We start from the raw sequence: 56028 nt of genomic DNA, 5'->3' as shown, positions 1-56028 counted from the left end.
AGGACCTCGGGTTGCTGACCAGCGACCGGGTGGTCACCGAGGACATCGCGCACCTGTTCAACCACCTGTCCGGCTTCGGCCGCAGCAGCGGCTACCGGCGGCTGCTGGTTGCACCACAGTCCGTACGCCGTGGGTTGCTCGAGCGGATCGAACGCGAGGTCCAGCACCACCTCGCCGGTCGCCCGGCCCGGGTCCGGATCAAGGTGAACAGCCTGGTCGACGAGGCCCTGTCGGACGCTCTGTACCGCGCGTCGCAAGCCGGCGTACCGGTCGACCTGTGGATCCGCGGCATCTGCACGATCCGGCCGGACGTCCCCGGTCTGTCCGAGAACATCCGGGTGCGCAGCATCCTCGGCCGGTTCCTCGAGCACAGCCGGGTCTTCTGGTTCGAGAACGGTGGCGAGCCGGAGGTGTGGATCGGCTCGGCCGACCTGATGCACCGCAACCTGGACCGCCGGGTCGAGGTGCTCGTCCAGCTGAAGGCAGCCGACCAGGTGACCGAGCTGGGTGACCTGTTCGATGTCGGCTTCGACGAGGCGACGGGCTCGTGGTGGTTGCAGCCCGACGACACCTGGCAGGCCCGGCTCACCGGCGAGGACGGCGAACCGTTGCGGGACCTGCAAGAAAGACTGATCGCGACGCGTGGGCGCCGCCGCCAGACGGATCCGACTACGTAGTGGCTCGAGCCGGAAGTTGTTCGAGCGATTGCGGTGGTCAGGTGCGTGCATCGCGGCGCTGGAGAAGCGTCCTCGATGCGGAGCATCGTGGATGATTCTCCAGCGCCGTGAGGTGCGTGCCTGGGCGCCGCAAGCGCCGAAGAACTTCCGGCTCGAGCCACTAAGGTTGGGGTTGTGAGTACGGCGACTGTGATCGCCGCGGGTGGTGTCGTCTGGCGCGAGCAGCGGGGCGAGCGCCAGGTCCTGCTGGTGCACCGCCCCCGGTACGACGACTGGTCCCTTCCCAAGGGGAAGCTGGTCCCGCACGAGCACGTGCTGGTCGCCGCCCGACGCGAGATCGAGGAGGAGACCGGGCAGCGGGTGATCCTCGGCCCGTCACTGGGGATCCAGCGGTACGACGTACGCAAGAACGGCACCCGGGTGCCGAAGATGGTGCACTACTGGTCTGCCGCGATCGACGGCCGGGCCCGGGAGTTCGAGCCGAACGACGAGGTCGACAAGCTCGACTGGCTCGGTGTCGAAGAGGCCCGGAGCAGGCTCAGTTATCCCCGTGACGTCGACATCCTCGACCTCCTGGCAGGTGCTGCAGAGGTCACCTCGTCGCTGGTGGTGGTCCGGCACGCGGAGGCGGTCAAGCGCAAGGACTGGGACGGCAAGGACACCAACCGGCCGTTGACTGGTGAAGGCCAGGAGACGGCTGAGCGGTTGGTCGGCGTACTGGCTGCTCTTGGTGTCGATCGGGTGTTCAGCAGCGACGCCGAGCGATGCACGGCCACGGTCGCGCCGTACGCGCAGTCGATCGGCAAGAAGATCCACCTGCATCCGGAGATCTCCGAGCGTGGGTACGAGGCCGATCCGGACGCACTCCGTGGGCTTGGTGACCAGGCGTGGCGGGCGGGCAAGGTCACAGCGATCTGCTCGCACCGGCCGGTGCTGCCCGCGCTGGCCCGGGAGCTCAGCCTGCCGGTCGGCAAGTACGCACCGGGCGCTTTCGTCGTCGCGCACACCCTCGCGAGCGGCCGGATCGTCCACGAGCGGTTCGGCGCGCCCTGAGCGGAGCAGCCGGCCACCACAGGTGACAACATGTTTACGTCAAGACACCGTGACGGGCGGGACGGTGGGCGGAGTGACCCGAGGAGCTGCGGGTATGTTCCTACCGAGGCTGCATTAGGGGCGCCCCACCGGGCGCCGGCTCACGGAGAGGTTCGGGCGCACCATGACGACGATGCGAGAACTCACCCTGATCGGGATCCGGATGGAATCGCCCAACCGGGCGCCGGTGATGATGCTGCGCGAGACCGAGGGCTACCGCTACCTGCCGATCTCGATCGGCTCGGTCGAGGCGACCGCGATCGCGTACGAGGAACAAGGCCTGCGCCCGTCCCGGCCGCTGACCCACGACCTGATGCGCGACCTGGTCGAAGCCTTCGGCGTGCACATCGAGGCGGTCGAGATCGTCGAACTCCGCGACGCCGTCTTCTACGCCGAACTCGTGCTCGGCAACGGCGCCCGCGTCTCCGCCCGGCCCAGCGACTCGGTCGCGCTCGCGGTCAGACTCGGTACGCCGATCCGCTGCACCGAACAGGTCCTGCTCGAGGCCGGCGTGGCCACTCCCGAGGAGGAACAGGCCGAGCTCGAACGCTTCCGCCAGTTCCTCGACGGCGTCGCCCCGGAGGACTTCTCCAGCTGATGGATCCGCTGCCGGACCGTGACCAACGACCGTTTCAGGTGACTGAGAGTCAGCACTCTTAACTCAGTTCACCTGATGGCCGCCTATCGGCATGCCAGCCGTCGCGAAAGCTAGCCGAACCGTTCACCACTCGTTCATCCGCGACCGGCCGCCCGGTCACTTGCCCTCCCTACCTTTTGTGGCAGATAAGAAGTCTGATCCCCGCAGAAGGGCAACATCCTCGTGTCCGTGAACCGCCTGCTCCGCGTCGGCACCGTCGCCGTGGCATCCCTCGGCGTCCTTGCTCTGAGCGCCTGTGGCAGTGACCCGGAGCCGTCCGGCTCCTCGAACCCGTCGAGCTCGAACTCGACCTCCACTCCAGGCGGCGACTGCCCGAAGGGCACCCTGAACGCCGAGGGTTCCACGGCGCAGAAGAACGCCATCGAAGAAGTCATTTCCAAGTACAACGAGAAGTGCGCCGACGTCACGGTGAACTACAACCCGACCGGTTCCGGTGCGGGGATCAAGCAGTTCAACGCCAGCCAGGTCGACTTCGCCGGTTCGGACTCCGCGCTGAAGACCGAGGCCGCCGACGGTGGCGAGACCGAGGCGGCCGCCGCGGCCAAGCGCTGCCAGGGCAGCCCGGCGCTGAACCTGCCGATGGTGATCGGCCCGATCACGATCGCCTACAACGTCGACGGCCTGGACAAGTTCGTCCTCGACGGCCCGACCGCCGCCAAGATCTTCCAGGGCACCATCAAGACCTGGAACGACCCGGCGATCGCCAAGCTGAACCCGGGCGCCAAGCTCCCGTCGGCCAACATCTCGGTCTTCTTCCGCTCGGACGAGTCCGGCACCACCGAGAACTTCGCCAAGTACCTGTCGGCCGCCGGTGCGGGCGCCTGGACCGGCAAGCCGGCCAAGAAGTGGACCGGCACGGGTGCCGGTAAGGAGAAGTCGGCCGGTGTGGCCGAGGGTGTCAAGAGCACCAAGAACTCGATCACCTACGTCGAGTGGTCCTACGCGATCGACAACAAGCTCGGCATCGCGCAGATCGACACCGGCGCCGGACCGGTCGAGCTGACCGCCGACTCCGCCGGCAAGGCGCTGGCCGCCGCGAAGCCGGCCGGTTCGGGCAGCGACCTGGCCCTGAAGCTGGACTACGCGACCAAGGCCCCGGGTGCCTACCCGATCATCCTGGTCACCTACGAGGTTGCCTGCAGCAAGGGTCTGACCGCCGAGAAGACCGCACTGGTGAAGAGCTTCCTGAGCTACTTCGTCGGCCCCGACGGCCAGGGCGCACTGACCGAGCTGCACTACGCGCCGCTCCCGGCCGACCTGCAGACCAAGGTCGCCGCAGCCGTCCAGTCGATCAGCTGAACTGAAGATCGCAGTACGTCGTGAGGCGAGCCTCGGCCGGTATCCGCGGCCGGGGCTCTGCCTCGTAAGCCATCGACTCAGGCGCTTGGAGCAGCACCCATGAGTAGTACAGACGGCACGGCACCGCCCGACCGGCCGACCGATCGACCGCCCGGCAAGAAGCTGGACCTGGGCCCGGTCGGACATCTCGGCGACCGGCTGTTCGCCGGGCTCGCCCGCGGTTCCGGCGGACTCGTGGTCCTGATCGTGGCCTTCGTCGGCATCTTCCTGCTGGCGTTGGCGATCCCGGCGCTGGCCGACGACCACAGCAGCTTCCTGTTCTCCCGGATCTGGGAGCCGGGCGGTGTGGTGCCGAAGTTCGGTATCGCGGCGCTCTTCTACACCACCTTGATCAGCTCGGTCATCGCGATGATCATCGCGGTCCCGATCGCGGTCGGGGTGGCGTTGTTCACCACGTACTACGCGCCGAAGCGGCTGGCCGCCCCGGTCGCGCACGCGGTCGACCTGCTGGCCGCGGTCCCCTCGATCATCTACGGCCTGTGGGGCATCTTGTTCTTCGCCCCGATCCTGCGCCCGGTGATCGACGGCCTGGCCGACGCGCTCGGCTGGATACCGCTCTTCAAGAAGCCCGACAGCGCCGACCTCGGCGTCGTGTTCACCGCCTCGGTAGTGCTGGCGATCATGATCCTGCCGGTGGTCACCGCGATCAGCCGGGAGATCTTCGCGCAGACCCCGGTCACGCACCGCGAAGGTGCGCTGGCGCTCGGCGCCACCCGCTGGGAGATGATCCGGATGGCGGTGCTGCCGTACGGGCGCTCCGGGGTGGTCAGCGCCTCGATGCTCGGCCTCGGCCGGGCGCTCGGCGAGACGATCGCCGTGCTGATCATCTTGTCGGTGCCGAACGGCAACGACCCGTGGGACCCGTCGATCTTCGCCGGCGGCGAGACGTTCGCCTCGAAGATCGCCAACAACGCCGCCGAGTTCGACTCGCCGGAGAAGACCGGCGCGTTCATCGCGGCCGGTCTGGTGCTGTTCGTGGTGACCTTCCTGGTCAACTCGGCCGCGCGGATCATCGTCGCCCGCAGCGGACCGGGCGGCACCAAACGCGCCCGCAAGGTCCGCCGGGTCGGCGACGAGACCACCGAAGGAGCGACCCTGTGACCACCACGCTCGCGGCCAACCGGCCGGCGTACGACGGTAAAGCGCTCGACCTGACCGGTAAGTCCGGTGCCCGGGCCTTCAAGAACACCTTGGCCACCGTGCTGATCATCCTGTGCTTCCTGGTCGCCCTGGTTCCGCTGCTGTGGATCCTGTGGACCGTGGTGAGCAAGGGCTATCACCTGCTGCTGGACGCCGGCTGGTGGTCGGAGTCCCAGCGCGGCGTGACCGTACGCCGGGTCGGTGGCGGCGCCTACCACGCGATCATGGGCACGCTGATCATGTCGCTGATGGCCGCGGTCATCGCCGTACCGATCGCCGTTCTCGGCGCGGTCTACCTGGTCGAGTACGGCAAGGGCACCAAGGCCGCCAAGGTGGTCAGCTTCATGATCGACATCCTCACCGGTGTCCCGTCGATCGTCGCGGCGCTGTTCGTCTACGCGGTCTGGATCACCATCCTCGGCTTCAACCGGGTCGGGTTCGCGGTCTCGCTGGCACTCGTGCTGCTGATGCTGCCGGTGGTGCTGCGGTCCACCGAGGAGATGCTGAAACTCGTCCCGGACGAGCTCCGCGAAGCGTCGTACGCGCTCGGCGTACCGAAGTGGAAGACGATCCTCAAGGTCGTCGTGCCGACCGCCTTCGGCGGCATCATCACCGGCGTGATGCTCGGCCTGGCCCGGGTGATGGGTGAGACCGCGCCGCTGCTGATCCTGGTCGGGTACTCCAAGAGCATCAACAACAACCCGTTCGACGGCTTCATGGGCGCCCTGCCCACGATGATCAACCAGGACCGGACCGAGCTGGCCCTGCAGCCGGCCGCGGACCGGGTCTGGGCGGCGGCGCTCACGCTGATCCTGCTGGTCCTCCTGCTCAACATCCTGGCCCGCACCATCGCGCGGTTCAGCACCATCAAGTCCAAATAGTCGAGAGGTTCTGAGTCGCTATGGCGAAACGCATCGAGGTCAGCGGCCTCAACGTCTACTACGGGGACTTCAAGGCCGTCGAAGACGTGTCCATGACGATCGAGCCCCGGTCGGTCACCGCCTTCATCGGCCCGTCGGGCTGCGGCAAGTCCACCTACCTGCGCACGCTGAACCGGATGCACGAAGTCATCCCGGGGGCCCGGGTGGAGGGCAAGGTCGTGCTCGACGAGCAGGACCTGTACGCGCCGGGCATCGACCCGGTCGCCGTCCGCCGGGTGGTCGGCATGGTGTTCCAGCGCCCGAACCCGTTCCCGACCATGTCGATCTTCGACAACGTCGCGTCCGGGCTGAGGCTGAACGGCGTCAAGGACCGGAAGAAACTCACCGAGGTGGTCGAGGCGTCGCTGAAGGGCGCCAACCTCTGGAACGAGGTGAAGGACCGGCTCGACAAGCCCGGCGCCGGCCTGTCCGGTGGTCAGCAGCAGCGGCTGTGCATCGCCCGGGCGATCGCGGTCGAGCCCGAGGTGATCTTGATGGACGAGCCCTGCTCGGCCCTCGACCCGATCTCCACGCTGGCGATCGAGGACCTGATCGAGAAGCTGAAGGACCGGTTCACCGTCGTCATTGTGACCCACAACATGCAGCAGGCGGCCCGGGTCTCCGACCAGACCGCCTTCTTCAACCTGGCCGCGACCGGCAAGCCCGGCCGGCTGATCGAGATGGGACCGACGAAGCAGATCTTCTCCAACCCCAACGAGAAGGCCACCGAGGACTACATCACCGGCCGCTTCGGCTGATTCCGGAACTGCGAAGTCCGGGCAACCTTCGGGTTGCCCGGACTTTTTCGCGTTGCCTGGTAGGGATTTCAGACGCAGAGGGTCCGGGCGAAGTTGACCCGGGCAAGGACATCGGCGACCTGGCTCGGCGAGCCGACCGGCACGTGGGTGTTGTGCGTCCGCGGGCCGTTCTGCACGGTCACCTGGACGAAGCCGGTGGTCTTGCGCTCCTTGATCAGCAGGAAAAGCAGGCCGAGCAGGCAGGCCAGCGCGAAGATGATCGCCAGCACGATCGCGTAGCCGGGGATCTTCTCCTCGGTCCTGGACATGTCCATCGCGGACCAGTTCGCCCCGGTGGTGGCCATCACCCCGGCCGGCGTGACGATCCGGTGCTGCTCGACGGAGATGTCTCCGACAGTGACGAGCACCGCACCGGCAGGCAGCGCCTGCTGGGGCTGGGATTGCGGCTGATAGTGGATCGGTTGCTGGTAGTGCACCGGCTGCTCGTACTGCGGGACTGCGGGCACCTGGTGCGGTGGAACGGCCGGTGGCTGGCCCTGCGGGGGCTCAGGATTGGCCGGAACATCGGAAGTTGGCGGCTCTGTCACCCTCGACACCTTAGTGTTGGCACAGCCCGGCGCGTAACACGTGACCCCAGGGCTGTGGATAAGTAACCTCATTGATTCCTCGACGTTCTGAGAAGGGACCGTGGTGAGCACTCCGACGCCCCCCGGCGACGACCCGACCAACCCCAACCAGCCCCAGGACACTCCGGGCGAGCCGGGGCAGTACGGGCAGCCTGGCCAATACGGTCAGCAGCCGCCGCAGTACGGGCAGCAGGACCCGTACGGTCAGCAGCCGCCGCAGGCGCCGCAGTACGGGCAGCAGCCGCCGCAGTACGGCCAGCAGGACCCGTACGGGCAGCAGCAGCCCGGCTATGGCCAGCAGCCGGGGCAGTACGGCCAGCAGCCCGGCGCCTACCCCGGTCAGCCGGGCGCGTACCCGGGTCAGCCCGCTGGTTACGGCTACGGCGCTCCAGGTGCGCAGCAGAGCAACACCCCGCAGGTGCTGGCGATCATCGGCATCGTCTGCTGGTTCTGCTGCGCCCCCATCTCGATCGGCCTCGGTCTCTTTGCTCAGAGCAAGTACCGTGAGCAAGGCCAGTCCGACACTCTGGCGAAGGTCGCCTGGATCGGCGGCATCGTCTCCTTCATCCTTTGGATCGGCTGGGTCATCCTCAACTACGCCGCCAGCAACTGACAGGCTGAGGCATCGTCGTGGCAGCAGAGACCCGACCGCTCCTGAGCGGTTGTGCCTTAGTTGAGGTTGCGGGCCACGCCGTAGACCACGAGCAGCACGGCCAGGGCCTTGATGGCCAGATTCAGCACCCGCGGGTCGATGGCGATCCGCGGCAGCCTGACCAGCCTGGCCCGCTCGAGTCCCCAGGTCAGCAGTTGGTAGCCGACGGCAACGCCGATCAGCGGTCCGAGCACCAGGACGACGGGGTTGAAGTGCCAGGCGGCGTCCAGATCGCCACGCAGCAGGGCCGCCGCCATCCGGGTCGCCCCGCAGAACGGGCAGTTCAGCCCGGTGGTCGCGTGCAGCAGGCAGGGGATCCCGAGGTGCCGCGAGCCGGAGAGCTGGTAGATCGCGGCCAGGCCGAACCCACCGACTCCGACCGCCGCCATACCGAGCACGTTCTTGCCCACCGGCTCGACCGGACCACTCGGACGGAGTACGACGGGCTGCTGCGTCATAGTCACGCCTCCAAAGGTAACTCCTGAACTCGTGGGATCCAGCAGCGCATTTCGCCCGTCTGAGCGCTAGTCTCCGAACTCAGCATTCTCAGCCCCTCAAACCATGTCAGTAGAAGGGATCGTCGTGAGCACTCCGACGCCGCCGCCGGGCTATGGCCCCCAGGACCCCAACCAGCCAGGTCACTACGGCCAGCAGCCGGGGCAGTACGGCGAGCCTGGGCAGTACGGCGTACCGCAGCAGCCTGGGCAGTACGGACAGGATCCGTACGGCCAGCAGCAGCCGGGTTATGGGCAGCCGCCCGCGCCGCAGTACGGACAGCCTGGGTATGGACAGCCGCCTGCTGCGCAGTACGGGCAGCCCGGTTATCCCCAGCAGTACGGGCAGCCTGGCTACGGTGCGCCGATGGGTGCGCTGGCCGAGTGGCCGGTCCGGGTCGGTGGATCGCTGATCGACTCGGCGATCGTGCTGGTGCCGTATCTCCTCGGTCTTGTTCTCGGCCGGGCCCTCAGCAACTTCTTCCTGCTGTTGTTCGTGCTCGTCGCCCTCGGGCTGGCGATCTGGAACGTCGTGATCAGGCAGGGCGCGACCGGGCAGACGATCGGCAAGACCGTGGTCAAGATCAAGCTCGTCGACGCCGCCACCGGTCAGCCGGTCGGTGCCGGCAAGGCGTTCCTGCGCCAGGTCACCCACGTCGTCGACGGTGCCGCCTGCTACGTGGGCTACCTGTGGCCCCTGTGGGACGAGAAGAAGCAGACCTTCGCCGACAAGATCAACAACACCTACGTCGTAAGGCTTTGATCCCATGACCACCCCTCCTTACGGTCCTCAGGACCAGCCGCAGAACCCTGGCCAGTACGGCCAGCAGCCGGGGCAGTACGGCGTACCGCAGCAGCCTGGACAGTACGGGCAGCCTGGGCAGCCGCAGTACGGGCAGCCTGGGCAACCGCCGTACGGGCATCCGCAGCAGTACGCGCAGCAGGGTTACGCCGGCCAGCCCGGGTTCGGCTACGGAAGTGGCGCTCAGCTGGCTAGCTGGGGCGCTCGTGTCGGCGCTGCATTGCTGGACAGCCTGATCAGCGGCATCCCGATCGCCATCGGCTACGCGGTCTTCATCATCGACATCGCCGCCCAGTCCAACAGCTACTCCGACGGCAGCTACTCGAATGACGGACCGCACGCATACTCCGTCATCCTGCTGATCGTCGGGTTTCTGGCCAGCCTCGGTCTGGGGATCTGGAACCGGGTGTTCCGGCAGGGCAACACCGGGCAGAGCGTGGGCAAGAGCGCGCTGCACATCAAGCTGGTCGACACCCAGTCGTACCAGCCGATCGGGCCCGGCAAGTCTTTCCTGCGGGACTTCCTGAGCGGCATCTTCAACAACGCTTGCTTCCTGAACGTGCTGTGGCCGCTCTGGGACGACCAGAACCAGACCTGGCACGACAAGGTCATGTCGACCTACGTCATCAAGGTCTAGTCATCGTCCTGTCATCTGTTGCTGGACAGAGTGGTCCTCCCGGACTGTGGAGGACCACTCATGACACAACCGCCGTACCAACCGCACCCGCAAGCCCCGTACTACCCGCCACCGCCCCCGCACTACGCGGAAATGCAGTACTACCAACAAGGTCCGCACAGCAGCCCGCCCGAATTGGTGCCGGCCGACTGGTCCGCGCGGGCTACGGCGTCCCTGCTGGACAGCGCGTTCTTCGTCGTCGTCCTGATCTTCTGCTCCGTCGTCCGGGCGATGCTCGACCCGTCGGACGGAGACGCCTCGATCATCGCCATGGCCGCAGTCGTCCTGTTGGCCCTCGTGTGGAACCGCGTCTACTTGCAGTGCACAAGCGGCCAGTCGGTCGGCAAGCGAGTACTGCGGATCCAACTGCTTTCTGAAGAGACCCTCTTGCCACCCGGCGTCGCCAGGACGCTTGGACGCGAACTGCTCGGTTTTGTGCTGAGCAGGATCCCGCTGCTCGGCCTGGTGTGGGGGCTGTCGCCGCTGTTCGACGACAGGAGGCGCGCCTGGCACGACGCCGCTCTGTCCACCATCGTGGTGAAGCGGCCGAAGTACTAGCGCGACAGCACGAGGCCGGCGCAGGCGACGGACCAGAGGACGCTGGTGAAGGTGCCGATGATGAACCGCTCGGCCACGGCTTGCGGCGTCACCGACGCCGGCTGGTCCGGACTCCGCAGTTCGGGGTACCGGGCCAGTCCCTTGATGGCCAGCACGATCGCCAGGCCTTCCGGAAAGCCGGCCACTATCGACGCGTAGATGGCGCCACGCTCGAGCGCACCGATCAGCGCGCCGCCACGCAGTACCTCACCGGCCTTCTGGGTCGACTGGGCTCTCGTGTTGCCTCGGTCGACCAGCGCCAGCACAGAGGTCGTCAGCGGCCCGCCACCGGTGACAGCCAGGCCGCCGGCCAACAGGAGCAGCACGTTCCACCAGCCCTCCCGCCAGCCCGTCACACCGTCGCCGGCCAGCAGGATGATGCCGACCGCCGTGAGGCAGGCCAGCATCAACGCACTGATCACGATCTCGAGAGTGGAACCGGCCTTGAGCACCCAGGCCAGGACAGCGAACACGAAGCCGATCGCTGCCAGGGACAGCACGACTGCCGTCATGCAGCGGCACCACGGTCGAGCAATTCCGCCGCGAGCACCCGGCCGCGCTGCTCCTCGACGACGCCGGCCGCCTGGGCCCGCTGGGTCACCGCGGACTGGCTGATCCCCAGCTTCACGCCGATCTCGCGACGACTGAGGCCCTCGGCGAGCAGGTCGGCCACCGCCCAGCCACGCTCGCTGCGACGCCGCAGTACGGAAGCCATCAGCCAGAGCACGCTCTCCACCTGCTCCGCGTGGTGGGCGTCGGTGCCGACCACGTTGATGTGATGGGGACTCGCCTTGGCCCGGTTGACCGCCTCGCGCGCGTTGACGAACGCGGCACCACTGCCTGCCCTCGTACTGCGCGGCAGCGGGGAGTCCACGTCGCCGATGCCGAGCCCGATGTACCACCGGTCGGCCCGGATCAGGTGGACGATCACGTCGATGGTCGCGCGGGCCTCGGCCAGCACGCCTTGCACTTCGTCGCCTGCCGTCCGCTCGAACTTCCGCAGCAGCCCGATCCGCCGGGGCCGCCGGTTGAGCGTGTTCAGCAGGTCGGGAACCACATCCGATGTCGTTCGGCTGGCTCGCTGATCTACCGTGAGAACGAAGACCACCGCCCTGCACCTCCTTCCCAGCGCATGATTAAGGCTACAGTCTTATTCACGTAGAGTGAAGGAAATAACCTGAATCGGTTCACCCGATCACTCCGTGTGATCGCCCCGCGGACCCACCGATTCCCCTATTTTCCGCTGAAACAGCCCCGTTCCGCGCCCCGACTCACGGCCCACCTTCACTCCGAGTCAGGACATTTCGAGCCCGTTTCCCCTCCGGACCAACAATTCTAGAAAACAAACGACTGACAGTTCAGACTGTTAGTTCCGCACCAGGCATATACGCTCCTGCCCGTTGCCGTACCCCGCGGCCGAGGGGGATTTCGGCCGCGGGGCTCGGCGGGCCGGCTAGTCGATGACGGGGAGGTAGACCTTGGAGTCGTTGGACTTGAAGGTTTCTGACATTTCGGCGAAGCCCGCCTCGATGGCCTCGGTGGAGGTGAGGCCCTTTTCCTCGGCGTACTTGCGGATGTCGGCGGTGATCCGCATCGAGCAGAACTTCGGTCCGCACATCGAGCAGAAGTGGGCCGTCTTCGCGGGCTCGGCCGGCAGCGTCTCGTCGTGGTACGAGCGGGCCGTGTCAGGATCCAGCGAGAGGTTGAACTGGTCCTCCCAGCGGAACTCGAACCTCGCCCGCGACAACGCGTCGTCCCAGTCCTGGGCGCCCGGATGCCCCTTCGCCAGATCGGCCGCGTGGGCAGCGATCTTGTAGGTGATCACGCCCGTCTTCACGTCGTCGCGATCGGGCAGCCCGAGGTGCTCCTTGGGCGTCACGTAACAGAGCATCGCCGTACCGAGCCAGCCGATCTGGGCCGCGCCGATCGCACTGGTGATGTGGTCGTACGCCGGTGCGACATCAGTTGCCAACGGCCCCAATGTGTAGAACGGCGCCTCACCGCAGAGCTCCTCCTCCAGCCGGACGTTCTCCGCGATCTTGTTCATCGGCACGTGTCCCGGACCTTCGATCATCACCTGGACGTCGTGCTCCCAGGCGATCTTGGTCAGCTCGCCGAGAGTCCGCAGCTCGGCGAACTGGGCCGCGTCGTTGGCGTCCGCGATGCACCCCGGACGCAGGCCGTCGCCGAGCGAGAACGTCACGTCGTACCCGCGGAGGATCTCGCAGAGTTCGGCGAAATGCGTGTACAGGAAGGATTCCTGGTGATGTGCGAGGCACCACGCCGCCATGATCGACCCGCCGCGCGAGACGATCCCGGTGATCCGCTGGGCAGTCAGCGGGACATACCTGAGCAGTACGCCGGCATGCACCGTCAGGTAGTCGACGCCCTGCTCGCACTGCTCGATCACGGTGTCGCGATAGACCTCCCAGGACAGCTCGGTCGGGTCGCCCTTCACCTTCTCCAACGCCTGGTAGAGCGGCACGGTCCCGATCGGCACCGGCGAGTTTCGCAGGATCCACTCGCGGGTCTCGTGGATGTTCTTGCCGGTGGACAGATCCATCACGGTGTCGGCGCCCCAGCGCGTCGCCCAGACGAGCTTCTCCACCTCGTCCTCGATCGACGAGGACACCGCCGAGTTGCCGATGTTCGCGTTCACCTTCACCAGGAACTTCTTCCCGATGATCATCGGCTCGGACTCCGGATGCCGGCGGTTCGCCGGGATCACCGCGCGCCCGCGGGCCACCTCATCGCGGACGAAAGAAGGCTCAACCCCTTCCCGTACGGCGATGTAGCGCATCTCCTCGGTGATGGTGCCGGCTCGCGCGTACGCCAGCTGCGTCAGCGGCTCCCGCCCGGCGATCCACTCACGCCGCAGCGCGGGCAGCCCGGCCTGGACGTCGATGCGGGCCTCCCTGTCGGTGTACGGCCCGGACGTGTCGTACAGGTCGAAGTGCTCCCCGTTGGTGAGGTGCACCCGCCTGGCCGGTACGCCGAGTTCCCCGCGATGGATCTTGCTGGACCCCGAGATGGGCCCGGTGGTGACGGTCGGACGAACGGAATGGTCGATCGAGGTCACGATTGTGCTCCCTACGCCGGAATTACCCGGACAGGTTCGGCGGTCGGCGGCGCCGGTTCGCCTCGCCTGCCCGGTGATCCCGGCGCAGCGGTGCGCAGTCCAGCCGCCCTCTCAGCCCGCTACAGCGCGAGCTCCCGCGATATCAATTTGTCCCCGCAACCCTACCCACCAACTGCCTACTGCGTACTGGATCCGTGTGGCGTATCACTGGCAGGCTGGCAGGGCGAGACGGCAGGCACACCACCCTGCTGGCGTACTACGACGTCGCGGGGCAGGTGGTGGAGGCGGAGGTCAGCGATGTCTGCGAGATCCTGGCGAAACGCCGGCCTTCGCCGACAACCAAGAACTGGCCGACCGCCATACCCCTCGCTTCAACACCTTCCTGGCGAGGATCCGCGACCACGTCGCCCCGTACGGCGGCAGCGTTGAACTCGAACCAACCCAAGAGCCGACGGCCTACGACTTCCAGATCGACGCCGAGGGGATCCGGCTGGATGCGCTCCTCGACCCCTCCGGTGCCTAGCGGAACTGACCGGGATCACACTCTGCGGCGGTGTGGCGAGTTGCTGGAACCGGTAGCGTCTTGGCATGCGCGACATCCTGTATCCGCCGGTGATCGGCTTCGCCAAGACCGCCTTCAAGGTGCTCGATCTGAAGTTCCGGATGACCGGCACCGAGAACGTGCCGCGGACCGGCGGCGCGGTGCTCGCGCTGAACCACATCAGCTACGTGGACTTCGTGATCGGCGGGTTCGGCGCGCAGCCGAGCAAGCGGCTGGTCCGGTTCATGGCGAAAGAGGCGCTGTTCCGGAACAAGGTCTCCGGCCCGCTCATGCGGGGTATGCACCACATCCCGGTCGACCGCGAAGCCGGCTCGGCGTCGTACCGGGAGGCCCTGCGGTACCTGGGCGAGGGTGAGATCGTCGGCGTCTTCCCGGAGGCGACGATCAGCCGGTCGTTCGAGCTCAAGGAGTTCAAGTCCGGGACCGTGCGGATGGCCGCGGCGGCCGGCGTACCGATCATCCCGATGGTCCTGTGGGGCACCCAGCGGATGCTCACCAAGGACCATCCGCGGGACTTCTCCCGGCACCAGCGGGTCTCGATCACGGTCGGCGAGCCGATGACCGTGACGCGGGCGGACGACGCGACCGCGGCGACCGAGCAGCTGCACAAGACGATGGCGGGGCTGCTCGAGCGGACGATCCGCGAGTACCACGAGCAGCCGGCCGGCGCCTGGTGGCTGCCCGCGGCGTACGGCGGCGGCGCCCCGACCCCCGAGGAGGCCGACCGGCTGGACGCCGAGGAACTCCGCCTCCGCGCCGAACGCCGCAAGAAGTAGCGCGCCGGCTCGTCCTTCCGCCAAGAGATAAGCCTGTACTACGTGACGCGACACCCCCGTCGCGCTTGGCAACCGATCTCCCGGTGGATCGAAAACTTTCCCGGCGACGTCTTGACCCTGCGGCAACCCCAGGAGTACGAAAGCCTTTTGTTGTCGAAGCAGGAATCTGGGGGGTCCCTCTCGACGCAGGCCGGTCGCCCATGCGCCCGGCCGGCCGTCACGGGCGGGGGAAGGTTTTGTTCGAATTTGACGAAGAGTTGCACCTCTTCGAGCCGGGAACGCTGACGATCCCACCGGATATCGAAGAAGAGATCCCGGACGTCGGCGGGTTCTTCATCGCCTGGGCGACCCAGGACCTGCGCTCGGACCAGGCGCGCGAACTCGAAGCGGCCGTGAACGGGCGCCGTTGCTCCAACGGCTGGTTCCCACTGGAAAGCCTGGACAACATCGGCCGCCGCGGCTTCTGGCGGGGTCCGCTGACCTACCTGGCCCAGATCACCGCCCAGGACCCCGTCCTGGTCCAGAACTGGGCCTCCAACGGCCTCCACGGCGACGACAAGAGCCGAATCAACGCGACCGTGAACCACCTGCTCTTCCAGCAGGGCCACGCGGCAGCAGCCACCTGGGCGATGGCCGTACGCCCCCAGGCCCTCCTCAATCCCACCCTCCTGGGTGAGTCCCTCTACCGCAGCTGGGAAGAGGGCGTCAGCAACCTCCGCACCAAAGACATCGCCAAAGCCGTCCGCCGCTGGAACCGCTAGCAGATCAGCAGAAGTAACAGTGCTTATATAAGTGCTGTTATGGTGGCGGTATGGACGATCCCACCGAGCAGAGTCAGTGGCGGCCGTTGCATGACTTGCTGGCGCGGATGGATGCCGAGATCGGGCAGATCTACAGCGACCGGCAGATCAAGGGCCTGAAGCCGACCTACGTGCGTGAGCTGCTGCAGTTGCACCTGCACGGGCCGATGACCATCACCGAGCTGGCCGAGGCGATCGGCCGGACGCATTCGGCCCTCAGTCAGAAGGTGGCCGCGATGCGCAGCGCCGGGCTGGTCCGGACCGTGCCGGGTGCCGACGCGCGGAGCAAGCGGGTCACGCTGACCGCCAAGTCCAAGAAGCTCGTCGAGTTGCTCGCCGCCGAGTGGCGGGCGACCGAGGCCGCGATCACCGAGCTCGAGGCCGAGTTGCCGTACCCGATGACCCAGGTGGTGCGCGACGTCGAGGCCGCTCTGCAACGGAAGAGCTTCCATCAGCGCATCACCGAGCACCTCGAAGGCGGCGCGGAATGAGGCGCGCGTTCATCGACCTCGGGCCGTTGCGCGTACCGGCGTACCGGCGGCTGTGGATCGGGCAGGTGCTGTCCGGCTTCGGCGGGCAGCTGACGTTCGTCGCGGTGATGTTCCAGGTCTGGGACCAGACCTCGAGCCCGGCCTGGACCGGCGCGGTCGGACTGGCGCAGGCGTTGCCGTTGATCCTGCTCGGGCTGTTCGCCGGCACCCTCGTGGACCGGCTCGACCGGCGGAAGATCTACCTCGTCACCACCTGCGGACAGTTGCTCACCGCAACCGTGATGGCGAGCCAACTGGTGATCGGCCGGGTCCCGGTGGGGGTGCTGCTGGGCCTCGTCGCCGTCCAGGCGTCGTTCGGTGCGACCGCGGGCCCGGTGGCGCGGACGGTCCTGCCGCAGCTGCTGAGCCGCCACCAATTGGCGGCGGGGATCGCGCTGAACCGGATCGGGTTCCAGGGGGCGATGCTGATCGGCCCGGCCCTCGGCGGTCTGATCATCGGCGCCTGGGGTGTCGGCGTGTGCTACCTGATCGACGCGCTGAGTTTCCTCGCCGCCCTGTACGGCGTACTCGGTCTGCCGCGGATGCGGATCGAGTCAACCGCCAAACCGGGGCTCCACGGGGTCTGGGAAGGGTTGACCTTCGTGGTGTCGACGCCGGTGATCCGTGGCGCACTGGTGACAGACCTGGCGGCGACCGTGTTGTCGATGCCGATCAGCCTGTTTCCGGTGATCAACGCGGAGCGGTTCGGCAACAACCCGCGGACGCTGGGATTGTTCCTGACCGCGATCGCCGTCGGCGGGGTGGCCGCATCGCTGTTCTCCGGATCGTTCACCCGGTTGCCGCGGCACGGTGTGGTCATGTTGTGCGGCTCGGCCGGCTGGGGTTGTGCGTTGCTGTTGTTCGCGTTCTCGCCGGTGCCTTGGCTGGCGCTGGTCTGTCTCGCGGTCGCCGGCGCCGCGGACACCATCGCCGTGGTCTCCCGGAGCACGATCGTCCAGCTGCACACGCCGGCCGAGCTACTCGGCCGGGTCAGCGCCGCCGAGCAGATCGTCGGCCAGGCCGGCCCCGACCTCGGCAACCTCCGCGGCGGCGTGGTCGCACAACTCACCTCACCCGTGGCGTCCCTCGCCTCCGGCGCGATCCTCTGCATCGCAGCAGTAGCCGCCGTCGCCGCAAGCACCCCCGGCCTCCGAACTCCTGCCACCCTGATCGACAGCAAATAACACCCCTGATTGGCGACGTTTCAGGCCGGCAGGGTGAGGGTCCAGGAGGAGACGACGCTGTCGACGACGATCAATCCAGGGCCCGGTATCTCGATCTTGCCGCGGAAGGGGGCGTTGGCGAAGGTCAGGCCCGTGTAGTTGTCGCCGACGAACTTGTAGTGCTTCAAGTACGCATAGGACTTCGCTACTGCGAGGTGGGCTGTGGTCCGGCGTCCGGTGTAGCGGAAGACAGCGGTGTGACCGCCGGTGACTGAGCCGTGCAGTTCGGGAAGGCTGCTGGCAGGCCGGTAGCCGAGCTGCCACCTGGCGAATCCGGGCGACCTGATCGAGGGAACGATCTGGACGTGGGTGTACTTGCGCGGTACGACGCAACGGATCCGCTTCCGGCTGAACATTCCCAGGGCCAGTTCCTCGCCGCCCTCCTGATGGTCAGGCGTGTCGATGAGCCCGAACACCTTCAGGTTGCCGAGCGGGCAGTGCAGCTCCAGCACAGTCGGGTCGCCCTCGGGCGCGTGCATCACCGGCACGGTCCCCTTGAACCAGCCACGAAACGGCAACTCGATCTCGTCCACCCGGGAAGTATGTTGCACGAAACGGTCACCCCCGGGCCCAGCAGACTGGGGGTCGGGGGTCAGTGCAATTGGGGGATGATCAGGTAGAGGCCGTAGAGGATGGCGGCTGCGCAGGCGGCGAAGCACAGAGTGGCGACTGCTGTGTCGACAGGGGCGTTGCCCTTCTTCGCCTCTACAGCAACTGCTCGTCGGGACCACGCCGTGACGCCGATCGAGAACAGGACGACGAGGCCGACTCCGAAGAGAAGGCTGGCGAGGGCTACCTGGCCGAGGGCGCTCCAGTCGATGTGCATCTGCGTCTCCTCAGGCGGCCGTGGTGACCGGGGTCGGCGTACCGGGGTATTCGTTGACGTTGTCGGACGTGACCGGCTTCCGCCGTGACGCCGCGTAGATGAAGAGGCCGGCAGCTGCGGCAGCGATCGCGATGATTCCGACGCCGAGGTTCCCCGAGTTCGCGACCCGGCCCGCCAGCGCCCCGACGAGAGCTGCAGCGGGAAGCGTGAAGAGCCACGCCAGCGCCATCCGCCCCGCGACGGTCCAGCGCACCTCCGCGAGCCGCTTCCCGAGCCCCGCACCGAGGATGCTGCCCGAGCAGACCTGTGTGGTCGACAGCGGGAAGCCCAGGTGCGACGAGGCCAGCAGTACGGCGGTCGAACTGCTCTCCGCCGCGAAGCCCTGCGGCGACTCGATCTCGGTCAGCCCCTTGCCCATCGTGCGGATGATCCGCCAGCCGCCCAGGTAAGTCCCGGCCGCGATCGCCAGCCCGGCCGCGAAGATCACCCAGAGCGGCGGCTTCGACCCCGAAGCCAGCGAACCGGACGTGATCAGCACCAGCGTGATGATGCCCATCGTCTTCTGCGCGTCCCCCGTGCCGTGCGCGAGCGAGACCAGCGAGGCGGACGCGATCTGGCCGACCCGGAACCCGTCGTCGACCGTCTTCTTCCGGGCCCGCGCGGTGATCGTGTAGATCAGGTAGGTCCCGATCGTCGCCACCACGCCGGCCACGATCGGCGCGGCGACGGCCGGCACGATGATCTTCTGGACGACGGTGCCGAAGTGCACGGCGCCGCTCCCGGCCGCGATCCAGGTCGCCCCGATCAGCCCGCCGAAGAGCGCGTGCGACGAGGAGCTCGGCAACCCGACGTACCAGGTCAGCAGGTTCCACAGGATCGCGCCGACCAGACCGCCGAAGATGATCGGCACGGTCACCTTCGCATCGTCGACCAGGCCGCTGGAGATGGTCTTGGCGACCTCGGTGGAGACGAACGCGCCGACCAGGTTCAGCACCGCGGACAGCGCGACCGCAACCTTCGGTCTGAGCGCGCCGGTGGCGATGGAGGTGGCCATCGCGTTCGCCGTGTCATGGAACCCGTTGGTGAAGTCGAACACGAGCGCGGTGATGATCACCACGACCACCAGGAACGACAGATCCATCCCGATCACATCCCGGAACTGGGCGGCGTCTTGAGAACGCTCTCGACGCTAAGGGCCGGGGGTTAATTCGAAATGAACTACTCAAAAGCTGAACTGCCCGCACGGCGTACTCTCGGCGCCGGCCGATCACTCCAGGATCAGGTGCGCCAATCCGTAGACCCCTGCCGCGACCAGACCGGCAGCCGGGATGGTCAGCACCCAGGCGGTCACGATCCCCTTCGCGACACCCCAGCGCACGGCGGACAGCCGCTTCGTCGCGCCCGCACCCATCACCGCGGAGGTGATCGTGTGCGTCGTCGACACCGGGGCGTGCAGCCCGATCGCCATCACGTAGAGCACGGTCGCCGCGACCGCCTCGGAGGCGAATCCACGCGCCGGGTCCAGGTGGATGATGCGCCGGCCGAGCGTGCGCATGATCCGCCAGCCGCCGGAGTACGTGCCGAGCGAGATCGCGGTGGCGGCGGCGAACTTGACCCAGATCGGGATTCCGTCGGACTTGTTCACGTGCCCGGTGGTGAGCAGCGCGAGGAACATCACGCCCATCGTCTTCTGCGCGTCCTGCAGGCCGTGGCCCAAAGACATCGCTGCGGCCGACAGGGACTGGGCGAGCCGGAAACCGCGGGTGGTGCGGCCGGGGTTGCTGCGCCGGAAGAGCCAGAGGATCGCCAGCATCAGCAAGAAGGCACCGAGGAATCCGATCGCGGGCGAGAGCACCATCGGGATGACGACCTTGTCCACGATGCCGGACCACAGCACCACGCTGGTCGAGGCGAGCCCGGCGCCGACCAGGCCACCGATCAGCGCGTGCGACGAGGAGCTCGGCAACCCGAAGTACCAGGTGATCAGGTTCCAGGTGATGGCGCCGATCAGGGCGGCGATCACCACGACCAGCCCGTGCCGGCCCGACGGCAGGGTGATCACACCCTTGCCGATCGTCTCGGCCACCTCGGTGCCGAGGAAGGCACCGGCGAAGTTGAAGATCGCCGCCATCAGCAGCGCGACCCGCGGGGTCAGCGCGCGGGTCGAGACCGAGGTCGCGATCGCGTTGGCGGCGTCGTGGAAGCCGTTCGTGTAGTCGAAGGCCAGCGCGATGACGATGACGGCGATGACGAGCGCGAACTCCACGCTCAGCTCTCCTTGACGGCGATCTGTTCGACCGTGTTGGCGACGTGCTCGAAGGCGTCGATGGCGGCCTCCAGCAGGTCGACCACGGTCTTCAGCTTCATCACCGTCAGCGCCTCGTACTCGCCGCTGAACAGCTTGGCGATGATCCGGCGGTGCACCGCGTCACCGGTGTTCTCCAGCCGGTTGATCTCGATCCAGTACTCCGCCAGGTCCTTCATCGTGCGCAGCCGGGGCATCGTCTCGGCGGTCAGCGCGCCCATCCGCTGCAGCACCTCGATCTGCTCGGCGACCTCGGCCGGCAGCTTGTCGAGGTTGAAGAGGTGGACGGCATCGACCGCCTCCTCCATGTAATCCATCACGTCGTCGAGGTCGGAGGCCAGCCGGTAGATGTCCTCCCGGTCGAACGGGGTGACGAAGGTCGAGTTGACGCGGCGGATGATCGAGTGTGTGGTCTCGTCCGCTGCGTGCTCGGCGTCCTTCATCTGGGCGGCGATCTGGTGGCTGGCGGACAGGCCGGATCCGGCCGTACTGCCGAGCAGTTCGGCGAGGATGCGGGATCCGTCGACCAAGTGATTGGCTGACTCGGTGAAAAGGTCGTAGAACGTCGGGTCGTTCGGACGCAGACGTAACGGCACTTCAAGCTCCGGGTGAACGAGGGACAAACCGTGAACATGCTAGGGGCAACGGACCGCTGACGGAGCATCCGCCTCGTCAAGGTACCGCGAGATGATGAACACGTAGACTCAATGCTGCCTGTTCGTGACCAACAAACTTCAGCGAGTGATCACCGCGTAGAGGTCGAACAGGCCCACCAGCAGCACTAGACCGGCCGCGACCCGGAGTACGCGATCTGACCCCAGGCCACCTGGATCGTGACGCAGATGGCGGTAGACGGCACTCACCGTCGCCCAGCAGGACAGGGCCAGGACGGTGACGACGATGCCCAGGCCGAGCCGGATGTCCGACGTACCGATGCCGGAGGACAGCAGCAGGAGGCCGTTCGCGACCAGGCCCAGGGACGTGCGCCGCCAGGCGAGCAGGGTGCGTTCGGGCTGCAGCCCTGGTGGCTGGGTCATCGCAGCAGGCTGAACAGCAGGCCGATCAGGCCGACCGTGGCGATCGTTGCCCCGAGCACCAAAGGGATCCGGGTGACCGGCAGCCGGGCGCCGGTGCGCATCGCGCTGAGGTTCACCTGCCAGCGACGGAACGCGCCGAGCGTGGTGACGATCCCGGCCGTCACCAAGACGATCCCGATCACCCGGCCGGGCCACCGGGCGCCGCCGAGGTTCAGGAACTGGACCGCGGACAAGCCGCCCGCGTAGCAGGCGAGCGACGTCCGCAGGTACGCCAGATAGGTCCGTTCGTTGGCCAGCGTGAACCGGTAGTCAGGCTCCTGCTCCTCCTGGCTCAACTGCAGCTCACCAGACCGTGGTTCTGCTTCAGCGCGAGGACTCGACGGACACTCGCCTGCAGCTGCGCCCCGAACGCCTTGTCCTGTTGGGCTTTCCGGACGAGCGCGTTGATCATCACCGAAGTGAGCGACGCCTTGGCCGTGATCACGATGTCACCACCGACCGCTACGAACCTGGTCGCCCGGTCACCGGCCGGCACCGAAGCCACTTCGGCTGCCGCGCCTACGTCGTCGGTGATGGCCACTCCGGCGTACCGGAGGTCGCCGCGGAGCATGCCCTGGACGATCGTGGAAGAGAACACGGCCCGGTTGTCAGGGTCGATCTTCGTGTACGTCGCGGTGGACACCATCACCAGCTCCGAGCCGGCCTGGATACCCGCTGCGAAGCCGCCCAGGTTCGCATCGCCGCGGACGGTGACGCTGTCGACGACCCCGGAGGAGAAGTCGGTGTTCCCGCGCACGCGGCCGAGTCCGGGGAAGTGCTTGACCGAGGTCGCCACGCCGGCCGCGGCCATCCCCCGGACGAAGGCGGCGGCATGCGGCCCCACGACGCCTGCGCTGCTTCCGAACTCCCGGTCCAACTTGCCGATGGGTTCATTCGTACTACGTTGTGCCGCCGGTACTACGTCTGCCACCGGCGCGAGATCCAGGTTGATCCCCGCCTGCTTGAGCTGGTTGCCCCATTCGGTGGCCCGGCTCGTCAGTTTTGCTGTGGACCAAGTGCCTTGGACTGTGGCGGCCGGGATCCTGTCAAAGCCGGAGCCTTTCAGGCGCTGGATCTGGCCACCTTCCTGGTCTGCTGCTATCAGCGGCCGGATGCCCTTCACGGTGGCAACCGTGCTGGCGGCGGAGGTCGCAGTACGGGTGTGAGGGAGGCTGCCGCCGCTTCCCATCAGCAGGAGACCGCCTGGTTTCTGGGCGCTTGCCACTGATCGCTCTGCTGTGGTCATGCCGCTGGTGCTGATGCCGGTCATGATCAGCTGGGCTGCCTGCTCGCGGAGCGTCAGTGCCTGCAGCTTCTGGTCGACACAGCTGGCAGGCGGGGTCTTGCTGGGTGTCGGGGTCTGGCTTGGTGTTGTTGTTGTCGTTGGGGTCGTCAGGGTCCCTGTGGGTTCGGTCGGCGTGACGGGGGTCGACGGCGGCGTACTGGGACCAGCTGTCGGCGAGCTGTCGCTGCAGGCACTGAGCAGGAGAGCCGTAGCGGCTAGCGCTGAGGTGAGCTTGAGGGCCGCTGCGGCTGACCTGGTCAGCGTGTCTCCCAGATGGCGCTGTCGTACGCGCCGCCGGAATGCCGGGCCAGCGCAGCGCAGATGTCGTGCAGCTGACTGACCTGCTCCTCGGTGAGCGCATCGAAGACGGCCTGCCGGACTGTCTCGACATGGCCGGGCGCGGTCTCCGTGAGCTTCTGCCTGCCCTCGTCGGTGAGGATGGCCACCTGACCGCGCCGGTCCGACTCGATCCCCTCCCGGCGTACCCAGCCGACCTTCTCCAGCCGGTTCACCGCGTGCGACAGCCGGCTCCGCGAACCCAGGGTGGAGACGGCGAGCTCACTCATCCGCAGCCGGCCACCACTGGCTTCAGCGAGGCGGACGAGGATCTCGAAGTACGTGTGTGGCATGCCGGCGTCACGTTGCAACTGCTGCTCGATCCGGCTGTTCACCACCCGCTGGGCTGCGATGAACGCTCGCCAGGCTTGCTGCTCTTTGTCATCCAGCCACCGCGGTTCCGCCATGACCGCAGCGTAGCCAGAAGGACGGCGATCGCGCAGACGACCATGCCGAGCGCGGCCAGTCCACCGACCGTCTCGTCGAAGAGGAGGAAGGCGAAGACCATCGTGGTCGGCGGTACGAGGTACATGAGGATGCTGATCCTGGTGGCGCCGGACAGTCGCAGGTTGACCAGGTACTGGCCCCAGCCGCCGCCCGTAGCGAGAACGACCAGCCACAGGGTGGCGCCGTAGAAGGCGGCTTCGCGCGGGACTGTCAGCTGCCCGGTCACTGCGGTCACCGAGACGAAGAGAACGGCACTGACGAGCGTCTGGAGACAGAGAGAGTTCAGAAGGCCCACTGTCGGCTTGCGGTGCCTCTCGAAGACAGTGCCGACTACTAGGCCGAGCAGACCGCCGATGGGGAGCAGGAAGAGCACAGCATTTTCTGCTGTGAGGTCATCAGCCACGACCATGCCGACTCCGACGACACCCAGGAGCAGGCCGATCGATTGGCGAGCCGTGACGCGCTCTCCCAGCAGCGGACCGGCGACTGTGGCGATCAGGATCGGCTGGAGCGAGCCGATCAGGGCCGTGACACCCGCTGTGATGCCGTGGTCGATGCCGATGAAGATCAGGCCGAGGTAGATGAACTGGCAGCAGACCGCCATCACGAGCTGTGTGACCAGGTCCTTCCTGCTGACCCTTGGCCTACGGATCAGGAGCACGGCCGCCGCGATGCTGCCGGCCAGCAGGTAGCGCCAGGCGAGCAGGTTGAAGGCCGAGCTGTACTCCGTTCCCCAGCGTGCACCGATGAAGCCGCAGCTCCAGAACACGACGAAGCCGGTGGCCGCGAGGAACGGGATCGCGCGGGGACCGGCGGTTCGGCGTACGGGCGTGGGTTCCAGTGTTTGGGCGGTCATAGAACTGAGGTAACCACACCGGTCGGTATACTGTCAGTATGCTTCTCACCGATCGCGGCTCGCTCGAGGCGAGACCGCTCACTCCGGCGGGCGAACGGATCCTGACCGCGGCGTCGACGTTGTTCTACGCGCGCGGCATCCGGACGGTCGGCGTCGATGCGATCGCCGATGCGGCAGAGGTGACCAAGAAGACCTTGTACGACCGGTTCGGCTCCAAGGACAACCTGATCGCGGCGTACCTGGAGGAGCGGAACCGGGTCTGGCACCTGTTCCTGGACGAACAGTTGGCGGCGCGTGCGCCGGGGACGCCCGAAGAGGTGATCCTGGCGCTGTTCGCTGCGCTCACCGATTGGATGGCGGAGTCGCGGCGCGGTTGTGGGTTCATCAACGCCAGCGTGGAGCTGGCCGCTCCGGATCATCCGGCGATGCCGGTGATCGTGGCGCAGAAGCAGTGGATGCGGGCGGAGTTCCTGGCGCAGGCGGAGCTCGCGGGCTTCCGTAGTACGGAGGAATTGGCAGACCGGTTGTTGTTACTGCACGAGGGCGCGTTGGTGAGCTACCGGGTGGCAGCGATGGAGAATGCGCCAGAGGTTGCCGGTCGGGCTGCTGCGGATCTGCTGGCGAGTTGGCCGCGTATGTCCTAGGTGTTGCGCTTGGCCACTGTGAGGCCCACCAAGCGGGAGACGACCATCGCGACGTAGCCGAGGCCTGCGAGTTGCTCGATCATCACTACTGACCTGGCCCACGAGGTGATCGGGACGATGTCACTGAGACCTGTACTGGAAAGCGTGGTGAAGCTCAGGAAGAGCAGCTCCATCCAGGTGCGGTCAGCTGTCGGGTTGACCGCGGCAGTGAAGCTCTGCGGTACCAGTGCCTGCACGAAGACGAACAGGTAGGCGAAACCCCAAGCTACCAAGGTGAAAGTGGCACCTGTCGCGTAGAGCTCGTCCACGCTGACGTCGTGGTCGGACAGCATGTAGCGGAGCAAGCTGTAGGCCGCGTAGAAGTAGAAGGCGGCGTGCAGCACTGCGGAGACGGGCTCGACCACATCTGTCGGGCGAAACGCGTCGATCAGGGACAGCACTACAGCAGGTATTCCCAGGCAGATGCTGATCCAGGTCAGACCGGGTGACGACCGCACCGAGAAGACAGCCAGCGTCAGTACGACGATGCCCAGGATCTCGAACGCCACCCGGCCACCGCGGGATCCTTCCATCGCCGGATAGACGAGTACGCCGAGCAGCTGGACGATGAGCAGGACCGCCGACGGGTTCCGCTTCGCAGTGCTCAACAGACTCACTCTTGAGCCTCCCGCGAGGCGACGATGGCCTGCCGCTTCGCCAACCGATGACTGCGACGGATCCCGGCCTCGCGCAGCCGCCGGCGATCCTCGTCGGTCTCCGGCACCACCTGCGGGACGGTGCGGGGCTTGCCCTCGGCATCGACCGCCACGAACACCAGGTACGCCGTGGCGACGTGCACCTGCGGACCGACGGAGTCCCAGCGATCCGCGGTGATCCGGACGCCGATCTCCATCGAGCTGCGGCCGGTCCAGTTGACCTGGGCGTTGAAGTGCACCACGTCGCCGACCCGGACCGGGACCAGGAAGACCATCTCGTCCATCGACGCCGTCACGGCCGGACCACCCGAATGCCGGGCCGCGACCACGCCCGCGACCGAGTCGACCAGCGTCATCACCACCCCACCGTGCACGGTCCCGAGCAGGTTCGTCTCGTTCTGCGCGGTGATGTGCGACACCGCCAACCGGGTGGCGGAAGGCGAACGGGAGGCCGGTGTCTCGGTCATCGGATCCATTCCTGCGACTGTGCGGGTGGGGCGGACGCAGGATATCCGTGAGTTGTCCACAGGCCTGGAATTGCCGGCTCGTCCAGGGTGCCTCGACTCGTACTTTCTCTGTCGAGGAGGTGGACATCATGACCACCCAGCACAACGTCCCCACGTCCGACGACTACGACCACCTGCTGAGCCCACTGACGCCGACCGAGGCCGACCACCTGGTCCGGCTGGCGATGACGGCGCTCGCCGACCACGGCGTGCTCACCTGCTACCTCCACGACGAGGGAACCCTCCTCGTCACCTCCGCCACGGACTCCGGCCTCGGCATCGAGGGCGCGGTCTTCGGCCTGACCAACCTCGCCCGGACCATCTCGGCGGAGCCCTCGCAGCAGTGGCGCCCGCTGGTCGAGCATCATTTCGACTGCCTGCTGGCCCGCGTCGAGCGCCCGCCCGGCGCACCGCCGGACCCGGAGCGCGAGCTGTATCTCCGGCTGATCGCGCGCGCCAGCGTTCCGGGGGAGCTGAGCGCCGGCATCCCGGAGTTCCTGCCCGGCCTGATCGCTGTCCCCGCCAGCAACCAGAACGGCACCTACGCACTGCATTTCCAGCCCGAGTCCTTCGGCCTGACCTGGACCGAGGCGCACCGGATCGCCTTGACCAACCTCAACCAGTTCACCGACACGGTCAGCATCGTCGAACGCGACGGCGTCGAGCTCGCCGTCCTCGGCGACTCCAGCTGGGCCGCCTCGCGGGCCCTCGTCCTCGACACCGTCCTGCGCGAGTCCCTCCAAGTGGAGAACCCTCGGTACGGCGTACTCGTGGCCCTCCCCGCTCGCCATCTCCTGGTGATCCATGTGATCCGCGACCTGGCGGTCCTTCCGGCCCTCAGCGCGATGCTCCACCTGACCCACGAGGCCTTCGAATCGGCACCGGGCCCGCTGACCCGCTCGATCTACCTCGTCGACCAGTCCGGCTGGCACCCGGCGACCACCTCACCGGCCGACCACCCGCTACGCCATCACCTGGCCCCGCACTTCCGTTCTCTTACCCAGACCCTGGCAGGCCTCGAATGACAACTGTCCTCACAGCTGCCCGCTGCGGTGGGAAGGTCCTGTCGTCACAGCTGCCCGTTGCGGTGGGAAGGTCCTGTCGTCACAGCTGCCCGTTGCGGTGGGAAGGTCGGGGCATGGATGACACAGGAGCAGGCGTGCGAGAGCTCTTCAGGCAGGCGGCGGATCATGCGGCCGACTATCGCGAGTCGGTGGGCGAGCGTCGGGCCGGGGCCGCGAAGACCTTCGCCGAGATGCGGGTGGACTTCCAGCGTCCGCTCGGATCGGCGGGACGACCGGCCGGCGAGATCGTCGACGAGTTGGTCCGGATCGCCGACGGCGGGCTCGTCTCGACCACCGGTCCGCGGTACTTCGGCTTCGTCGTCGGCGGCGCCCTGCCTGCGGCGACGGCAGCGGAGATTTTGGCGGCCGGCTGGGACCAGAATGCTTGGAGCAGCGTGCTCTCACCGACCGCGGCTGCCGCCGAACAGGTGGCCGGCGGTTGGCTCAAAGAGCTGCTGGGACTCCCGGCCGGCGCTTCGGCCGGATTCGTCACCGGAGCTCAGGCAGCGAACACGGTCGGCATGGCCGCCGCTCGCAACCATGTCCTCGCCCGGGCCGGCTGGAACGTCGAAGCCGACGGGCTGAATGGAGCGCCTCGCGTCCGCATCCTCGCCGGCGAGGAACGGCATGCCACGGTCGATCGCTCCCTGCGCCTGTTGGGATTCGGCTCGATCTCGCTGGAACTCGTCAAGACTGCGGCCAATGGAGCGATCGACCTCGACGACCTACGCACCCGGTTGGCCGGCAACCAAGATCCACTGATCGTCTGCCTGCAAGCGGGAAACGTGAACACGGGCGCAACAGATCCTCTGCGCGACGCCTGCGAAATCATCCGCCGGCATTCCCCGGAGGCGAGTTGGGTGCACGTGGATGGGGCGTTCGGTTTGTGGGCCGCGGTCAGTCCGTCGTTGCGGCATCAGGTGGATGGGCTCGAGCTTGCGGATTCATGGGGATGCGATGGGCACAAGTGGCTCAACCTGCCGTACGACAGCGGTTTCATCTTCACCGCACATCCGGAGGCTCATCTGGCAGCGCTCGTCTACAGCGCGTCGTACCTGCTGAAGTCGGCCAACCAGGAGCCGGGTGACTTTGCACTCGAATCGTCGCGACGGGCTCGCGGCCTCGCGGTCTGGGCTTGGCTGCAACAACTCGGTCGCGACGGGGCGACCGAGGTAGTGGATCGCTGCTGCGCATTGGCCCGGCGATTCGCCGAACAGCTGCAGGCGGCCGGCTGCGCGATCGGCAACGAGGTGGTGCTCAACCAGGTCCTGGTGTCGTTCGGCTCCGACACCGAGACCGACCGTGTGATCACTGAAGTCCAGAACGCCGGCGTCTGCTGGATGGGCGGCACAACCTGGCGAGGCCGCCGTTATATGCGCATCTCGGTCTCCAACCACCTGACCACAGAACACGACATCGACCTCGCCACCACCTCGATCCTCGAATCCCGATCAAGTCAGTAGCCATGAGCAACTAACACGCGAACGGACGCACGACTGGGCGACGCCCCGGCAGAGGTAGCGTCGCCCAATCAGTTCAGAACCCAGCGGCAGGATGAACAGCACCGTGCTGAGACCGCCGAACGTGCTCGGTCGCGGTTCGACAATCCCGCGCCAATCGGATCCCACCTTGTCGGCGGCGACCATGACTGCTTCGCCGACAAACCCCTGCCACATTCCCCGCCCCGCAGTTGCCGACCGGATCCCGAACTCATCCGCGACCAACATGTTCCCGCGCCGCAACTGTTGGCTGGACCCCCGGAAGCCGGCTGGCTACTCGTGGATTTTCAGGCTGCCGGGGGCATCAGGACGGTGTCGATCAGGTAGACGGTGGCGTTGGCGGTCTTCACGCCGCCGCAGATCACCTTGGCGTTGTTGACCATCAGGTTGTCGCCGGAGCCGGTGACGGTGAGGGCCTGCTTCTCGACCGTGGTGTGCTTGCCGACGACGGCGGTCTTGTCGAGCTGTCCCGCCACCACGTGGTAGGTCAGGATCTTGCTCAGCAACGCGTCGTTGGTCCCCAGCGTCTTGATGGTCGCGGCCGGGATCTTCGCGAACGCGGAGTCGACCGGTGCGAACACGGTGAACTCACCGCCGTTCAGCGTCGAGACGAGGTCGACCTTCGGGTTCAGCTTGCCCGACACGGCCGCGACCAGCGTCTTCAGCAGCGGGTTGCCCGAAGCAGCGGTGGCGACCGGCGCGGCGGCCATCCCGTCGACCGAGCCGGCACCGGCCGGGTTCGCCTTCGCGTAGTCCGCACAGCCGGGGCCGACCAATCCGGAGGTGTTGTCCACCGCCGGGGTGCTCATGCTGTCGGTCGGAGTCGGCTCCGAGGACGAGGTGGTCGTCGACGGGCTGCTGCTCGACTTGTCGTCGCTGCCGCCACAAGCCGCGGTCGCGAAGAGCAGAGACAGTGCGGAGGCGGCCAGCGCAACCCGCTTGATGGTCTGGGACATGACGATCCTTCTCCTTCGATGGAATGTACCTAGCGGCAAGTGGTTGCCCATAGCAACGTGACGCTTCGACTCGGCAGTGCAACCGCACCACCCGACGCAGCAGGTCACCCCCACCACGCCGCCACGCTCATGCCAGTACTTCGGACCCCACGCACCCCCGGATAGGCAGAACTTCCAGAAACTTTCCGCCGCACCCGAATGCCCCCCGAAAACCCGTACTCCCTACCCCACCTCCCCTGCCACACTCAGGCATCACACCCGAAGAGAGTCAGACCCCAGACCCGGAACCTGAAAATCCAGCCCGGAGCCTGAGCAGTCCGGCGTAGGCGGGGCTAACCGGCGTGGAGCGGGGCAAACCAGCGTCCGGCGCGCTAGACGGGCGTGGAGCCGGGGTAGGCCGGCGGGGAGCCTGGAGAGACCGGCGGGGAGCAGGGGCAGAGCAGGGTGGGGCGGGAGTGACCGGCGTTGGAGCCTGGAGAGACCGGCGTGGCACGGATGGAGCAGGGCGGAGTGGGGGTGACCAGGGTGGAGCGGGGGCGAGTTGTGGAAAGGGGTGAGGTGGTTCCGTTGTGGCGGAATCGGGGGTTTGGGTTTTTCTGGGTTGCTCAGTTGCTCTCGAACGCGGGGACTCAGGTCAGTGAGCTCGCCATCCCGCTCATCGCGGTACTGACGCTCTCCGCCGGACCGACCGCGATGGGCGTGCTGACAGCATTGGAGTCGCTGCCGAGCCTTCTGCTGGTGCTGTTCCTCGGCGTCCTGGTCGACCGCGTCCGCCGCGGCCGGATGCTCTTCTGGTGCAACGTCGCGCAGGCCCTCCTGATCGCGAGCATCCCGTTCGCGGCCGCCTTCGACGTCCTCACCCTGACGCAGCTTTACGCCGTCACCTTCCTGGTCGGCGGATTCGCCCTCGCCTACGGCCTGGCCCATACCGCCTACGTACCGGTCCTCGTCACCGACCGCCGCCAACTCACCGCGGCGAACAGCAGCATCGCCCTCACCGACTCGATCACCGCCGTCGGCGGTCCGGGTGTCGGCGGCATCCTCGTCCAACTCCTGACAGCTCCCGTCGCCGTAGCGGTCGACAGCGCCTCGTTCCTGGTCGCAGCCGTACTCCAAGTGCTCGGCCGCGGATCCGACCCGGCTCCGACAACCCGGACCCGCTTCGGTCTCTCCCTGCGCGAGGGCTTCGCGGTCTTCCGGCAGCAGCGCGGCATCTCCGCCATCACCGCGGGCAAAGGCACTTTCGAGTTCTTCCAGTGGGGCACGATCGCCCTCTACATCCTGTACGCCGTACGCGACCTCGGTCTCTCCGCAGCCGAGATCGGCGCCATCGCCGTCATCGGCTCCCTCGGACCGCTCCTGGCCGGTCTGATCACCCAGAAGGTGAGCCAGAAATTCGGCATCACCTGGACCTCTATCGTCGGAGCCGTCCTGCTCGGCGGCAACCTGCTGATCCCTCTCGCGACCGGCCCGCACCTCGCGGTGATCGCGATGATCGGCGCCGGCCAATTCTTGCTCGGCTTAGGTGTCGTCTACCTGATCATCGTCCGCTCCACCATGCTCCAACACGCAGTCGCGCCCGACCTACTCGGCCGAGTAGGCGCAGTCATCCGCCTCGTCGAATGGGGCCCCGGCCCTTTCGGCGGTCTAGCCGGCGGTCTCCTCGGCACCGCATTCGGCCTCCGCCCCGCCCTCCTGATCCTCGGCATCGGCAGCCTCTCCGCAGTCCCCTGGATCACCACCGCCGCCCTACGCCACCACCTAACCCTCCTCAACACCCCCTAACCACGGCCGTCTCCACCACGACCCCCACGCCCTCCCCCTCCCCTCGCCCTCCCCCTCCCCCTCGCCCTCTGCCGCTCGTGATGGCCGCCGCTGGCGGGTTTTTCGCTCGCTGGCAGGCTATTTCCGTGCTAGCGGGCGAAAATCGTGTCAGCCGGCCGGCCAGTGCGGTTTCGGCGACGGCGCCACGAGCGGGACGGGCTTGGGGTTAGTTCTGGGGTGGGGTGTAGTGGCCGGGCCAGTCGGTGTTTTTGATTCGGGTGATGGAGCGGATCTCGCCGATGGTCGACCATTCGTCCTTGCCGAGGCGGGCCAGCGGTCGCAGCCGCGTGACCTCAGGATGACTGCCGTCGAGAACAGCGGCATCGACGGCGATATGGCGCACCTGGCCGATCACCACCGTGCAGTCACCCAGCTCGAGGGTCGTATGCAAGGTGCACTCGATAGCAACAGGGGACTCGGCAACCCGCGGTACGGCGACCGTTGCCGAAGGCTCCGTGGTCAACCCGACCGCAGCGAACTCGGACACCTCCGGCGGAAAGTCCGTAGCCGACGCGTTGATCTGTTCGAACAACGGCTCGGCCGCGAAGTTCACCACGAACTCCCCGGTCGCCTCGACATTGTTCAAACTGTCCTTGCGCCCGACCGACGTGAACTGCACCATCGGCGGCCGCACACACGCCACGGTGAAGAACGAATGCGGCGCCAGATTCAGCACCCCGTCCGCCGAAACCGAAGACACCCACGCAATCGGCCGCGGCACCACCACCGAATTCAGCAACGCATAGATCTCCCGCGCACTGACATCCCCCGGTTCGAAGTCCACTCGCACACCGGTCAGTATTGCCGCGATGACTTCTCCCGAAAGAATCGCCTCCCGGTACGGCGTACGTCCGCAAGAGATCCGCGAAGTACCAGGCGGCGTCGCCAACCGCACCGTCATCCTCGGCGACAACCTGTTCCTCCGAATCCCCCGTGGCCCGGAGTACGAGGCCGATCTCCGCAAGGAAGTCGCGGTCATCCCGGTCGCCCGAGCTGCCGGAGTACGGACGCCGGCGATCATCGACTTCGACGACACCCGAGCCCTCACCAACGCGCCGTACCTGGTCATGGAGCGGATCCACGCCACCGACCTCGTCGACAGCCCAACCCACGACCCGTCTCTCTGGACCGAACTGGGCGGGCAACTGCGTCTCCTGCACAACACCAAGTTCCAGCACCTAGAGGGCGTTCCCACAGACGAGTACGGCGACCCGCGCCCCACAGTCGACCGCCTCGCAACAGACGGCTACCTAGACACCGGTACGGCGAATTGGCTACTCACCTGGTTCGACCGCCTAGCCACCCGCTTCGACCGCGAGGCTCCCAACGTCCTCCTGCACGGCGACCTAGCCACACAGAACGTGATGGTGGACAGCGACGGCCGGTACTGCGCATTGATCGACTGGGCGACGCTGCCTGGGGACCAGCAGCCATGGAGTTCGCCAAGCTCCGCCTGCGAGTCGGCTCCTCGGCGTACTGAGGTTCTTCAGCAGCAGTCCGCCGGCCAACTGGTCGGAACTTTACTAAGCAGGCACTCTTCTGAGTGTGATCGGCCTGGGTTCTGCCTGTAAAACAAGGGTTCGCGTACATGTGCAGACATGGGGCAGACTGCTGTTTCGTGACTGATTACGTAGCTGCTTCGGACCGGTACGACGACCAGATGACCTATCGGCGCAGTGGCCGCAGCGGGCTGGAGCTGCCGGCGATCTCGCTGGGGCTCTGGCACAACTTCGGCGGCGACAAGCCGCTCGACATCCAGCGCGACATCCTCCGGCGCGCCTTCGACCTCGGGGTCACCCACTTCGACCTGGCGAACAACTACGGCCCGCCGTACGGCTCGGCAGAGACCAACTTCGGCGGCCACTTCGCCCGCGACTTCAAGCCGTACCGCGACGAGCTGCTGATCTCCACCAAGGCCGGCTACGACATGTGGCCGGGCCCGTACGGCCAGGGCGGTGGCAGCCGGAAGTATCTGCTCGCCTCGCTCGACCAGTCGCTGGACCGGATGGGTCTGGACTACGTCGATATCTTCTACTCGCACCGGTTCGACCCGGACACCCCGCTGGAGGAGACGATGGGTGCGCTCGACAGCGCCGTCCGCTCCGGCAAGGCCCTGTACGCCGGTATCTCGTCGTACTCCGCGGAGAAGACCCGCGAGGCGGCCCGGATCCTCGACGAGCTCGGGACGCCGCTGCTCATCCACCAGCCGTCGTACTCGATGCTGAACCGCTGGATCGAGGAGGACCTGCTCGGCGCCGTCGGTGAGCTCGGTGTCGGCGTGATCGCGTTCTCGCCGCTGGCCCAGGGCGTGCTCACCAACCGCTACCTCGATGGCGTACCGGAAGGCTCCCGGGCGACCCAGGGCAAGTCGCTGAGCACCGACATGCTGACCGAGGAGACGCTGAAGCACGTCCGCGCGCTCAACGAGATCGCCAAGGAACGCGGTCAGTCGGTGGCCCAGCTGGCACTCTCCTGGACGCTGCGCGACGACCGGGTCACCAGCGCGCTGATCGGCGCCTCGAGCGTCGCCCAGCTGGAAGACAGCCTTGCCGCGGTGAAGAACCTGAAGTTCACCCAGGAAGAGCTCGACGCGATCGACGCCGACGCGGTCGAGGCCGGCATCAACCTGTGGAAGAAGAGCTCCGACGCCTGAGGCGGACCAGTACGAACCCGAGTACGCCGGCCAGCGCCGCCAGCACGGCAAAACCGGCAGTGCGCCAGTACGACGAACGGCCGGTAGCCGCCGTGTCGGCCGCAGGCGTGGTGTCGCTCGGGCGCCGACTCGGGGCGACGGTGGGTGTACCGGTATCGACGAGTTTCAGCATGACGTCGTTACCGGTGCCACCCTTGTACGTGATTGCGTACTGACTTCCGGCCAGGGTGAGCCTGGCGCCCTCGGGCAGGTCGGTGAAAGCGCCGCTGACCGGACTCGGGCCTAAGTTGTCGACAATTGTGATCTCTGGCCGGGCCCTTGCGTCTGGGACGTGCAGGGCGCCGGCCAGTTTCACTGCGCCAACTGAGATGCTGCCGGCGAGGCTGGACCTTCCGCTCAGGCTCACAACTGCGCGGCGACTCGCCGTGAGCGTCGTACCGGCGGCCATGGTGAGGTTGCGCAGGGCTTGGTCCCCGGCGACGGTCAGCTCCAAGCGAGCGCCGGGCTTGGTGATGGCGACGGCGCTGCTGTTGCCGAGCGTACCGGCGATCACCTTCAGGGTTCCCCGCGAGATCGTGGTTCTGCCCGTGTAGGTGAGGTCGCCGGTGAGACGGGTTGTCGCTGAGCCGGCTTGGGTCAGGGATCCGGAGCCGCTGATCTTCGACAGCGAGATGGTCTTTCGCACGTTCTGCACCACGAGTGAGCCGTTGTCGACCACCTTGAAGAGCGCGGCTTTCGTCAGCAGGCTGCCGTCGCTGGCCGGCCGGCCGCTGCCGAGCCGGAGGACGGCTCCCGAACCGATCGTCGTGGAGCCGTCGTAGTACTGATCCGCCGCGAACGTCACGTCGTTGCCGGGCACTGCCTTGACCGCGACGTCCCCGGCGCCGGGCGACTTGAGCGTGTCGTGGAAGACGCCACCGCCGATCGGCGCGCCCAGTGTCACCGGGCCGTTGTAGGCGAAGGTGAGCTTCGAGCGGGACCGTGCCGCCAGCAGGTTGATGTAGACCGTGTCCGCGGTGCCCGGCATGAAGATGTCGTGCGTCGTGCCGTCGCCCCACTGGACGTCGGCGCCCTTGATGTTGGTCCCTCGCTTGTTGAGGTCGTGCGGGATCTTCCGCCAGTTGATCCGGGGATCGCTCAGCGAAGGATGGCTGTCGCCGCCTCGATCGGAGTAGCTGTACTGCCCGGTCAGCACGACCTTTCCACCCGGGCGGGACTGGACGTTGATGTCGCTGCCGTATTCGCGCTGGTAGAAGTTCTGCCGCAGTACGACGGTCTGGTCCAGCGGAGTGTCGATCGTCCAGGTGCCCTGGTTGAGGACCGCACGGACGTTGGGCATCGCCACCGCGGACTCGGGCTTCCCGGCTGCCGTGCCAGTGCCGTTGTCGATCACACCGGAGAACGGTTGGGTGCCGGCAAGGTCGAGCGTGCCCCACAGGAACCGCGGCTGCGTGATCAGCCCCGAGCCGCTGATGGTGCCGAGGTTGATCGCGCGAGCGACTGACAGCCGAAGCGTGCCGTTGACCTCGATGTTGTCCTGGTTGAGCTGGAAGCCCGGGGTGTTGTACGGGAACCGCCCGATCACGCCGGTCGCACCGCCGTTCCCGTACTGCAAGGTGGCGCCACGGTCGACGATCACCGCAGCCGGGTCGGGCGTCCGGACAACGACATACGGATGATTTCCACCGAGGATCCGGACGCTCTGCCGTTGCTGTGCCTTGCGCAGGGTGAAGTCGCTGTCCTTGGTGAGGATCAGCGTGCCGCGTCCCCTGATCCGCAGCGTCCCTTCACCGCGGATCACACCGGTGTAGGTCGTGGTCCCGGCCGGCACCGTGATCGAGGCGTCCCCGCTGAGCGTCACGTCCCGACCAGCGAGAATCTCACCCGTGACGTCCCCAGCCTTGGCCGCGGCTGCTTCCGGCTGAACTGCTGCGGCAGCTGAGCCGGCGAGCGCGATCACGGCGAGCAGAAGCCGGATCGCACGGAGTCGCACCGTCACGCTGCTGGCCTCCCTGGGTCGGATGAGCTCGGCAACACTAGGGGAAGCGCGCAGTGGCTCAGAGCGATTCAGGAAAATCTTCACCGAGAGCTTCCGCCTCGCGAACGGCTGATTACAGAACGCTGTCGTCTGGTTGCACTCTTCGGATGATGGGCACAGGCTGGGGTGATAGCCCCCAGGAGGTGGTTGCCATGACCGCTTCGACCCTCGAACAGGCCCTGGCCTACGAGCACACCATGATCCGCGAGCTCGCCGCCCCCGCGCAGGCGCCGGGTGCCGGCCAGCCGGATCGCAGACACCAGACGGACTGGTTCTACGCCATCGCGGCCCAGCATCTGGCCGCCGCCGAAGACGTGCTCCTCCCACACGTCCGCCGCCTGCCGGAAGGCCGCGAGCGGGTCGCCAAGTACGTCGGCAACGCGAAACAACTCGAACGCTCGCTCCGGTTCCTCAAGGCCCGCCAGTACGGCGACAGCCGGGTCCTCCACCTGCATCCCGAAGATGTGTGGCAGGTGATCGACCGGCTGCTCGCCGAACACGAGCACCTCGAGGCGGAGTACAGCCGGATGATCGGCGAGGAACTCGACACCGAGCACGTCTCCGCGCTCACCGAGGAACTGCTCAGCGCCGAAGAGGTCGCACCGACACGCGCCCACCCGTACTCACCACACACCGGTACTGCGGGTCGCCTGGCGCACCGGATGTGGCGAGTGGCCGACACCGCCTGGGACAGCGCCGAAGGCCGCGTAGTACCGACCAAGTACCACGTCCACCCCAAACGCGACTCAGCCCTCTCCCACTACCTCCGCGGCACCCCGATCCCCGACGAGACGTCCTGAGAAAGGCGGCCGGGCCCGTGGTCCGGGTGGATGCCTCCACTCGGTACGGGCCCGGCCTGAAACCCTCCCCCACTGCGCCTGGTTGTGAGGGTGGGCCTTGTTCCCGCCTCCGCTGCGCCTGGTGTGCGGAGGTGGGATCTCACGTCCTCCCCCGCTGCGCCTGGAATGCGAGGGAGGACGGGTCGGTGGGGTTACTGCAGCGAGTCGATCGCCTTCTTCGCGCCGGGGTGCAGGGGCACCGGGTCGGTCTTTGCCGCGTTCTCCAAGGTGATGCCCTTGGCCGCCGCGTTCACCTGGACCAGGGCGTCCTTGTTCTCGAAGATCACCCTGGTCAGCTTCTCGGCGAGTTCGTCGGACATGTTCTTCCGGACCAGCAGCACGTTCGGCACGATGATGGTCGGCACGTCGGTCGGCTGCTTGTACGTCGTGGCCGGAATGTTGCCCTCGGCATACACCGTGCCGTACGTCTTCTGCATGGCCGGCAGCAGGTCCGCGATCGGGATCAGCTTGACGTCCTTGCCGAGGCTGGTGGTCAGGTCCGTGATGCCACCGGTCGGCAGCCCGCCGGACCAGATCAGCGCGTCGATCGAGCCGCTCTTCATCGCGTCCACCGACTCCGGCAGGCCGAGCCGCTGCGCCGTCACGTCGCGGGTCGGGTTCAGGCCGGCGGCCTCGAGCAGCCGGCGGGCGATCACCTCGGTGCCGGAGTTCGGCGAACCGGTGGAGACCCGCTTGCCCTTCAGATCGGCGACCTTGGTGATCCCCGACGACGCCTTCACCGCGACCTGGGTGTAGTTCGGGTAGAGGCGGGTCAGCGCGACCACGTCCTGCGGGTTCTTGAAGCTGGCCTGGCCCTTGACCGCGTCGGCCGCGGTGTCGCCGAGCGAGAAGGCGATGTCGTAGTTGCCCGCCACCAGGCCCTGCACGTTCTGCACCGAGGCACCGGTCTCACTCGCGGTGGCGCGGTAGCCCTCGACCTTGGACGAGATCACCGAGGCGAGCGCACCACCGAGCTGGTAGTAGACGCCGGTGGTGTTGCCGGTGGCAATCGTCAGCCGGCCACCGTCGGTACCGGCCTTGCCACCTTCGGGTTCGCGCTGACCGCCACAGGCGACCAGCGAGAAGGCAGCGGTCAGTGCGACCAGGGCGATGGGGAGACGACGAGCTCTCATGAAGTGGCGGATCCTTCCGTTACTCCAGTCAGACGTTGCCGCCGCAGGAGATTGATGACAACGGCAACTAGTAGTAAACCGATTCCGGCCGCAATGGTTACGGGCGCGAGGTACAGCAGAAGCAGAGCGGCCGGGACGCAGAGCAGCCGCTCGACCCAGCCGGTGGCGATCGCGATCCAGCCACCGGTCACCACCGCCAGCGCGGCGACCGCGAGCATCGAGACGCCCAGCGTCCAGATCATCCCGATCAAGCTGCCCTGACCGAGCAGATGCGCTCCGTTGTCGGTGAGCACGAAGGCGAACGGCACCAGGAAGGCCGGCAGCGTGTACTTCCAGGCCTGCCACATCGTCGCCATCGTCTTGCCACCGGTGATCGCGGAGGTTGCCACCGCGGCCAAGGCGGTCGGCGGCGAGACCTCGGAGAGCACCGCGTAGTAGAAGATGAACATGTAGGCCTCGGACTGGGTCACGCCGAGTTGCACCAGCGCCGGCGCGATGATCACCGCCGCGATGATGAACGACGCGGTCACCGGCACGGCCAGACCGAGGATCAGTACGGCGAACGCGGACAGCACCACGGTCAGGATCAGCACGACCGTCGGATTGTCCGTCAGCCCCTTCCCGGCATCCACGATGATCTCGGCCAGGTTCAGCCCGAGCCCGGTCTGGGTGGTGACCGCGACGATCACGCCGGCCGTCGCACAGGTGGCCGCGACCGGCAGCACCGATCGGGTGCCCTGGGCAAGCGCTTTGAACAGCGGCCCCGCGGTCAGCCGGTGTTCGCGATCGAGGAACGACAGGCCGAACTGGATGATCACCGCGTAGACCACGGCCTTGAACGGCGGTACGTCGACCGCCATGAAGCCGATGATCACGAACAGCGAGAGGAAGTGGTAGCTGAAGCGCAGCAGCAGTCTCCGGGCAGACTGCGTCGACGTCTCCGCGTTGGTCGTCCCGTGTTTGCGGGCGTCGATCTCGATCGCCAGCAGGATGCCCAGGTAGTACAGGATCGTCGGGATCGTGGCGTAGCCGAGCACGGTCAGGTACGAGACCTGCAGGAACTCCGCGATGATGAACGCGGCCGCACCCAGCGTCGGTGGCGACAGGATCGCTCCGATACCGGCTGCCGCGAGCATCCCGCCGGCGGGCTCAGGCGGGTAGCCCGCTCGGCGGAGGATCGGCCAGGAGACAGTGCCCAGCGACACGGCAGTCGCAGTACCGGAGCCGGAGACGCTGCCCAGCAGGAAGCCCGCCAGAGTGACGGTCCGTCCGGGCGCAGTACGGCTTCGCTTGAAGGCTGCGAAGGACAGGTCGATGAAGAACTTGCCTGCGCCGGAGTAGTCGAGCACTGCTCCGTAGATGGTGAACAGCACGATGTAGCTGGCCGCGACACCGAGTGGAGTGCCGTAGAAGCCGGCGGTGCCCATCGTGAACTGGGCGATGATCGCGTCGAAGTTGAAGCCCTGGTGGGCCAGCGACCAGGTGTAGGGGAGGTAGCCGCCGTAGTACGCGTAGGCGATGAACAGCAGGCTGAAGACGGGCAGGACCCAACCCGTAGTACGACGGCATGCTTCTAGCAGAAGCACCAGGAGTACTGCGCCCGCGAGCACGTCGAGTGTGGTCGGAGTCTGGCGGCGTTCGAGGTAGCCGTCGAAATCGAACAGCGGGTAGAGGCAGACCACCAGGGCGACCGCGGCCAGCACCCAGTCGGTGATGCCGGGGTTGTCGGTGCTGCGGGCCTTGAACGGATTCAGGAACGGCGGCACGTGCCAGCCCCGGTAGCACAACAAAGTGATCGGCAGGACGGCTGCGAGAAAGATCACTAAATAGAACTGCGTGCCTTGCGCCAACGGGAAGAAAACCTGCAGCAGGACGCCGACACTGACCAGTGCGCACCAGCCGGAGATCACCTGGTCGAGGGCAGGATGCAGCCGCCGAGCAGGCTTTTCCTGTTCGTACTCGGCTAGTTCGGACTCGGAGAGCGCGGCGGTGCCGCCCCCCGAACCAACACCCACAGTCATGGACCGGTTCCCTCCTGTGGTCGAAGGCTAGTGTCGGCGACCACTCCACGGAGTCGCGTGATTACGTCTTTACCAAGATCTGACACAGAAGAGGCCGACCTGCCCTACGATCACGGCATGAGTGGCGCCGTCAGGATTCTGCTGGTCGAAGACGATCTCGATATCGCCAACGCACTGATACCCGCGCTGCGGCGCTACGGGCTGATGGTGACGCACGTCCGGACCGCCGCCGACGCGCTCGCGGCGGACCCCGGCGACCTCGTTCTGCTGGACCTCGGGCTGCCCGACGGCGACGGCATCAACGTCTGCCGGCAGATCCGCACGGTCTCCGACGTACCGGTGATCGCGGTCACCGCGCGCGGCGAGGCGGCCGACCGGGTCCGCGGTCTGCGCAGCGGCGCCGACGACTACGTGGTGAAGCCGTTCGCGATCTCCGAGCTGCTGGCCCGCATCGATGCTGTACTACGCCGTACCGGTCTGCTCCAGCCCCGCCCGAGGGTGACCGTCGGCGACCTGACCGTGGACATCGAGGCCCGCACGGTCCAGGTGGCGGACAAGCCCATCAGCCTGACCCGCAAGGAGTTCGACGTGCTAGCTGTGCTGGCCGCCCACCACGGCCGGGTGGTGCCGCGCGAGCAGGTCGCGCTGTATGCCTGGCAGTCCGTCTTCGAGGCGTCGTCTCGGACGATGGACGTGCACGTCGCCAGCCTGCGGGCCAAGCTCGGCCGGCCCGAACTCGTCCAGACCATCCGCGGCGTCGGCTACCGCCTGGGTTCGGACTGACCGTTGCGTCGTCGCCTGCTGCAGTCCCTCGTCCCGATGGTGATCATCCTCGCCATCGTCGCTGCCGTACCGCTGGCCAACTTCATCGCCTCCGGCGCCTCCCGCACGCTCTTCCTGTCCCGCAGCAACGACGCCGACTGGTTCGCCACGATGGCCGAGTCGCCGCTGCAGACCGGCGACATCGCCAGCCTGCGCGAACTCGCCGTGCGCTACCACGAGCTCTACAACACCCCGGTCTTCGTCGTGGACGTCGACCGCCGGGTGATCGCGACCTCGCGCTCCGGCGTCGAGGTGAACGAACCCGATCTGAAGGCCGCCCTGAACAGCACGCTGGCCGGCCGGCTACCCGCCGAGCCGCCCGCGCTGTGGCCGTGGCAGTCCGGTGAGATGGTCGTCGCGCGCCCGGTGGTCAACAACGGCCGCGTGCTCGGCGCCGCCGTACTGCGGGTGCCCACCGACAAGGGGCGCGACCAGGTCGAGCGCGGGCTCCTGCTGCTGCTCGGCGGACTCCTGATCGGTATCGGCGCCGTCGTGATCGGCATCGTCCGGCCGGTCACCCGGTGGGTACTCCGGCCGCTCAACGACCTCGACAACGCGACCCACCAGGTCACCCGCGGCGCCCTGGACACCCGCGTCTCCACCGACGGACGAGCCCCCGAACTGCGCCGCCTCGGCGACAGCTTCAACTCGATGGCGCTCAGCCTGCACCAGGCCCGCCAGCGCGAACGCGAGTTCGTCGCGGACGCTTCACACCAGCTCCGTACGCCGTTGACTTCGGCCCGGATCCACATCGAAGGGCTGTCCCGGCTGTCCCCGACCGCCCGGTTCGCGTTGAGCGACATCGACCGGCTCGGGCGGATCGTGCAGCGACTGTCCCGGCTGGCCGGCTCGGACCGCCCAGGGGACATCGAGGGCAGCGACGACGCGCTGGACCTGGCTCAGGCCGTCAAGGAGCGCCTGGTCGGCTGGAAGGCCGTGTACGCCGCCGACGACCTGGAACTCATCATCGGCGAGATGGTCCCCGGTGGCGTCGCCCCCGAACTCGAGGTCGACGACATTCTCGACGTACTGCTCGACAACGCCTCGAAGTACGGCGCACCGCCGGTCGAGGTGTCCGTCACCCGCGACGGCACCGAGGTCGTCCTGTCCGTCCGCGACCACGGCCTCGGCCTCGGCTCCCGCGACCTGAAGAAGGTCGGCGAACGGTTCTGGCGCAGCGCCCACCACCGCGAGATGCCCGGCACCGGCCTCGGCCTCGCCATCGTCCGCTCCGAAGCCGCCCGGGTCGGCGGCCGGGTCGTTGCCCGCCCACCGATCGGCGGCGGCCTGGTCATCGAAGTCCGGGTCCCCCTCATCGAGGACTACGACATCTAATGAGTGCCCGGATCCACTCGGTCGATCAGCTCCTCGACGTTCTTGATCGGATCGTCGCGTCCAGTGATCGCGGGGACCGGTCGGAGGACTCCGCCGCGGAGTACTGGACCGGCTTGTTGACGACGCCGGGACACCCGTTGGCGACGACGCTGCCGGATGAGCCACTGGTCGACTGGCATGAGCGTGGACTGCTGGGGAATCTGGCCGGAGCTCGCGTGCTCGATATCGGGTGCGGTGGCGGGCGCAACAGCAAGTGGTTCGCTGAGCAGGGTGCCACGGTGGAAGGTATCGACCTGGCGGCGCCGTTGCTGGAGATCGTCCGGCCGAGGATGCCCTCGTCCGTGACACTTACCGCAGTGAATGTTCTGCGTGATCCGTTGCCGGCCGGGCAGTTCGACGTCGTCTACGACTCGGGCTGTTTCCATCACATCGCGCCGCACCGACGGATCACCTATCTCGAGCGGGTGCTTCCGATGGTTCGCCCCGACGGGAGATTCGGGATCGTCACGTTCGCCGCCGAGCAGATGGAGACGCCACCCGATCAGGAGATCATCTTCACCGGCGACACGGCCGGCGGGATGGCCTTCACACTCGGCGATCTCGAGGCGATCTTCGGCGTACTGAAGCCCGTCGAGCTGCGCGCGGTCAGCACGGATCGTGGCGATGCGTTCGGCGCCGAGTTCCTCAACGCGGCCTTGTTCACCACAAGCTAGATGTGGTTGGCGCGGTACCAGCGTTCGGCTGCGGGGTGGAGCGGGATGGGCATGGTGGCGACGGCGGAGCGGGCGTCGAGTGAGCCTGCTTCGGCGTGGTAGGTCATCAGGTCGGCCTGGCGGCGGAACATCGTGTTGAGGGTCCACCACGCCCAGGAGTCCGACAGGCCGCGCCGGGCCAGCAGGTAGTTGGGGATGGCGAGGGTCGGCACCGAGCTCGACAGTGAATAGACCGACGGCGGGATGGACGACAGGATGTAACCGCCGAACCGCTTGAGCGCGATCTGCTCCGCGAGGCTGCCGATGTCGACCAGCCGGAAGCCGATCGTCGACTGCAGGCTCTTGATCGGATCGGTCGGCAGGCCGCCGCTCCAGATCAGGGCGTCGATACCCCCCGGCTTGCTGGGTTCCTTCGCCCGCTGGGTCAGCTGCGCCACCGCGGTCTGGAGATCGAAGTACTTCGCCTTCACGTTGACCTTGGCCGCCTTGAGGATGCGACCGGCGACCACCCTGGTCCCGGAGTTCACCGGACCGATGTTGACGTCCTTGTTCCGCAGGTCCTCGACCTTGAAGATGTTCGAGGCGGTCGGTACGACGACGTGGACGTAGTTGTCGTACGCGCGGGCCAGCGCAGTGAAGCGCAGTGCGCCCGAGCGGAAGTCGTCCTGGCCGTCCCAGGCGTCGAGCGCCACGTCGGACGAGCTGAAGCCGAGGTCCGCGCTGCTGGTGGCCAGCATCCTCAGGTTCTGCAGCGAGCCCGAGGTGTTGATGGTGCTCATCGAGACCCCGGTCACCTCGGTGACCAGCTTCGCCAGCCCGTCGCCGTACGTCGCGTAGACACCGCCCTTGTTCCCGGTCGCGAACCGCGCGGGTCCGTCCGGCGCCGGCTCGTCGGAGCGTCCGCGCGAGCATCCGGGGGTGATCAGGGCCGCCGTGGCAGCGGCTCCCATTCCGAGCACACTCCGGCGATTCAACAGGCGGGGACGGTCCATGGGGACCAACCTAGAGGGCAGGCGGGTACGCCGTCACGCGGTGTGCTGGAACGAACAGGTCTGGACGGGCCCCTGCCTCGTGTGACAGCGTTGTCAACGCAGCCCGGCCCCGCGGCCGCGCAGACCCATCGGCAAGACCCGTCATCGGAGGATGATTTCGTGCACGACGACCGTCAACTCATCGAGGAGCGGCTCCAGCGCGCCCTGCGGGAGCGGATCCGCCCCGCGATCTACGGCGCGGCCGTCCCGCTGGACATCAAGGTGTGGCACGCACCTGGTGAGCCGGTGACCCCAGCCGAAGCGCTCGCGGCCAGTTACGAGCCGGCCGAGATCGGCCAGCCCTGGGGTGCGCCCTGGGGGACCGCGTGGTTCCACTTCAGCGGCCAGGTGCCGGCCGAGTGGGCCGGCCGCGAGATCGAGGCCGTCATCGACCTCGGCTTCAGCGGCGGCCCGGGCTTCTCCGCGGAGGGCCTGGTGCACACCACCAAGGGCGTCCCGCTGAAGGGCCTGCACCCGCGCCAGACCTACGCGCCGCTGTCCATCCTCGGACCGGACGGTGCGGCGGCGTCGCCGGGCGACCAGATCGAGTTCTACGTCGAGGCCGCCGCCAACCCCGAAGTACTGGGCCCGAACGGCTTCGCCCCGACCGACCTCGGCGGGAAGCCGGAGGCCGGCGGCACGCCGATCTACCAGCTGACCCGCGCCGACCTGGCCGTCTTCAACGCCGAGGTCTGGGATCTGATCCTCGACCTCGAGGCGCTGGACGGCCTGCAGAAGGAGCTGGCCCCGCAGGAGCCGCGCAGTCGCGAGATCCTGCGCGCACTGAGCCGCGCGCTCGACGTACTGGACTACGAAGACGTTCCCGGTACGGCGTCCGCGGCCCGCACCGAGCTTGTCGACGTTCTGAGCCGTCCCGCCCACTCCAGCGCGCACCAGCTGTCCGCCGTCGGCCACGCACACATCGACTCCGCCTGGCTCTGGCCGTTGCGCGAGACCCGTCGCAAGGTGGCCCGGACGGTCTCGAACGTCGCCACCCTGGCGGAGGAGTACCCGGAACTCGTCTTCGCCTTCTCCCAGGCCCAGCAGCACGCCTGGGTGAAGGACAACTACCCCGAGGTCTGGGAGCGGCTGAAGAAGGCCGTTGCCGACGGCACCATCGTCCCGGTCGGTGGCATGTGGGTCGAGTCCGACACCAACCTGCCCGGCGGCGAGGCGCTGGCTCGCCAGTTCGTGCACGGCAAGCGGTTCTTCCTGGACGAGTACGGGATCGACACCCAGGAGGTCTGGCTGCCGGACTCGTTCGGCTACACCGCGGCACTGCCGCAGCTGGTGAAGCTGTCCGGCTCGAAGTGGTTCCTGACCCAGAAGATCTCCTGGAACCAGAAGAACAAGTTCCCGCACCACACCTTCTGGTGGGAGGGCCTGGACGGGACGCGGGTGTTCACCCACTTCCCGCCGATCGACACCTACAACTCCGACCTGTCCGGCCGCGAGCTGGCGCACGCCCAGCGCAACTTCGCCGAGAACGGCGCCGCGACCCGCTCGCTGGTCCCGTTCGGGTACGGCGACGGCGGTGGCGGCCCCACCCGCGAGTTCGTCGCGACGGCCCGCCGGGTGGCGAACCTGGAGTCCTCGCCGCGGGTGACGATCGAGTCCCCGACCGAGTTCTTCAGCGCGGCCCAGGAGGAGTACCCGAACGCGCCGGTCTGGTCCGGTGAGCTCTACCTGGAGATCCACCGCGCGACGTACACCTCGCAGGCCAAGACCAAGCAGGGCAACCGGCGCAGCGAGCACCTGCTCCGCGAGGCCGAGCTCTGGTCGGCGGCGGCCGTGGTCGCGGGCAAGCTCGACAGCTACCCGTACGCCGAGCTGGACCGGATCTGGAAGGCCGTACTGCTGAACCAGTTCCACGACATCCTGCCCGGCAGCTCGATCGCCTGGGTGCATCGCGAGGCCGAGGCCACCTACGCCCGGCTGGCCGACGAGCTCGAAGCGATCATCGCGAAGGCTCAGCAGGCGCTCGCCGGTGAGGGTTCGGACCAGATCGTCTTCAACGCCGCTCCGCACAGCCGCGAAGGCGTTGCCGGTCTGGGCGCCGGTGTTGCGGCCGGCGCGGGTCAGGTCGCGACCATCGACGGTCACGTGCTCGACAACGGGCTGATCCGGGTCACCGTCGACGAACGCGGTCTGATCACTAGCCTGTACGACGTGGAGGCCGGCCGCGAGGTGATCGCACCGGGCGGCGTCGCGAACCTCCTGCAGCTGCACGTGGACACCCCGAACCAATGGGATGCCTGGGACGTCGACTCGTTCTACAAGAACAACGTCCGCGACGTCACCGAGGTCGACACGGTGGACTTCTCGGTCGAGGGCGGCGTCGCCACGGTCGTGGTGAAGCGCTCCTTCAACCGGTCGACCGTCACCCAGACGCTGCGGCTGCGCCCGGGCACCAAGCGGGTCGACATCGAGACCGCGATGGACTGGCACGAGTCGGAGAAGTTCCTCAAGGCGGCGTTCCCGGTGGATGTACACGCCGACCGGTCCGCCTCGGAGACGCAGTTCGGGCACATCTTCCGGCCGACCCACCAGAACACCTCGTGGGACGCGGCGAAGTTCGAGATCGCGGCGCACCGCTGGGTGCACGTCGGCGAGCCCGGCTACGGCGTCGCGGTGGTGAACGACTCGACGTACGGGCACGACATCAACCGGACCGCCCGCGAGGACGGTGGCACCACGACCACGATCCGTACGTCGCTGATCCGGGCGCCGCGGTTCCCCGATCCGCAGACGGACCAGGGTCTGCACGTCGTCAACCACGCCCTCGTCGTCGGCGCCGGCATCCCGGAGGCGATCGAGGAGGGCTACCGGATCAACCTGCCGGAGCGCGTCGTCAGCGGCTCGGCCGGCGTCGACCCGATCGTTGCCGTCGACAACGGAAACGTGATCGTCGAGGCGGTCAAGCTGGCCGACGACCAGTCGGGTGACGTCGTCGTCCGGCTGTACGAGTCGTCCGGCGGCCGGTCCCGCGCGAGCCTCACGCCGGGCTTCCGGGCCGGCGCGGTCACCGAGGTCGACCTGCTCGAGCGCACCCTGGCCGAGCGCGACCTGGTCAACGGCGCCGTCTCCTTCGAACTCCGCCCCTTCCAGATCCTCACCTTGCGCTTCACCCGCGCCTGAGTCTTGGACACCTAATGAGGGCCTTGAACATGTCATTTCATGTTCAAGGCCCTCATACCTTGTACTAGCCTGCTCTGGCGTTTCGCCGTACGTCGGACCACGCAGCGTCGGTGCACAACTCGCACGACTGCCCTTCGAACACGGCCGCCGCGGAGGAGTCGCCGGTCAACTGGTAGGCGAACCAAGCGGTGATCACACCCCGGAAGCCACCGCCGTCGCCTGTGGGCTCGAAGTGTGTTGCTCCGCGCAACGAGCCGTAGACCGCCGGGACCTGGGTCGCCTGCTGCCACATCGCAACCACCAGCGGCGCCGGAACGATCACGTCGCTGGCTCCCGACAGGAACAACACCGGTCCCCGCAACTGCCCCGGCGCCGCCAACGGACCCGGCTCGATCGGAACGGTCGTGTCGATCCGCGAATCCACTCCGGCGTTCACCGCCCCCATCCCACCTTGCGAGTGCCCCGCAGCACCAATGTGCTCGAGATCCACATGCCGGTAGAACTCACTAGCCGGATCGCCGTCGAACCTCGCCAGCAGGTCGATCCCCGCCCGCATCTCCAACCCCGTACCAGAAAACGGCGTATTGGCCGCCGCCACAATGAACCCATAACTAGCCAGATGCCTCAGCAGCCCGGTGTAAACCACCGGCACCGCAAACGTCCCATTCCCCCACACCACCACCGGCCGCCGCCCACTAAGCGCCGCCGGATAGTAAAGCGTGTACCCCGCCAACACCTCCACTTTCACGGCCGACGGTCCGGGCTCCGACCACCGCGCGTCGATCCCCGCAGGCGATGCATAGGTAACACCGGCAGGAACCAGCAATGTAATTGCTGTTAGCAACGAAATCAGCAATCCACGGAATCTCTTCATCGGGCTGCCTTTGCGACCAGGTCGCCGAAGGCGGCCATGCCTTGAGCGCTGGGGTGGAGAGGGGCGGCGATCGAGCTGGGGATGAGGCCTTCCAGCCATCGGCTGCCGACTGGCGCGCAGGCGTCGTGGCCGATGCTTGGGGTACGGAGATCGACGTACTGCGCGTCGTGCGCCGCCGCCTCGCGCGCCAGCATGGTGTTGAGCCGATCCACCGTCGCCTGCAGATAGTTCGCATCCTCCGGCCAGACCGGAACCAACGGATAGCACCCATTGGGCCGCACATAAGTCCCGCATCCCGTCACCAGCACCTTCGCGTGCGGCGCCAACTCATGGATCCGTTCCAGTGCAGCCCCGACAGCCGGCCCCGTCTCAGTGATCCGAGCTGCCAGCTGATCCTTCCCACCCGCCGTGAACCGAGCCTTACAAGAGGTCCCCAGCGGCGCAGGCAACACATTGATACAGCTCAGTGCCGCAGTGACCAGCCCGGTGTCGTTTCCGCCGATGGCGACCGTCACCAGATCGGTCGTCGACTTCAGCGCGGAGAACTGCGGCGCCACAAACCCGAACTGCTTCCCCGTGAAGTCCGGCACCACCGCCCCCGAACAAGTCACGTCGGTCAATCGAGCCCCCAACTGCTGAGCGGCGACATGCGGATAGTTCACCCCCGAGCGCAGACAGGCGAGGTCGATCTGCCAGGGAATCAGCGGCCCCGCCGCCGACGAGTCGCCGAGCGCGACGTACTCGATCGATGCCGCCTGCGCACTCGGCGCCAGCACCCCGGCCAGCAGAACGGTCACCGCCCCGACCGCCGCCAGCAGCCTTCCTCGTGGTCGATCCATCATCATCACCCTCCGCAGTTCGGTTGTCACAGGTAATGTTCGACCACAAAGCCACCCCCGGTCAGTGGGGCGAAGCCCAGACTTCACGAGGTGATCGTTGTGACAGATCACAACAACTGGTCGCTGTCAGCCGGTGGCACGCCGGTCCACCAGATCCTGTCCAGCAATCTCGGCACCCTCGTCGACCAGGTCCTCGACGCGCTGGTCGTCGAGATCCCGCTCTACGCCCAGCTCCCGCGCGAGGAGCTCCAGGGCGACATCCGCCGCGTCATCGACCGCAGTCTCCGGGCGTTCGTCGACACCTTCCGCACCGGCGTCGTACCGACCGGGCCGACCCTCGACCCCCTCCGCGAATCCGCCACCCGGCGCGCCGAGGAAGGCGTCCCACTCGAAGCCCTGCTGGCGGCATACCACCTCGGCGGCCGGATCTGCGCGGACTTCGTCGCGGCCGGCTTCCGCCCCGACGAACTCTCCGACGCGCTCACCCTCAACCGCCTCATCCTCGACTTCCTGCAAAGCGTCACGGCAGCGGTGTCGGCCAGCTACTTCGAGGAACGCCAGACCATCGCCGGCGAGGACCAGGCCACCCGGCAGTCCCTCCTGACCGCCCTCCTCGACGGCGCCCCCACCGCCGAGATCGCCCGTCGATCGGGCCTCCGGCTGCCCAGCCGGTACGTCGTACTCGGGCTGGCGTTCGGCGCGCACGCGGACGAACTGCAACCGGGTGTCGACACCAAGATCGTTGCCCGCCGCAAACTTCGCCGGATCCGGGTCGAACTGGACCGCACCCCGGCCGGACCGGCGATCTCGAGCCTGTCCGCCGACGACGGCATCGCGCTGCTCGCCGAAGAGGTCCCGCTCGACGAGCTGAGAACCCGGCTGAGCCGGGCGGCCGGCGCACAGGTGACCATGACGGCGACCACGGCCGCGCCGGACGAAGTACCAGGAGCAGCGACGCTGGTCCGCGAGCTACTGGAGGTCGCGAGGATCTACCGGCTGCCTCCCGGCGTACACCGGCTCGATGATCTCGTCCTCGAATACCAACTGACCCGCCCAAGCCCAGCCCGCGACCAGTTGGCCCGGCTGATGACGCCCCTCACCACCCGCCCAGACCTCCTGGAAACCTTGCGCTGCTATCTGGCCAACTCAAGAAGCAGACGACAGACAGCTGCCGATCTCCACCTCCACGCCAACACCGTCGACTACCGCCTCCGCCAGGTAGCCAAACTCACCGGCCTCGACCCAGCCCAAGCCAACCAACTCCCCCACCTAGTAGCCGCCCTCGCCGCCCACGACGCCGGACAGCAGCCCGCGGGCGCCATCTGAGGGACCGCACGCGTTCACCAAGCTGTCGTAGCGTTGAGCTCGGACTTGGAGGTGGCAATGACGACGCCCTTGTTGGGATCGCGGACGCTTGATCGGGAGACGGCGAAGGCGCTGCCGCCGGGGTCGAAGTTGCCGACGCTGGTGCAGACCTTCTTGTTCGCCGGGCATCGGAAGACATTCTTTCCGCGATTGCGGGCCCGGTACGGCGATGTGTTCACGGTCCGGCTGGTGCCGGGGAGCCGGGTGTGCGTGGTGCTCAGCCGGCCGGAGCACATCCGCGAGGTGTTCAGTACGGCGCCGGCCATCGTTCATGCGGGTGAGGGAAATACCGCGCTGGAGCCGATCATGGGCAAGCACTCGTTGCTGCTGGTCGACGACGACGATCACGTCCGGATGCGTCGTCAGCTGATGCCGGCCTTCAACGGCGCCGCCTTGCGTGGGTACTCCGAGATGATCGCCCGGCTGGCCCGCGACGAGGTCGAGCAGTGGCCGATCGGGAAGCCCTTCCGGGTGCACGACCGGATGCGTGATCTCACCCTCGAAGTCATCCTGCAGGTGGTGTTCGGGGTGACGGATTCCGATCGGCTGGAGCGGCTGCGACCGCTGGTGGAGAAGGTGGTCTCGGTCCGGCCGATCATCATGCTCGGTGGTTTCTACCCGAGCCTGCTGAAGCTGCCGCCGTGGCGGACGTTCCTGCGCGCGCAGGAGCAGGTCGACGAGATCCTGTACGACGAGATCGCCCTCCGGCGCAACGATCCACAGCTTGCCGAGCGCAACGACGTACTCTCCAAACTCCTTGCCGCAGGCAACTGGACTGACGTCGAACTGCGCGACCAGCTGGTGACGTTGCTGCTGGCCGGGCACGAGACGACGGCGACGTCGCTGGCCTGGGCCTTCCACGAGCTGGCCCGCATGCCTGAACTCCTGCGGACGAGTCAGCAGGCTGCTGACGAAGGCAACGACGACTACCTGGAAGCAATCGCCAAGGAGTCGTTGCGTCTGCATCCGGTCGTGTACCAGATCGGCCGGCGGCTTACGGAGACCACGACCATCGCCGGCTACAAACTCCCGCGCGGCACCACCCTGATGGCGGCAATCGGCCTGGTCCAAGGCGACGAGCAGAACTTCCCGCAGGTGGACGAGTTCCGCCCCGACCGCTTCCTCGGCGACAACCCACCGGCTCCCGGCACCTGGATCCCCTTCGGCGGCGGCACCCGCCGCTGCATCGGCGCCGGCTTCTCCCTCCTCGAAGCCACCGAGATCCTCCGAGCCGCCCTCACCCGGTACGACGTACACCCGGTCCGCCAAGCCCCAGAGAAGCCGACCCCTCGCAACGTGACCCTGGTCCCTTCCAGAGGCGCCGAAATCACCGCCACCTCCCGCTGACCGACACATTGCGTCCGAAGAAGTGAGGGGGACGTCCCTCCGCTTCTTCGGACGTAAGGCGGTCAGTCCTCCAGGTCGCCGATGTCGCCGAGGTCTACGTCGCGGACGTCGGCGAGATCGGTTTCGTCCTCGTCGTCGAGTTCGAAGGGTTCGTCGTCGTTGACCACGTGGACTGCTGCTTCCTCGGCGCTGGCGGCGGCGCCGTCGAAGCCGACGTCTTCGGCGACCAGGTCCTTCTCGTCGTCGGAGTGGGCGCCCTCGTCCGGCGCGACCAGTCGTCCGGAGCGGGCCTCGCCGACCTCCGGGCCGCCGACGTTCTCGTCCTCCTCGGCGTACGGATCGATGTCCGGCTCCTCCTGCGCGATCCGCTGGTCCAGCGTCTCGCCCTCCAGCGCCTCCTCGGCGGTGGTGCCGAAGCCTTCACCCGCGGACCACTTCTCCGGCGGCGAGTAGCCCTCGTCGAGCAGATCGTCCACGCCGCGATCGTTCAGCGTGTCCTCGGGCTGCAGCTGGTCCTCGTCGTCGACGCTGTAGCTGCCGTAGTCCTCACGGTTGTTCTCGGTCATGCTCCCACCCTGACCGTCCGCGAGGGTTGAATCAAGGCAGAGCGCGGTGGGTACTCCATGATGGTCAGATGGATCCGGTCCGGCTGACCCTGGAACAGCTGCGTGAGCTGCGCGACGACATCGCTCCGCAGGCCGCTCGCCGGTCCAGGGCGTCCGTACGCCGGCGCGTGGACCGCTGGCGCGACCGGGCCTTCTTCATCGCCCAGTGCGCGCTCGCCGCCGGTGTCGCCTGGGGCCTGGCCCGCTACGTCGTCGGCCACAAAGTGCCCTTCTTCGCTCCCGTCGCGGCGATGATCTGCCTCGGCTTCAGCTTCGGCCAGCGGCTGCGGCGAGTCGCGGAGGTGATGGTCGGCGTAGCGGTCGGCGTCGGTGTGGGCGACCTGTTCGTGAAGATGTTCGGCACCGGCGTACCCCAGATCGTCTTCGTCGTGGCGCTCGCGATGAGCGTCGCCGTCCTCCTCGGTGCCGGCACCCTGATGGTCACCCAGGCCGGCGTCCAGGCGGCGATGGTCACGACCTTGCTGCCCGATCCAGGCGCCGGCTTCAGCCGCTGGCTCGATGCCGCGCTCGGCGGAGCGGTCGCGTTGGCAGCGGCAACGATCGCGCCCGCCGCCGCGATTCGGCGCCCCCGGCAACAAGCTTCCGCCGTACTGAACGAGCTCGCCGCCCTCCTGGTCGAGACCGCCGACGGCCTCCGGACCCACGACGAGGCCGCTCTCACCGACGCCCTGCGCCGCGCTCGCGCCAGTGAGGGCCTGCTGGGCGATCTGCGCAGCGGCGCCGCCGAGGGCGTCGCGGTGGTCCGGATGTCCCCATTCCGGCGCCGGCATCGCGGCCGGGTCCAGGAGATCGCCGACCTGGTCGTCCCGCTCGACCGGGCGATCCGCAACCTCCGGGTCCTGGTACGCCGGGCAGCCGTCTCCGTCTGGCGCGGTGAGGTGATCCCGCCGGAGTACCCGCAACTCCTCGAACGCCTCGCCGACGGCACCCGGCTGATCGCGGAATCTCTCTTCGAACCGGCTGCCGACGTGGCGGCCCATCGCGTCCTGGGCGAACTCGGCCGGCGTACGGCGGATCTCCCGACTCCGGCCGGTCTCTCGGCCGTCGTGGTGCTCGGCCAGATCCGCTCGACCATCGTCGACCTGCTTGAGCTCACCGGTACGACGTACGAGGAAGCTCGCGAACTCGTCCCGCTGCGCCCCGACGGTCTGGACGAGAAATAGGCCTCCTCGGGCCATGTGTCGCCGATCACACGAAAAAGTTTCGGCGGATCCCCGTCATACCTGGTGCCCAGGTGCGTCTCACAGGCATGACGATCCACCGATTGATGAGTGTTCTCGCCGCTGAGCGTGGCGAAGAGACCCCCGCGGCGGACGCCGCCCCTGACGACCGGAGCGACGCCGCCGCCGAGCACTAAGGCGCGAACCGGACGGACGGGCAGGCGACGCACCCGGACGGTCTCCCCCACCGAGGTAGACCGCACGGAGAGTCGCACGACGCACGAGGCGCCCCTGTGCGCTGCGTCGCCTGCACCGTCACCCGCGCTCCAGCCACAGCCGGAGCGCCGAGAACCACCCGGCAGTTTTCCTGACGCCGCTTGCGCGAGGCTCAGGGCAACCAGCCGGGTGGTTCTTCTTTTACTGAACGACCGTGATCTCCGTAGTCACCGAGTTCGCGATGAAGCATTCCTCGTGCGACAGGTGGTGGATCCGGTCCAGCGTCGCCGCGTCCGGCGCCTCACCGGCGAAGGTGATCTTCGGGTGCAGCGTCACCTGGGTGATCGCCAGTTTGCCGTTCGCGTTCTTCGCCATCACGCCGACCGCGTGATCGTCGTAGGAATCGACCACCAGCCGCTTCTTGGCCGCGATCGCGAGGAAGGTCAGCATGTGGCAGGACGACAGCGCCGCCACGAACGCCTCCTCCGGATCGACCGGGCCCGGATTGCCCAGGTACGCCGGATTGGCGGACCCGGGCACGGTGATGCCGCCGTCGAAGCGCCACTCGTGGTCCCGGTTGTAGGTGTCATAGGTGAACTCGTACTCACCACGGCTCCAACTCACATCGACCACGTGCTCCGACATGTCGCGATCATCCCTCCGAAATCCCTGCCGGCACCTTGGCCGATGCCGTCACCGGGTTGCATCGTACGGCGAGGTGCCCAGGCAGCTGGGCGACGAAGTCACTGTCGTAGCGCGCTGCCATCCCGGCCACCGGGAAGTCGGTGGTCACGTACTGCGCACCACTGGCCAGCGCGATGCCGAGCCGGCTGTAGTCCTTGTCCCGGATCGTCGCCATCGGCTCGTCCGAGCGGGTCCGGACCAGGTAACCCTTCGTCACCAGCCGCTGGATCTCGGCCTGGTTCACACCGCGCGGGTCGTTCACCTCGGTGATCGCGGCGTCCGGCTCGCCCTCGGGACCGCGGGTGAAGACCGCCCGGCCCTCCAGGTTCGGCTTGCCCTCGCGGTACAGGTCGCGGATCTCGCCGGGACCGCCGTTGTCGAAGTAGAACATCACCTTGCCGCGGGCCCGGTTCAGCGTCGGCCAGCCCTTGGTCAGCACCGACTGCTCCAGCGTCAGGCCGGGCTTGCGAACGGTGTCCGGCGTGATCAGGTCATCTGGCGAGAAGACCGAGCGGATCTCGGTGTCGACGCTGTTCAGGTTGGTCAGGTCCCACGGCGGCGCCTTCACGCCACCGGCGGCGACCACCTGCGGGTCGGACTGCTTCAGTTCGAGGTTGATCGAGATCGGCGCGGCGTTCGGGTGCGCGTCGGTCCAGGTCTTCACCTGCTGCAGACAGATCACGAAGGTCCGGCAGTTGGTGTTGTAGTCGAAGTCCGGGACGTGCATCACCTTGATACCGGGCTGGGCCAGCGCCGGGTCGGTGAGCGGGCCCTGGCCGGTGAGTTTCCGGATCAGCGGGTAGGTGTACAGACCACCGGCCGGGTCCGGGAACAGGTCGAACTCCAGCGTCCGGACTCGCTGGTCCTCCAGCTGCTGCGAGACCGGAGCGTGCGAGTACCAGAGGTCGGGCGAGCCCGGGTTCAGCTGCTTCTGCACGGCCTGCTCGGCTGGAGACAGCTCCCGGTGGTACGAGTTGTGCGAACCGATCTGCTGGATCTGGTTCATCTGCAGCGCCGAGTTCCCCGCGGTGCGCAGGGTGTCGGTGCCGGGCATCTGCTTGGCGGGGGTCAGGGCGGCGCCGGCCAACCCACTCAGGGCGACGGTCACGGATGCGACGCCCGCGACCATCTTGTTGCCGATCTGCATCTGGATCTCCTCTTGGGACCTGGCGGTCGATCTGATGATGAGTCTGGTCCGGTCCGGTGTCACCAACCTGACCGGAAGCTGTCATGGCACCGAACCACCGAAGGAAAAGCAAAGGGGGCATGTACTGCACAGGTTGATGACAGCCTGGGTGGTTTTGGCAACGTTGTCGCTTTCGGCGGGCACAATGAAGGCATGGTCACCATGTCAGCGGGTGCGGAGCACGGGCCGGGCGCCGATACGGCGTACCCGTTGCGCCGGACGCCCACCCAGGACCGGGCCAACCGGCAGGTCGAACGGATCCTGGACG

Annotated in this window: 59 protein-coding genes and 1 riboswitch (2 of these 60 only partly in view); of the genes, 31 read left to right on the top strand and 28 right to left on the bottom strand. The window is 67.4% G+C overall.

Features of this window, described 5'->3' with window-relative positions; translation table 11 throughout:
* The 7 genes from ABZ004_RS13985 to pstB form a co-directional block, all read left to right on the top strand.
* Positions 1-677: the 3' end of an RNA degradosome polyphosphate kinase gene (locus ABZ004_RS13985; RefSeq protein WP_355680205.1), read on the top strand. The gene continues 1483 nt to the left of window position 1, outside the view; the window shows 677 of its 2160 coding nt (coding positions 1484-2160); its start codon lies off the left edge, out of view; it ends in the stop codon at positions 675-677.
* Between the two features lie 174 nt (positions 678-851).
* Positions 852-1730 (top strand): NUDIX domain-containing protein, encoded by an 879-nt coding sequence (locus tag ABZ004_RS13980; RefSeq protein WP_355680204.1) that lies wholly within the window; start codon positions 852-854, stop codon positions 1728-1730.
* Between the two features lie 172 nt (positions 1731-1902).
* On the top strand, positions 1903-2367 hold the full coding sequence (locus ABZ004_RS13975) for a bifunctional nuclease family protein (RefSeq protein ID WP_355680265.1): 465 nt from the start codon (positions 1903-1905) through the stop codon (positions 2365-2367).
* Between the two features lie 228 nt (positions 2368-2595).
* A complete protein-coding gene (gene pstS / locus ABZ004_RS13970; protein ID WP_355680203.1) occupies positions 2596-3726 on the top strand; it encodes a phosphate ABC transporter substrate-binding protein PstS in 1131 nt (376 codons plus the stop codon).
* Between the two features lie 99 nt (positions 3727-3825).
* The gene (pstC, locus tag ABZ004_RS13965; protein ID WP_355680202.1) at positions 3826-4887 is read left to right on the top strand and encodes a phosphate ABC transporter permease subunit PstC; all 1062 of its coding nucleotides are present in this window, start codon (positions 3826-3828) and stop codon (positions 4885-4887) included.
* Positions 4884-5807 (top strand): phosphate ABC transporter permease PstA, encoded by a 924-nt coding sequence (gene pstA, locus ABZ004_RS13960; protein WP_355680201.1) that lies wholly within the window; start codon positions 4884-4886, stop codon positions 5805-5807. Before pstC ends, pstA begins: the two co-directional genes overlap by 4 nt.
* Before the next feature lie 20 nt (positions 5808-5827).
* On the top strand, positions 5828-6604 hold the full coding sequence (pstB, locus tag ABZ004_RS13955) for a phosphate ABC transporter ATP-binding protein PstB (protein ID WP_355680200.1): 777 nt from the start codon (positions 5828-5830) through the stop codon (positions 6602-6604).
* A gap of 68 nt (positions 6605-6672) precedes the next feature.
* Here the strand turns inward: pstB and ABZ004_RS13950 are convergent, their stop codons facing one another.
* Entirely contained in the window at positions 6673-7191 is a 519-nt protein-coding gene (locus ABZ004_RS13950; RefSeq protein WP_355680199.1) for a hypothetical protein, read from the bottom strand.
* A gap of 103 nt (positions 7192-7294) precedes the next feature.
* Here ABZ004_RS13950 and ABZ004_RS13945 point away from each other — a divergent pair, with 103 nt between their 5' ends.
* Positions 7295-7843 carry a hypothetical protein gene (locus ABZ004_RS13945; RefSeq protein ID WP_355680198.1) on the top strand — a complete coding sequence of 183 codons (549 nt, stop codon included), beginning with the start codon at positions 7295-7297 and terminating at the stop codon, positions 7841-7843.
* Positions 7844-7899: 56 nt separating this feature from the next.
* Here the strand turns inward: ABZ004_RS13945 and ABZ004_RS13940 are convergent, their stop codons facing one another.
* Entirely contained in the window at positions 7900-8340 is a 441-nt protein-coding gene (locus tag ABZ004_RS13940; RefSeq protein WP_355680264.1) for a DUF2752 domain-containing protein, read from the bottom strand.
* Positions 8341-8464: 124 nt separating this feature from the next.
* Between ABZ004_RS13940 and ABZ004_RS13935 the strand changes: the two genes are divergently transcribed.
* From ABZ004_RS13935 to ABZ004_RS13925, 3 genes are read left to right on the top strand one after another with little or no spacing between them, the layout of a single operon-like run.
* On the top strand, positions 8465-9139 hold the full coding sequence (locus tag ABZ004_RS13935) for an RDD family protein (protein WP_355680197.1): 675 nt from the start codon (positions 8465-8467) through the stop codon (positions 9137-9139).
* A 4-nt stretch (positions 9140-9143) separates the two neighbouring features.
* Positions 9144-9815 (top strand): RDD family protein, encoded by a 672-nt coding sequence (locus ABZ004_RS13930; RefSeq protein ID WP_355680196.1) that lies wholly within the window; start codon positions 9144-9146, stop codon positions 9813-9815.
* A gap of 60 nt (positions 9816-9875) precedes the next feature.
* A complete protein-coding gene (locus tag ABZ004_RS13925; protein WP_355680195.1) occupies positions 9876-10412 on the top strand; it encodes an RDD family protein in 537 nt (178 codons plus the stop codon).
* On the opposite strand, the gene ABZ004_RS13920 is transcribed toward ABZ004_RS13925, so the two are convergent.
* From ABZ004_RS13920 to thiC, 3 genes are all read right to left on the bottom strand, one after another.
* Positions 10409-10963: a hypothetical protein gene (locus tag ABZ004_RS13920; RefSeq protein ID WP_355680194.1), complete on the bottom strand. Its 555-nt coding sequence runs from the start codon at positions 10961-10963 to the stop codon at positions 10409-10411. The genes ABZ004_RS13925 and ABZ004_RS13920 overlap by 4 nt on opposite strands.
* Positions 10960-11559, bottom strand: coding sequence for a transposase (locus ABZ004_RS13915; RefSeq protein ID WP_355680193.1), 600 nt, complete (start codon positions 11557-11559; stop codon positions 10960-10962). Before ABZ004_RS13915 ends, ABZ004_RS13920 begins: the two co-directional genes overlap by 4 nt.
* Before the next feature lie 345 nt (positions 11560-11904).
* Positions 11905-13530 (bottom strand): phosphomethylpyrimidine synthase ThiC, encoded by a 1626-nt coding sequence (gene thiC, locus ABZ004_RS13910; protein WP_355680192.1) that lies wholly within the window; start codon positions 13528-13530, stop codon positions 11905-11907.
* Positions 13521-13678, bottom strand: a riboswitch (TPP riboswitch). Its footprint overlaps the gene before it by 10 nt.
* A gap of 48 nt (positions 13679-13726) precedes the next feature.
* Here thiC and ABZ004_RS13905 point away from each other — a divergent pair.
* The 5 genes from ABZ004_RS13905 (at position 13727) to ABZ004_RS13885 (ending at position 17382) form a co-directional block, all read left to right on the top strand.
* Positions 13727-14053 carry a hypothetical protein gene (locus ABZ004_RS13905; RefSeq protein WP_355680191.1) on the top strand — a complete coding sequence of 109 codons (327 nt, stop codon included), beginning with the start codon at positions 13727-13729 and terminating at the stop codon, positions 14051-14053.
* Positions 14054-14118: 65 nt separating this feature from the next.
* Positions 14119-14868 carry a lysophospholipid acyltransferase family protein gene (locus ABZ004_RS13900; RefSeq protein ID WP_355680190.1) on the top strand — a complete coding sequence of 250 codons (750 nt, stop codon included), beginning with the start codon at positions 14119-14121 and terminating at the stop codon, positions 14866-14868.
* Between the two features lie 236 nt (positions 14869-15104).
* On the top strand, positions 15105-15629 hold the full coding sequence (locus ABZ004_RS13895; protein WP_355680189.1) for a hypothetical protein: 525 nt from the start codon (positions 15105-15107) through the stop codon (positions 15627-15629).
* Between the two features lie 50 nt (positions 15630-15679).
* Entirely contained in the window at positions 15680-16159 is a 480-nt protein-coding gene (locus ABZ004_RS13890) for a MarR family transcriptional regulator (RefSeq protein WP_355680188.1), read from the top strand.
* A complete protein-coding gene (locus ABZ004_RS13885; protein WP_355680187.1) occupies positions 16156-17382 on the top strand; it encodes an MFS transporter in 1227 nt (408 codons plus the stop codon). The genes ABZ004_RS13890 and ABZ004_RS13885 overlap by 4 nt, the downstream gene beginning before the upstream one ends.
* A gap of 20 nt (positions 17383-17402) precedes the next feature.
* On the opposite strand, the gene ABZ004_RS13880 is transcribed toward ABZ004_RS13885, so the two are convergent.
* The 10 genes from ABZ004_RS13880 to ABZ004_RS13835 all read right to left on the bottom strand — a co-directional run bounded on the left by ABZ004_RS13880 (position 17403) and on the right by ABZ004_RS13835 (position 24552).
* The gene (locus ABZ004_RS13880; RefSeq protein ID WP_355680186.1) at positions 17403-17954 is read right to left on the bottom strand and encodes a hypothetical protein; all 552 of its coding nucleotides are present in this window, start codon (positions 17952-17954) and stop codon (positions 17403-17405) included.
* Between the two features lie 59 nt (positions 17955-18013).
* Positions 18014-18247, bottom strand: a complete 234-nt coding sequence (locus tag ABZ004_RS13875) for a hypothetical protein (RefSeq protein ID WP_355680185.1) — start codon at positions 18245-18247, stop codon at positions 18014-18016.
* A 10-nt stretch (positions 18248-18257) separates the two neighbouring features.
* Positions 18258-19388, bottom strand: a complete 1131-nt coding sequence (locus ABZ004_RS13870) for an inorganic phosphate transporter (RefSeq protein WP_355680184.1) — start codon at positions 19386-19388, stop codon at positions 18258-18260.
* 126 nt (positions 19389-19514) lie between these two features.
* The gene (locus tag ABZ004_RS13865; RefSeq protein WP_355680183.1) at positions 19515-20513 is read right to left on the bottom strand and encodes an inorganic phosphate transporter; all 999 of its coding nucleotides are present in this window, start codon (positions 20511-20513) and stop codon (positions 19515-19517) included.
* A gap of 2 nt (positions 20514-20515) precedes the next feature.
* Positions 20516-21148: a DUF47 family protein gene (locus ABZ004_RS13860; RefSeq protein ID WP_355680182.1), complete on the bottom strand. Its 633-nt coding sequence runs from the start codon at positions 21146-21148 to the stop codon at positions 20516-20518.
* Between the two features lie 138 nt (positions 21149-21286).
* Positions 21287-21589 (bottom strand): DUF202 domain-containing protein, encoded by a 303-nt coding sequence (locus ABZ004_RS13855; RefSeq protein WP_355680181.1) that lies wholly within the window; start codon positions 21587-21589, stop codon positions 21287-21289.
* Positions 21586-21924, bottom strand: coding sequence for a DUF202 domain-containing protein (locus ABZ004_RS13850; protein WP_355680180.1), 339 nt, complete (start codon positions 21922-21924; stop codon positions 21586-21588). Before ABZ004_RS13850 ends, ABZ004_RS13855 begins: the two co-directional genes overlap by 4 nt.
* Complete coding sequence (locus tag ABZ004_RS13845) at positions 21921-22931, bottom strand: glycoside hydrolase family 3 N-terminal domain-containing protein (RefSeq protein ID WP_355680263.1); 1011 nt, start codon at positions 22929-22931, stop codon at positions 21921-21923. The genes ABZ004_RS13850 and ABZ004_RS13845 overlap by 4 nt, the downstream gene beginning before the upstream one ends.
* Before the next feature lie 239 nt (positions 22932-23170).
* Complete coding sequence (locus ABZ004_RS13840; protein ID WP_355680179.1) at positions 23171-23656, bottom strand: MarR family transcriptional regulator; 486 nt, start codon at positions 23654-23656, stop codon at positions 23171-23173.
* Positions 23581-24552, bottom strand: coding sequence for a DMT family transporter (locus ABZ004_RS13835; protein WP_355680178.1), 972 nt, complete (start codon positions 24550-24552; stop codon positions 23581-23583). Before ABZ004_RS13835 ends, ABZ004_RS13840 begins: the two co-directional genes overlap by 76 nt.
* A 38-nt stretch (positions 24553-24590) precedes the next feature.
* Here ABZ004_RS13835 and ABZ004_RS13830 point away from each other — a divergent pair, with 38 nt between their 5' ends.
* Complete coding sequence (locus tag ABZ004_RS13830) at positions 24591-25196, top strand: helix-turn-helix domain-containing protein (RefSeq protein WP_355680177.1); 606 nt, start codon at positions 24591-24593, stop codon at positions 25194-25196.
* On the opposite strand, the gene ABZ004_RS13825 is transcribed toward ABZ004_RS13830, so the two are convergent.
* Entirely contained in the window at positions 25193-25852 is a 660-nt protein-coding gene (locus ABZ004_RS13825) for a potassium channel family protein (protein ID WP_355680176.1), read from the bottom strand. The genes ABZ004_RS13830 and ABZ004_RS13825 overlap by 4 nt on opposite strands.
* Positions 25849-26358 carry an acyl-CoA thioesterase gene (locus tag ABZ004_RS13820; RefSeq protein ID WP_355680175.1) on the bottom strand — a complete coding sequence of 170 codons (510 nt, stop codon included), beginning with the start codon at positions 26356-26358 and terminating at the stop codon, positions 25849-25851. The genes ABZ004_RS13825 and ABZ004_RS13820 overlap by 4 nt, the downstream gene beginning before the upstream one ends.
* Positions 26359-26486: 128 nt before the next feature.
* Here ABZ004_RS13820 and ABZ004_RS13815 point away from each other — a divergent pair, with 128 nt between their 5' ends.
* Together ABZ004_RS13815 and ABZ004_RS13810 are read left to right on the top strand one after the other, a co-directional pair.
* Positions 26487-27422: a hypothetical protein gene (locus tag ABZ004_RS13815; protein WP_355680174.1), complete on the top strand. Its 936-nt coding sequence runs from the start codon at positions 26487-26489 to the stop codon at positions 27420-27422.
* Between the two features lie 113 nt (positions 27423-27535).
* Positions 27536-28924: a pyridoxal-dependent decarboxylase gene (locus tag ABZ004_RS13810; RefSeq protein WP_355680173.1), complete on the top strand. Its 1389-nt coding sequence runs from the start codon at positions 27536-27538 to the stop codon at positions 28922-28924.
* Between the two features lie 323 nt (positions 28925-29247).
* Here the strand turns inward: ABZ004_RS13810 and ABZ004_RS13805 are convergent, their stop codons facing one another.
* Positions 29248-29916, bottom strand: coding sequence for a fasciclin domain-containing protein (locus ABZ004_RS13805; RefSeq protein WP_355680172.1), 669 nt, complete (start codon positions 29914-29916; stop codon positions 29248-29250).
* Between the two features lie 495 nt (positions 29917-30411).
* On the opposite strand from ABZ004_RS13805, the gene ABZ004_RS13800 reads away from it, so the two are divergent.
* Entirely contained in the window at positions 30412-31701 is a 1290-nt protein-coding gene (locus tag ABZ004_RS13800; RefSeq protein ID WP_355680262.1) for an MFS transporter, read from the top strand.
* 205 nt (positions 31702-31906) lie between these two features.
* On the opposite strand, the gene ABZ004_RS13795 is transcribed toward ABZ004_RS13800, so the two are convergent.
* The gene (locus ABZ004_RS13795; RefSeq protein WP_355680171.1) at positions 31907-32530 is read right to left on the bottom strand and encodes a flavin reductase family protein; all 624 of its coding nucleotides are present in this window, start codon (positions 32528-32530) and stop codon (positions 31907-31909) included.
* 19 nt (positions 32531-32549) lie between these two features.
* Here ABZ004_RS13795 and ABZ004_RS13790 point away from each other — a divergent pair, with 19 nt between their 5' ends.
* Positions 32550-33311, top strand: coding sequence for an aminoglycoside phosphotransferase family protein (locus ABZ004_RS13790; protein ID WP_355680170.1), 762 nt, complete (start codon positions 32550-32552; stop codon positions 33309-33311).
* Between the two features lie 47 nt (positions 33312-33358).
* Complete coding sequence (gene mgrA / locus ABZ004_RS13785; RefSeq protein WP_355680169.1) at positions 33359-34393, top strand: L-glyceraldehyde 3-phosphate reductase; 1035 nt, start codon at positions 33359-33361, stop codon at positions 34391-34393.
* Here the strand turns inward: mgrA and ABZ004_RS13780 are convergent.
* Positions 34362-36392, bottom strand: a complete 2031-nt coding sequence (locus ABZ004_RS13780; RefSeq protein ID WP_355680168.1) for an autotransporter-associated beta strand repeat-containing protein — start codon at positions 36390-36392, stop codon at positions 34362-34364. The two genes, mgrA and ABZ004_RS13780, sit on opposite strands and share 32 nt — an antisense overlap.
* 191 nt (positions 36393-36583) lie before the next feature.
* Here ABZ004_RS13780 and ABZ004_RS13775 point away from each other — a divergent pair, with 191 nt between their 5' ends.
* Positions 36584-37231, top strand: coding sequence for a hypothetical protein (locus ABZ004_RS13775; protein WP_355680167.1), 648 nt, complete (start codon positions 36584-36586; stop codon positions 37229-37231).
* A gap of 191 nt (positions 37232-37422) precedes the next feature.
* On the opposite strand, the gene ABZ004_RS13770 is transcribed toward ABZ004_RS13775, so the two are convergent.
* Positions 37423-38403: a TAXI family TRAP transporter solute-binding subunit gene (locus ABZ004_RS13770; RefSeq protein ID WP_355680166.1), complete on the bottom strand. Its 981-nt coding sequence runs from the start codon at positions 38401-38403 to the stop codon at positions 37423-37425.
* Positions 38400-40424 carry a TRAP transporter fused permease subunit gene (locus ABZ004_RS13765; RefSeq protein ID WP_355680165.1) on the bottom strand — a complete coding sequence of 675 codons (2025 nt, stop codon included), beginning with the start codon at positions 40422-40424 and terminating at the stop codon, positions 38400-38402. The genes ABZ004_RS13770 and ABZ004_RS13765 overlap by 4 nt, the downstream gene beginning before the upstream one ends.
* A gap of 117 nt (positions 40425-40541) precedes the next feature.
* On the opposite strand from ABZ004_RS13765, the gene ABZ004_RS13760 reads away from it, so the two are divergent.
* The 3 genes from ABZ004_RS13760 to ABZ004_RS13750 are packed head-to-tail and all read left to right on the top strand — an operon-like array spanning position 40542 to position 43294.
* On the top strand, positions 40542-41207 hold the full coding sequence (locus ABZ004_RS13760) for a response regulator transcription factor (protein WP_012918592.1): 666 nt from the start codon (positions 40542-40544) through the stop codon (positions 41205-41207).
* 3 nt (positions 41208-41210) lie between these two features.
* Complete coding sequence (locus ABZ004_RS13755) at positions 41211-42581, top strand: HAMP domain-containing sensor histidine kinase (protein WP_355680164.1); 1371 nt, start codon at positions 41211-41213, stop codon at positions 42579-42581.
* A complete protein-coding gene (locus ABZ004_RS13750) occupies positions 42581-43294 on the top strand; it encodes a class I SAM-dependent methyltransferase (RefSeq protein WP_355680163.1) in 714 nt (237 codons plus the stop codon). Before ABZ004_RS13755 ends, ABZ004_RS13750 begins: the two co-directional genes overlap by 1 nt.
* Here ABZ004_RS13750 and ABZ004_RS13745 read toward each other — a convergent pair.
* Positions 43291-44244, bottom strand: a complete 954-nt coding sequence (locus tag ABZ004_RS13745) for a TAXI family TRAP transporter solute-binding subunit (RefSeq protein WP_355680162.1) — start codon at positions 44242-44244, stop codon at positions 43291-43293. The two genes, ABZ004_RS13750 and ABZ004_RS13745, sit on opposite strands and share 4 nt — an antisense overlap.
* 201 nt (positions 44245-44445) lie before the next feature.
* On the opposite strand from ABZ004_RS13745, the gene ABZ004_RS13740 reads away from it, so the two are divergent.
* Complete coding sequence (locus ABZ004_RS13740) at positions 44446-47463, top strand: glycoside hydrolase family 38 C-terminal domain-containing protein (RefSeq protein WP_355680161.1); 3018 nt, start codon at positions 44446-44448, stop codon at positions 47461-47463.
* A gap of 64 nt (positions 47464-47527) precedes the next feature.
* On the opposite strand, the gene ABZ004_RS13735 is transcribed toward ABZ004_RS13740, so the two are convergent.
* Both ABZ004_RS13735 and ABZ004_RS13730 read right to left on the bottom strand, forming a co-directional pair.
* A complete protein-coding gene (locus ABZ004_RS13735) occupies positions 47528-48115 on the bottom strand; it encodes a hypothetical protein (RefSeq protein WP_355680160.1) in 588 nt (195 codons plus the stop codon).
* A 218-nt stretch (positions 48116-48333) separates the two neighbouring features.
* On the bottom strand, positions 48334-49176 hold the full coding sequence (locus ABZ004_RS13730) for an SGNH/GDSL hydrolase family protein (protein ID WP_355680159.1): 843 nt from the start codon (positions 49174-49176) through the stop codon (positions 48334-48336).
* Between the two features lie 90 nt (positions 49177-49266).
* Between ABZ004_RS13730 and ABZ004_RS13725 the strand changes: the two genes are divergently transcribed.
* Both ABZ004_RS13725 and ABZ004_RS13720 read left to right on the top strand, forming a co-directional pair.
* Positions 49267-50502, top strand: a complete 1236-nt coding sequence (locus ABZ004_RS13725) for a helix-turn-helix domain-containing protein (RefSeq protein WP_355680158.1) — start codon at positions 49267-49269, stop codon at positions 50500-50502.
* A 57-nt stretch (positions 50503-50559) separates the two neighbouring features.
* A complete protein-coding gene (locus tag ABZ004_RS13720; RefSeq protein WP_355680157.1) occupies positions 50560-51888 on the top strand; it encodes a cytochrome P450 in 1329 nt (442 codons plus the stop codon).
* Positions 51889-51950: 62 nt separating this feature from the next.
* On the opposite strand, the gene ABZ004_RS13715 is transcribed toward ABZ004_RS13720, so the two are convergent.
* Complete coding sequence (locus ABZ004_RS13715; RefSeq protein WP_355680156.1) at positions 51951-52454, bottom strand: DUF5709 domain-containing protein; 504 nt, start codon at positions 52452-52454, stop codon at positions 51951-51953.
* A gap of 68 nt (positions 52455-52522) precedes the next feature.
* Here ABZ004_RS13715 and ABZ004_RS13710 point away from each other — a divergent pair, with 68 nt between their 5' ends.
* Positions 52523-53677, top strand: a complete 1155-nt coding sequence (locus tag ABZ004_RS13710; RefSeq protein WP_355680155.1) for an FUSC family protein — start codon at positions 52523-52525, stop codon at positions 53675-53677.
* Positions 53678-54091: 414 nt separating this feature from the next.
* Here ABZ004_RS13710 and ABZ004_RS13705 read toward each other — a convergent pair whose 3' ends face one another.
* Together ABZ004_RS13705 and ABZ004_RS13700 are read right to left on the bottom strand one after the other, a co-directional pair.
* Positions 54092-54535 carry an OsmC family protein gene (locus ABZ004_RS13705; RefSeq protein ID WP_355680154.1) on the bottom strand — a complete coding sequence of 148 codons (444 nt, stop codon included), beginning with the start codon at positions 54533-54535 and terminating at the stop codon, positions 54092-54094.
* A 7-nt stretch (positions 54536-54542) separates the two neighbouring features.
* The gene (locus ABZ004_RS13700; RefSeq protein WP_355680153.1) at positions 54543-55721 is read right to left on the bottom strand and encodes a phosphatidylinositol-specific phospholipase C1-like protein; all 1179 of its coding nucleotides are present in this window, start codon (positions 55719-55721) and stop codon (positions 54543-54545) included.
* A gap of 192 nt (positions 55722-55913) precedes the next feature.
* Here ABZ004_RS13700 and ABZ004_RS13695 point away from each other — a divergent pair, with 192 nt between their 5' ends.
* Positions 55914-56028: the beginning of a TetR/AcrR family transcriptional regulator gene (locus ABZ004_RS13695; RefSeq protein WP_355680152.1), read on the top strand. The gene runs 533 nt beyond the window's last position; 115 of the gene's 648 nt are visible here — the first part of the coding sequence; its start codon is at positions 55914-55916; the stop codon falls past the right edge of the window.

The sequence above is a fragment of the Kribbella sp. NPDC006257 genome (assembly GCF_040613535.1).
In the GTDB taxonomy this organism is placed as follows: Bacteria; Actinomycetota; Actinomycetes; order Propionibacteriales; family Kribbellaceae; genus Kribbella.
The sequence above is the reverse complement of the archived record's forward strand: the minus strand, read 5'-3'. Positions and strand labels throughout refer to the sequence as shown.

Coding starts and splice junctions, on each gene's coding strand:
- ABZ004_RS13975 (WP_355680265.1), top strand. CDS start 1,903: ATGCGAGAACTCACCCTGATCGGGATCCGGATGGAATCGCCCAACCGG.
- pstC (WP_355680202.1), top strand. CDS start 3,826: ATGAGTAGTACAGACGGCACGGCACCGCCCGACCGGCCGACCGATCGA.
- pstB (WP_355680200.1), top strand. CDS start 5,828: ATGGCGAAACGCATCGAGGTCAGCGGCCTCAACGTCTACTACGGGGAC.
- ABZ004_RS13940 (WP_355680264.1), bottom strand. CDS start 8,340: ATGACGCAGCAGCCCGTCGTACTCCGTCCGAGTGGTCCGGTCGAGCCG.
- ABZ004_RS13930 (WP_355680196.1), top strand. CDS start 9,144: ATGACCACCCCTCCTTACGGTCCTCAGGACCAGCCGCAGAACCCTGGC.
- ABZ004_RS13925 (WP_355680195.1), top strand. CDS start 9,876: ATGACACAACCGCCGTACCAACCGCACCCGCAAGCCCCGTACTACCCG.
- ABZ004_RS13920 (WP_355680194.1), bottom strand. CDS start 10,963: ATGACGGCAGTCGTGCTGTCCCTGGCAGCGATCGGCTTCGTGTTCGCT.
- ABZ004_RS13900 (WP_355680190.1), top strand. CDS start 14,119: ATGCGCGACATCCTGTATCCGCCGGTGATCGGCTTCGCCAAGACCGCC.
- ABZ004_RS13890 (WP_355680188.1), top strand. CDS start 15,680: ATGGACGATCCCACCGAGCAGAGTCAGTGGCGGCCGTTGCATGACTTG.
- ABZ004_RS13885 (WP_355680187.1), top strand. CDS start 16,156: ATGAGGCGCGCGTTCATCGACCTCGGGCCGTTGCGCGTACCGGCGTAC.
- ABZ004_RS13875 (WP_355680185.1), bottom strand. CDS start 18,247: ATGCACATCGACTGGAGCGCCCTCGGCCAGGTAGCCCTCGCCAGCCTT.
- ABZ004_RS13870 (WP_355680184.1), bottom strand. CDS start 19,388: ATGGATCTGTCGTTCCTGGTGGTCGTGGTGATCATCACCGCGCTCGTG.
- ABZ004_RS13855 (WP_355680181.1), bottom strand. CDS start 21,589: ATGACCCAGCCACCAGGGCTGCAGCCCGAACGCACCCTGCTCGCCTGG.
- ABZ004_RS13840 (WP_355680179.1), bottom strand. CDS start 23,656: ATGGCGGAACCGCGGTGGCTGGATGACAAAGAGCAGCAAGCCTGGCGA.
- ABZ004_RS13835 (WP_355680178.1), bottom strand. CDS start 24,552: ATGACCGCCCAAACACTGGAACCCACGCCCGTACGCCGAACCGCCGGT.
- ABZ004_RS13830 (WP_355680177.1), top strand. CDS start 24,591: ATGCTTCTCACCGATCGCGGCTCGCTCGAGGCGAGACCGCTCACTCCG.
- ABZ004_RS13820 (WP_355680175.1), bottom strand. CDS start 26,358: ATGACCGAGACACCGGCCTCCCGTTCGCCTTCCGCCACCCGGTTGGCG.
- ABZ004_RS13815 (WP_355680174.1), top strand. CDS start 26,487: ATGACCACCCAGCACAACGTCCCCACGTCCGACGACTACGACCACCTG.
- ABZ004_RS13810 (WP_355680173.1), top strand. CDS start 27,536: ATGGATGACACAGGAGCAGGCGTGCGAGAGCTCTTCAGGCAGGCGGCG.
- ABZ004_RS13805 (WP_355680172.1), bottom strand. CDS start 29,916: ATGTCCCAGACCATCAAGCGGGTTGCGCTGGCCGCCTCCGCACTGTCT.
- ABZ004_RS13800 (WP_355680262.1), top strand. CDS start 30,412: ATGGAGCAGGGCGGAGTGGGGGTGACCAGGGTGGAGCGGGGGCGAGTT.
- ABZ004_RS13790 (WP_355680170.1), top strand. CDS start 32,550: ATGACTTCTCCCGAAAGAATCGCCTCCCGGTACGGCGTACGTCCGCAA.
- ABZ004_RS13775 (WP_355680167.1), top strand. CDS start 36,584: ATGACCGCTTCGACCCTCGAACAGGCCCTGGCCTACGAGCACACCATG.
- ABZ004_RS13770 (WP_355680166.1), bottom strand. CDS start 38,403: ATGAGAGCTCGTCGTCTCCCCATCGCCCTGGTCGCACTGACCGCTGCC.
- ABZ004_RS13765 (WP_355680165.1), bottom strand. CDS start 40,424: ATGACTGTGGGTGTTGGTTCGGGGGGCGGCACCGCCGCGCTCTCCGAG.
- ABZ004_RS13760 (WP_012918592.1), top strand. CDS start 40,542: ATGAGTGGCGCCGTCAGGATTCTGCTGGTCGAAGACGATCTCGATATC.
- ABZ004_RS13750 (WP_355680163.1), top strand. CDS start 42,581: ATGAGTGCCCGGATCCACTCGGTCGATCAGCTCCTCGACGTTCTTGAT.
- ABZ004_RS13745 (WP_355680162.1), bottom strand. CDS start 44,244: ATGGGAGCCGCTGCCACGGCGGCCCTGATCACCCCCGGATGCTCGCGC.
- ABZ004_RS13730 (WP_355680159.1), bottom strand. CDS start 49,176: ATGGATCGACCACGAGGAAGGCTGCTGGCGGCGGTCGGGGCGGTGACC.
- ABZ004_RS13720 (WP_355680157.1), top strand. CDS start 50,560: ATGACGACGCCCTTGTTGGGATCGCGGACGCTTGATCGGGAGACGGCG.
- ABZ004_RS13715 (WP_355680156.1), bottom strand. CDS start 52,454: ATGACCGAGAACAACCGTGAGGACTACGGCAGCTACAGCGTCGACGAC.
- ABZ004_RS13710 (WP_355680155.1), top strand. CDS start 52,523: ATGGATCCGGTCCGGCTGACCCTGGAACAGCTGCGTGAGCTGCGCGAC.
- ABZ004_RS13705 (WP_355680154.1), bottom strand. CDS start 54,535: ATGTCGGAGCACGTGGTCGATGTGAGTTGGAGCCGTGGTGAGTACGAG.
- ABZ004_RS13700 (WP_355680153.1), bottom strand. CDS start 55,721: ATGCAGATCGGCAACAAGATGGTCGCGGGCGTCGCATCCGTGACCGTC.